Annotated in this window: 51 protein-coding genes and 1 tRNA gene (1 of these 52 cut by a window edge); 35 read left to right on the top strand and 17 right to left on the bottom strand. The window is 74.2% G+C overall.

Features of this window, described 5'->3' with window-relative positions; genetic code table 11:
• Window positions 1-204, bottom strand: the 5' end (the start) of a protein-coding gene (locus NR072_RS03225) for an ABC transporter permease (protein WP_256836108.1). Its footprint begins 573 nt before the window's first position; the window shows 204 of its 777 coding nt (coding positions 1-204); it begins with the start codon at window positions 202-204; its stop codon lies off the left edge, out of view.
• Entirely contained in the window at window positions 201-1,166 is a 966-nt protein-coding gene (locus tag NR072_RS03220) for an ABC transporter ATP-binding protein (RefSeq protein WP_233263272.1), read from the bottom strand. Before NR072_RS03220 ends, NR072_RS03225 begins: the two co-directional genes overlap by 4 nt.
• Before the next feature lie 140 nt (window positions 1,167-1,306).
• On the opposite strand from NR072_RS03220, the gene NR072_RS03215 reads away from it, so the two are divergent.
• From NR072_RS03215 to NR072_RS03195, 5 genes are all read left to right on the top strand, one after another.
• The gene (locus tag NR072_RS03215; RefSeq protein ID WP_256836106.1) at window positions 1,307-2,002 is read left to right on the top strand and encodes a helix-turn-helix domain-containing protein; all 696 of its coding nucleotides are present in this window, start codon (window positions 1,307-1,309) and stop codon (window positions 2,000-2,002) included.
• A gap of 76 nt (window positions 2,003-2,078) precedes the next feature.
• On the top strand, window positions 2,079-3,551 hold the full coding sequence (gene sufB / locus NR072_RS03210; RefSeq protein ID WP_049158418.1) for a Fe-S cluster assembly protein SufB: 1,473 nt from the start codon (window positions 2,079-2,081) through the stop codon (window positions 3,549-3,551).
• Between the two features lies 1 nt (window position 3,552).
• On the top strand, window positions 3,553-4,791 hold the full coding sequence (gene sufD, locus NR072_RS03205; RefSeq protein ID WP_256836105.1) for a Fe-S cluster assembly protein SufD: 1,239 nt from the start codon (window positions 3,553-3,555) through the stop codon (window positions 4,789-4,791).
• Window positions 4,792-4,837: 46 nt separating this feature from the next.
• A complete protein-coding gene (gene sufC / locus NR072_RS03200; RefSeq protein ID WP_036315253.1) occupies window positions 4,838-5,602 on the top strand; it encodes a Fe-S cluster assembly ATPase SufC in 765 nt (254 codons plus the stop codon).
• A gap of 1 nt (window position 5,603) precedes the next feature.
• On the top strand, window positions 5,604-5,930 hold the full coding sequence (locus NR072_RS03195) for a metal-sulfur cluster assembly factor (protein ID WP_002855327.1): 327 nt from the start codon (window positions 5,604-5,606) through the stop codon (window positions 5,928-5,930).
• A gap of 108 nt (window positions 5,931-6,038) precedes the next feature.
• On the opposite strand, the gene NR072_RS03190 is transcribed toward NR072_RS03195, so the two are convergent.
• Window positions 6,039-6,986, bottom strand: coding sequence for a neutral zinc metallopeptidase (locus NR072_RS03190; RefSeq protein ID WP_256836104.1), 948 nt, complete (start codon window positions 6,984-6,986; stop codon window positions 6,039-6,041).
• A gap of 122 nt (window positions 6,987-7,108) precedes the next feature.
• Between NR072_RS03190 and abc-f the strand changes: the two genes are divergently transcribed.
• Entirely contained in the window at window positions 7,109-8,707 is a 1,599-nt protein-coding gene (abc-f, locus tag NR072_RS03185; protein ID WP_095347727.1) for a ribosomal protection-like ABC-F family protein, read from the top strand.
• Window positions 8,708-8,737: 30 nt separating this feature from the next.
• Here abc-f and NR072_RS03180 read toward each other — a convergent pair whose 3' ends face one another.
• The 3 genes from NR072_RS03180 to NR072_RS03170 are packed head-to-tail and all read right to left on the bottom strand — an operon-like array spanning window position 8,738 to window position 10,487.
• Entirely contained in the window at window positions 8,738-9,655 is a 918-nt protein-coding gene (locus NR072_RS03180) for an SURF1 family protein (RefSeq protein WP_256836103.1), read from the bottom strand.
• Window positions 9,652-10,023 (bottom strand): hypothetical protein, encoded by a 372-nt coding sequence (locus NR072_RS03175; RefSeq protein ID WP_036336831.1) that lies wholly within the window; start codon window positions 10,021-10,023, stop codon window positions 9,652-9,654. The genes NR072_RS03180 and NR072_RS03175 overlap by 4 nt, the downstream gene beginning before the upstream one ends.
• Window positions 10,020-10,487, bottom strand: a complete 468-nt coding sequence (locus NR072_RS03170; protein WP_036336833.1) for a DUF3099 domain-containing protein — start codon at window positions 10,485-10,487, stop codon at window positions 10,020-10,022. Before NR072_RS03170 ends, NR072_RS03175 begins: the two co-directional genes overlap by 4 nt.
• Window positions 10,488-10,658: 171 nt before the next feature.
• Here NR072_RS03170 and NR072_RS03165 point away from each other — a divergent pair, with 171 nt between their 5' ends.
• The gene (locus NR072_RS03165) at window positions 10,659-11,405 is read left to right on the top strand and encodes a beta-ketoacyl-ACP reductase (RefSeq protein WP_036336835.1); all 747 of its coding nucleotides are present in this window, start codon (window positions 10,659-10,661) and stop codon (window positions 11,403-11,405) included.
• Window positions 11,406-11,442: 37 nt separating this feature from the next.
• Window positions 11,443-12,201 (top strand): SDR family oxidoreductase, encoded by a 759-nt coding sequence (locus NR072_RS03160; RefSeq protein ID WP_115261112.1) that lies wholly within the window; start codon window positions 11,443-11,445, stop codon window positions 12,199-12,201.
• A 73-nt stretch (window positions 12,202-12,274) separates the two neighbouring features.
• On the opposite strand, the gene serB is transcribed toward NR072_RS03160, so the two are convergent.
• Complete coding sequence (gene serB / locus NR072_RS03155; RefSeq protein ID WP_256836102.1) at window positions 12,275-13,111, bottom strand: phosphoserine phosphatase SerB; 837 nt, start codon at window positions 13,109-13,111, stop codon at window positions 12,275-12,277.
• Window positions 13,112-13,197: 86 nt separating this feature from the next.
• Here serB and NR072_RS03150 point away from each other — a divergent pair, with 86 nt between their 5' ends.
• From NR072_RS03150 to NR072_RS03125, 6 genes are all read left to right on the top strand, one after another.
• Window positions 13,198-14,022: an ABC transporter ATP-binding protein gene (locus NR072_RS03150; RefSeq protein ID WP_044658934.1), complete on the top strand. Its 825-nt coding sequence runs from the start codon at window positions 13,198-13,200 to the stop codon at window positions 14,020-14,022.
• A complete protein-coding gene (locus NR072_RS03145) occupies window positions 14,019-14,864 on the top strand; it encodes a sulfite exporter TauE/SafE family protein (protein WP_041103831.1) in 846 nt (281 codons plus the stop codon). Before NR072_RS03150 ends, NR072_RS03145 begins: the two co-directional genes overlap by 4 nt.
• Complete coding sequence (locus NR072_RS03140; RefSeq protein ID WP_256836101.1) at window positions 14,857-15,699, top strand: RNA methyltransferase; 843 nt, start codon at window positions 14,857-14,859, stop codon at window positions 15,697-15,699. Before NR072_RS03145 ends, NR072_RS03140 begins: the two co-directional genes overlap by 8 nt.
• A 109-nt stretch (window positions 15,700-15,808) precedes the next feature.
• Window positions 15,809-16,066 (top strand): type B 50S ribosomal protein L31, encoded by a 258-nt coding sequence (locus tag NR072_RS03135; RefSeq protein ID WP_036336843.1) that lies wholly within the window; start codon window positions 15,809-15,811, stop codon window positions 16,064-16,066.
• Between the two features lie 103 nt (window positions 16,067-16,169).
• On the top strand, window positions 16,170-17,228 hold the full coding sequence (locus tag NR072_RS03130; RefSeq protein ID WP_256836100.1) for a biotin/lipoate A/B protein ligase family protein: 1,059 nt from the start codon (window positions 16,170-16,172) through the stop codon (window positions 17,226-17,228).
• 137 nt (window positions 17,229-17,365) lie between these two features.
• Complete coding sequence (locus tag NR072_RS03125; protein WP_256836098.1) at window positions 17,366-18,319, top strand: hypothetical protein; 954 nt, start codon at window positions 17,366-17,368, stop codon at window positions 18,317-18,319.
• Between the two features lie 79 nt (window positions 18,320-18,398).
• On the opposite strand, the gene pepN is transcribed toward NR072_RS03125, so the two are convergent.
• Together pepN and glgC are read right to left on the bottom strand one after the other, a co-directional pair.
• The gene (gene pepN / locus NR072_RS03120) at window positions 18,399-21,047 is read right to left on the bottom strand and encodes an aminopeptidase N (RefSeq protein ID WP_256836096.1); all 2,649 of its coding nucleotides are present in this window, start codon (window positions 21,045-21,047) and stop codon (window positions 18,399-18,401) included.
• A gap of 103 nt (window positions 21,048-21,150) precedes the next feature.
• Window positions 21,151-22,395, bottom strand: a complete 1,245-nt coding sequence (gene glgC / locus NR072_RS03115; protein ID WP_036315219.1) for a glucose-1-phosphate adenylyltransferase — start codon at window positions 22,393-22,395, stop codon at window positions 21,151-21,153.
• Window positions 22,396-22,508: 113 nt separating this feature from the next.
• Here glgC and glgA point away from each other — a divergent pair, with 113 nt between their 5' ends.
• The gene (glgA, locus tag NR072_RS03110) at window positions 22,509-23,705 is read left to right on the top strand and encodes a glycogen synthase (protein WP_036315216.1); all 1,197 of its coding nucleotides are present in this window, start codon (window positions 22,509-22,511) and stop codon (window positions 23,703-23,705) included.
• Window positions 23,706-23,780: 75 nt separating this feature from the next.
• Here the strand turns inward: glgA and NR072_RS03105 are convergent, their stop codons facing one another.
• Entirely contained in the window at window positions 23,781-25,904 is a 2,124-nt protein-coding gene (locus tag NR072_RS03105) for an acyl-CoA dehydrogenase (RefSeq protein ID WP_036315214.1), read from the bottom strand.
• On the bottom strand, window positions 25,901-26,614 hold the full coding sequence (locus NR072_RS03100; protein ID WP_158184442.1) for a TetR/AcrR family transcriptional regulator: 714 nt from the start codon (window positions 26,612-26,614) through the stop codon (window positions 25,901-25,903). Before NR072_RS03100 ends, NR072_RS03105 begins: the two co-directional genes overlap by 4 nt.
• Before the next feature lie 127 nt (window positions 26,615-26,741).
• Between NR072_RS03100 and NR072_RS03095 the strand changes: the two genes are divergently transcribed.
• Genes NR072_RS03095 through NR072_RS03085 form a run of 3 tightly spaced genes read left to right on the top strand, consistent with a single transcriptional unit; the run spans window position 26,742 to window position 30,363 of the window.
• The gene (locus NR072_RS03095; RefSeq protein ID WP_036336857.1) at window positions 26,742-28,085 is read left to right on the top strand and encodes an acetyl-CoA C-acetyltransferase; all 1,344 of its coding nucleotides are present in this window, start codon (window positions 26,742-26,744) and stop codon (window positions 28,083-28,085) included.
• Between the two features lie 32 nt (window positions 28,086-28,117).
• Window positions 28,118-29,467 carry a 3-oxoacyl-ACP reductase gene (locus NR072_RS03090; RefSeq protein WP_145951118.1) on the top strand — a complete coding sequence of 450 codons (1,350 nt, stop codon included), beginning with the start codon at window positions 28,118-28,120 and terminating at the stop codon, window positions 29,465-29,467.
• 2 nt (window positions 29,468-29,469) lie between these two features.
• Entirely contained in the window at window positions 29,470-30,363 is an 894-nt protein-coding gene (locus NR072_RS03085; protein WP_036336859.1) for a MaoC/PaaZ C-terminal domain-containing protein, read from the top strand.
• A 64-nt stretch (window positions 30,364-30,427) separates the two neighbouring features.
• On the opposite strand, the gene malQ is transcribed toward NR072_RS03085, so the two are convergent.
• Both malQ and NR072_RS03075 read right to left on the bottom strand, forming a co-directional pair.
• Window positions 30,428-33,937, bottom strand: a complete 3,510-nt coding sequence (gene malQ / locus NR072_RS03080; RefSeq protein WP_230297450.1) for a 4-alpha-glucanotransferase — start codon at window positions 33,935-33,937, stop codon at window positions 30,428-30,430.
• A gap of 85 nt (window positions 33,938-34,022) precedes the next feature.
• A tRNA-Leu gene (locus NR072_RS03075) sits at window positions 34,023-34,106 on the bottom strand.
• A 116-nt stretch (window positions 34,107-34,222) separates the two neighbouring features.
• Between NR072_RS03075 and NR072_RS03070 the strand changes: the two genes are divergently transcribed.
• Window positions 34,223-35,548: a M20/M25/M40 family metallo-hydrolase gene (locus NR072_RS03070; RefSeq protein ID WP_256836093.1), complete on the top strand. Its 1,326-nt coding sequence runs from the start codon at window positions 34,223-34,225 to the stop codon at window positions 35,546-35,548.
• A gap of 52 nt (window positions 35,549-35,600) precedes the next feature.
• Here NR072_RS03070 and NR072_RS03065 read toward each other — a convergent pair whose 3' ends face one another.
• A complete protein-coding gene (locus NR072_RS03065) occupies window positions 35,601-35,840 on the bottom strand; it encodes a DUF5703 family protein (RefSeq protein ID WP_036315193.1) in 240 nt (79 codons plus the stop codon).
• Between the two features lie 93 nt (window positions 35,841-35,933).
• Between NR072_RS03065 and NR072_RS03060 the strand changes: the two genes are divergently transcribed.
• The 3 genes from NR072_RS03060 to mshC all read left to right on the top strand — a co-directional run bounded on the left by NR072_RS03060 (window position 35,934) and on the right by mshC (window position 38,388).
• Window positions 35,934-36,152: a hypothetical protein gene (locus NR072_RS03060; RefSeq protein WP_036315190.1), complete on the top strand. Its 219-nt coding sequence runs from the start codon at window positions 35,934-35,936 to the stop codon at window positions 36,150-36,152.
• Between the two features lie 69 nt (window positions 36,153-36,221).
• A complete protein-coding gene (locus NR072_RS03055) occupies window positions 36,222-37,055 on the top strand; it encodes an undecaprenyl-diphosphate phosphatase (protein WP_036315183.1) in 834 nt (277 codons plus the stop codon).
• Window positions 37,056-37,119: 64 nt separating this feature from the next.
• Window positions 37,120-38,388 carry a cysteine--1-D-myo-inosityl 2-amino-2-deoxy-alpha-D-glucopyranoside ligase gene (mshC, locus tag NR072_RS03050; protein WP_122054324.1) on the top strand — a complete coding sequence of 423 codons (1,269 nt, stop codon included), beginning with the start codon at window positions 37,120-37,122 and terminating at the stop codon, window positions 38,386-38,388.
• A gap of 22 nt (window positions 38,389-38,410) precedes the next feature.
• Here mshC and NR072_RS03045 read toward each other — a convergent pair whose 3' ends face one another.
• Window positions 38,411-39,361 carry a proteasome assembly chaperone family protein gene (locus tag NR072_RS03045; RefSeq protein WP_256836092.1) on the bottom strand — a complete coding sequence of 317 codons (951 nt, stop codon included), beginning with the start codon at window positions 39,359-39,361 and terminating at the stop codon, window positions 38,411-38,413.
• Window positions 39,362-39,452: 91 nt separating this feature from the next.
• On the opposite strand from NR072_RS03045, the gene NR072_RS03040 reads away from it, so the two are divergent.
• The 5 genes from NR072_RS03040 to dop are packed head-to-tail and all read left to right on the top strand — an operon-like array spanning window position 39,453 to window position 45,877.
• Entirely contained in the window at window positions 39,453-40,193 is a 741-nt protein-coding gene (locus NR072_RS03040) for an HAD family phosphatase (protein WP_122054326.1), read from the top strand.
• The gene (locus tag NR072_RS03035; protein WP_122054328.1) at window positions 40,190-41,317 is read left to right on the top strand and encodes a site-2 protease family protein; all 1,128 of its coding nucleotides are present in this window, start codon (window positions 40,190-40,192) and stop codon (window positions 41,315-41,317) included. Before NR072_RS03040 ends, NR072_RS03035 begins: the two co-directional genes overlap by 4 nt.
• 16 nt (window positions 41,318-41,333) lie before the next feature.
• Entirely contained in the window at window positions 41,334-42,398 is a 1,065-nt protein-coding gene (locus tag NR072_RS03030) for a tRNA (adenine-N1)-methyltransferase (RefSeq protein ID WP_122054331.1), read from the top strand.
• A complete protein-coding gene (arc, locus tag NR072_RS03025; RefSeq protein WP_256836091.1) occupies window positions 42,399-44,153 on the top strand; it encodes a proteasome ATPase in 1,755 nt (584 codons plus the stop codon).
• Window positions 44,150-45,877 carry a depupylase/deamidase Dop gene (dop, locus tag NR072_RS03020; protein ID WP_122054335.1) on the top strand — a complete coding sequence of 576 codons (1,728 nt, stop codon included), beginning with the start codon at window positions 44,150-44,152 and terminating at the stop codon, window positions 45,875-45,877. The genes arc and dop overlap by 4 nt, the downstream gene beginning before the upstream one ends.
• A 15-nt stretch (window positions 45,878-45,892) precedes the next feature.
• Here dop and NR072_RS03015 read toward each other — a convergent pair whose 3' ends face one another.
• On the bottom strand, window positions 45,893-46,486 hold the full coding sequence (locus NR072_RS03015) for a cyclodeaminase/cyclohydrolase family protein (protein ID WP_073116889.1): 594 nt from the start codon (window positions 46,484-46,486) through the stop codon (window positions 45,893-45,895).
• A 40-nt stretch (window positions 46,487-46,526) separates the two neighbouring features.
• The gene (locus NR072_RS03010) at window positions 46,527-46,991 is read right to left on the bottom strand and encodes a pyrimidine dimer DNA glycosylase/endonuclease V (protein ID WP_036336875.1); all 465 of its coding nucleotides are present in this window, start codon (window positions 46,989-46,991) and stop codon (window positions 46,527-46,529) included.
• A 124-nt stretch (window positions 46,992-47,115) separates the two neighbouring features.
• Here NR072_RS03010 and NR072_RS03005 point away from each other — a divergent pair, with 124 nt between their 5' ends.
• From NR072_RS03005 to NR072_RS02970, 8 genes are all read left to right on the top strand, one after another.
• On the top strand, window positions 47,116-47,307 hold the full coding sequence (locus NR072_RS03005; protein ID WP_036336876.1) for a ubiquitin-like protein Pup: 192 nt from the start codon (window positions 47,116-47,118) through the stop codon (window positions 47,305-47,307).
• Complete coding sequence (gene pafA / locus NR072_RS03000) at window positions 47,304-48,698, top strand: Pup--protein ligase (RefSeq protein ID WP_256836090.1); 1,395 nt, start codon at window positions 47,304-47,306, stop codon at window positions 48,696-48,698. Before NR072_RS03005 ends, pafA begins: the two co-directional genes overlap by 4 nt.
• A 37-nt stretch (window positions 48,699-48,735) precedes the next feature.
• Complete coding sequence (locus tag NR072_RS02995; RefSeq protein WP_256836089.1) at window positions 48,736-49,827, top strand: FKBP-type peptidyl-prolyl cis-trans isomerase; 1,092 nt, start codon at window positions 48,736-48,738, stop codon at window positions 49,825-49,827.
• A gap of 65 nt (window positions 49,828-49,892) precedes the next feature.
• Window positions 49,893-50,288, top strand: a complete 396-nt coding sequence (locus tag NR072_RS02990; protein ID WP_010078659.1) for an FKBP-type peptidyl-prolyl cis-trans isomerase — start codon at window positions 49,893-49,895, stop codon at window positions 50,286-50,288.
• 11 nt (window positions 50,289-50,299) lie between these two features.
• Window positions 50,300-52,399 (top strand): WYL domain-containing protein, encoded by a 2,100-nt coding sequence (locus NR072_RS02985; protein WP_256836088.1) that lies wholly within the window; start codon window positions 50,300-50,302, stop codon window positions 52,397-52,399.
• 37 nt (window positions 52,400-52,436) lie between these two features.
• The gene (locus NR072_RS02980; RefSeq protein ID WP_002855080.1) at window positions 52,437-52,694 is read left to right on the top strand and encodes a twin-arginine translocase TatA/TatE family subunit; all 258 of its coding nucleotides are present in this window, start codon (window positions 52,437-52,439) and stop codon (window positions 52,692-52,694) included.
• A gap of 20 nt (window positions 52,695-52,714) precedes the next feature.
• A complete protein-coding gene (tatC, locus tag NR072_RS02975; RefSeq protein WP_206452469.1) occupies window positions 52,715-53,572 on the top strand; it encodes a twin-arginine translocase subunit TatC in 858 nt (285 codons plus the stop codon).
• A 74-nt stretch (window positions 53,573-53,646) separates the two neighbouring features.
• Entirely contained in the window at window positions 53,647-56,637 is a 2,991-nt protein-coding gene (locus NR072_RS02970) for an RNA helicase (protein ID WP_256836087.1), read from the top strand.
• Window positions 56,638-56,698: the final 61 nt, after the last annotated feature.

The following is a 56,698-nucleotide window of genomic DNA, read 5'->3' as shown; positions in this document are numbered from 1 at the left end:
GGGGGCGTCCAGCAGGCCGGTGACGTGCACGCCCACGAGCGCGAGCAGGGGCAGCACCACGGTGACGAGCAGCTGCTCGCCGTTGCGCAGCGCGGTGCCGGTCTCGTAGCCGGCCTGACGCAGGACGCGGGTGGCCAGCGGGGCGGCGCCGGCGTGGGCTCCGGCGCCGGCCGGGGCGCGGTGGTCGACGACGGGCATGCTCATGCGGCGGTCTCCCGGAGGATCTGCTCGAGGCGCAGTCCGGCGCGCTCGAATCGGGTGGGCATCAGGGCGTGCTCCCGCCAGCTCGCCGCGAGGACGGCCAGGTCGTCCGGGCCGCGGACGCCGGCCACGCGCAGGCGGGCGGACTCGTCGAGGCCGGCCGCGCGCAGCGGCGCGGGCAGGGTGTCGGCCCAGGCGCGGACGGCGTCGGGGGAGGCGTCGCCGAAGTCCACGTCGACGACGTCGCCCTCGGCCACGCGTGTGAGCTCGGACAGCGGGCCGGAGCGGACCACGCGGCCGGCGCGCAGGATGGCGACGTCGTCCGCGAGCCGCTCGGCGTCGTCGAGCAGGTGCGTGGTCAGCAGCACGGCGGCGCCGCGGTCAGTCTGTTCCCGCACGACGTCGTGCACGACGGGCCGGGTCTCCGGGTCGAGGCCCGCGGTGGGCTCGTCGAGGAACAGCATGTCCGGCCGGCCGACGAGGGCGGCCGCGAGCGCGACGCGCTGGCGCTGGCCACCGGAGAGGCGGCGCAGGGGGCGGCCGGCGACGTCGGCGATCAGCAGGCGCTCCAGCAGCGGCTCGACGGGCAGCGGGTCGCGGTACAGGGACGCCACGTGGCCGATGAAGCGGCGGGCGGGGATCGCGGGCGGCAGGCCGCCCTCCTGCCACATCACGCCGATGCGGGCGCGCAGGTCGGCGGAGGCCCGCCACGGGTCTGCGCCGAACACGCGCACGGTGCCGGCGTCGGGCCGGTCCATGCCGTGGCAGAGGCCGAGGGTGGTGGACTTGCCGGCCCCGTTGGGGCCGAGCAGCACCGTGACGGCGCCGGCACGGGCGGTGAGGTCGACGCCCCGCAGGACGGGGGTGCGGGACCGGCCGCGGCCGAGGCTCCGGTGGACGTCGCTCAGGCGCAGGACGGGCTCGTCGCGCGGCACGGGATCCGGGGTCAGGGGAGGTCGGGGCACTGTGCCAGTCTAGTCCTCGGGCCCTGCGACCCCGGCTCGTGGGGCCGGGGACGCCCGGGTCTGCCGCGGGTTCCGCCGCGACCGTCATCAAGCCAGGCGAGCCTCACTTGAACCGTTCCAGATCAATAGGTCATGATGGCGTGGTGTATTCGGATGAGTCTGCGTCGCCCCCCGCTCCGGCCCCGGCCGAGGGCACGCGCGAGCGTGTGCTGCAGCTGGTCCTAACGCGTGGTCCCGTCAGCGCGGCCGAGATCGGTCGCGAGCTGGAGCTGACCGCGGCCGCCGTGCGCCGCCATCTGGACGCGCTCGAGGAGGACTCGCTCGTCGAGGTCAAGCGGGTCACCGCGGCCCGCGGCGCGGGACGGCCCTCCCGCCGTTACGTGGTCACCTCGCACGCGCAGGAGCACCTGCCCAAGGACCACCTCGCCGTCGCCCTGGACACCCTGGCCCGCCTCGAGGAGCTCGGCGGGGAGGAGGAGGTGCGCCGCACCGCGCGCCACGCCTTCCGGGAGATCGAGGAGCGCTTCACGGCCGCCGTCGACGGCCGGGAGACTGCGCTGCAGGACCGCACCCGGATCCTCGCGCGGGTCCTCGACGAGGCCGGCTACGCCGGCACGCTGCGCCACTTCGGCGCGGGCCTGGCGCCCACCCTCCGCGCGGACCAGGTCTGCCAGGGGCACTGCCCGTTCCAGGGAATTCCCGCGCGCCATCCGGAGTTCTGTGAAGAGGAGACCGCGCTGTTCGCCCGCCTGCTCGAGGTGGACGTGCGCCGGCTCTCGACCCTCGCCGCCGGCGCCCACGTGTGCACCACACACGTGCCGCTGGGCCGCGACTGAGCCGCGCGGGCCACGCCCCGGCTCCCGCCGACCACCCGACCGACCCCGACCGCAGTGACTAGTGAGAGAGGCTGAGATGACCGACCAGATCGTCCAGCGGGACTCCGCGGAGACCGCCGACCCCGGCGTGATCCAGGAGATCCTCGACAAGAACCCCGAGCTCAACGCCATCGGCGCCTACCAGTACGGCTGGGCCGACTCCGACGCGGCCGGCGAGAAGGCCGTCCGCGGTCTGAACGAGGACGTCGTGCGCGACATCTCCGGCAAGAAGGACGAGCCGGAGTGGATGCGCAACCTGCGCCTCAAGGCCCTCAAGTACTTCGAGCGCAAGCCGATGCCGGCGTGGGGCCCGGACCTGTCGGGCATCGACTTCGACAACATCAAGTACTTCGTGCGCTCCACCGAGGGCCAGGCCAAGACCTGGGAGGACCTGCCCGAGGACATCCGCAACACCTACGAGCGCCTGGGCATCCCCGAGGCCGAGCGCGAGCGTCTCGTGGCCGGCGTCGCCGCCCAGTACGAGTCCGAGGTCGTCTACCACCAGATCCGCGAGGACCTGGAGGAGCAGGGCGTCGTGTTCCTCGACACCGACACCGCGCTCAAGGAGCACCCGGAGATCTTCGAGGAGTACTTCGGCACCGTGATCCCGGTCGGCGACAACAAGTTCGCCTCCCTGAACACGGCCGTGTGGTCCGGCGGCTCCTTCGTGTACGTGCCCAAGGGCGTGCACGTGGAGATCCCGCTGCAGGCCTACTTCCGCATCAACACGGAGAACATGGGCCAGTTCGAGCGGACGCTGATCATCGCGGACGAGGACTCGTACGTGCACTACATCGAGGGCTGCACCGCCCCGATCTACCAGTCCGACTCGCTGCACTCGGCCGTCGTCGAGATCGTGGTGAAGAAGAACGCCCGCGTGCGCTACACCACCATCCAGAACTGGTCCACGAACGTGTACAACCTCGTGACCAAGCGCGCCGTGGTCGAGGCCGGCGGCACCATGGAGTGGATCGACGGCAACATCGGCTCCAAGGTGACCATGAAGTACCCGGCCGTGTACCTGACCGGCGAGCACGCCACCGGCGAGACCCTCTCCGTCGCGTTCGCGGGCAAGGACCAGCACCAGGACACCGGCTCCAAGATGGTGCACATGGCCCCGCACACGAACTCCTCGATCGTGTCCAAGTCCGTGGCCCGCAGCGGCGGCCGCGCCGCCTATCGCGGCCTGGTGCAGATCGCCGAGGGCGCGAACGGCTCCGCGAACTCGGTGGTGTGCGACGCCCTGCTCGTGGACACGGTCTCCCGCTCCGACACGTACCCGTACATCGACATCCGGGAGGACGACGTGACCCTCGGCCACGAGGCGACCGTCTCGAAGGTGTCCGAGGAGCAGCTCTTCTACCTCATGAGCCGCGGGATGTCCGAGGACGAGGCCATGGCCATGATCGTGCGCGGCTTCATCGAGCCGATCGCCCGCGAGCTGCCCATGGAGTACGCGCTCGAGCTCAACAAGCTGATCGAACTGCAGATGGAAGGATCGGTGGGCTGACATGACCGACACCGTGGAGAACACCCAGCGGACCATGATCCCGGGCATGGGCGAGGAGGGCGAGAAGCTCACCGTCGCACAGAACCCGGCTGCCCGGGCCGGGGGCCGGGAGCGCAACGCCGCGGGCTCGCGCGCCGATCGCCTCAGCTCCTTCGAGCTGTCCGACTTCCCCGTGCTCACGGGGCGCGAGGAGGACTGGCGCTTCACCCCGCTCAAGCGCCTGGGCGGGCTGCACCTGCCCCAGGGCGACGACGCGCGCCTGACCGGTGCCGCCCCCGCCGTGACCGTGGCCGAGCAGGCCGGCGTCACGGTGGAGACCGTGGCCCGCGACGACGCCCGCGTCGGCTCCGTCCTGACCCCGGACGACCGCGTGTCCGCCGCGGCCTGGAACTCGGTCTCCGAGGCCACCGTCGTGACGATCTCCGGTGAGGTCGCCGAGCCGGTGCGCATCGACGTCGTCGGCTCCTCGGCCGACCCGGCCGCGATGCACCTGACCGTGCTCGTGGAGGAGAACGCGCAGGCCGACGTCGTGATTGCCCACCGCGGCACCGCCGTGCTGGCCCAGAACGTCGAGTTCGACGTGCGCCGCGACGCCCGCCTGAACGTGGTCGCGCTGCAGGCCTGGGAGGGCGATGCCGTGCACGTCTCGGCCCAGCAGGCCTCGGTCGCCACGAACGCGCACTTCAAGCACGTGGCCGTGTCCTACGGCGGCGGCGTGGTGCGGCTGACCCCGACCGCGCGGTTCGCCGCGGCGCGCGGCGAGGCCGAGATGTACGGCCTGTACTTCGCCGACGCCGGTCAGCACCTCGAGAACCGCCTGTTCGTGGACCACAACCAGCCGGACTGCGTCTCCAACGTGCTCTACAAGGGCGCCCTGCAGGGCACGGACGCGCGCACCGTGTGGGTGGGCGACGTGCTGATCCGCAAGGAGGCCGAGGGCACGGACACGTACGAGAAGAACCAGAACCTGCTGCTCTCCGACGGGGCGCGCGCGGACTCGGTGCCGAACCTGGAGATCGAGACCGGCGTGATCGAGGGTGCGGGCCACGCGTCCGCGACCGGCCGCTTCGACGAGACCCAGCTGTTCTACCTGATGGCCCGCGGCATCTCCGAGACCGAGGCCCGCCGCCTGATCGTGCGCGGCTTCCTCAACGAGATCATCCAGAAGATCGGCATCGGCGACGTCGAGGACGAGCTGACCGCCGTCATGGAGGACGAGCTGCGCATCGCGCAGCTCTGACCGACGCCCCGCAGACCCCACCGCCTTCCACCTGAGGAGAACCACCATGGCAACCCTGCAGATCACCGACCTGCACGTGCAGATCGCGACCGAGAACGGCCCCAAGGAGATCCTGAAGGGCCTCTCCCTGACCATCGAGACGGGCGAGACCCACGCGATCATGGGACCGAACGGCTCCGGCAAGTCCACCCTGGCCTCGACCATCGCCGGCCACCCGCGCTACGAGGTCACCTCCGGCTCCATCACCCTCGACGGCGAGGATGTGCTGGAGATGAGCGTCGACGAGCGCGCGCAGGCCGGCCTCTTCCTGGCCATGCAGTACCCCGTGGAGATCCCGGGCGTCACCATGACCAACTTCCTGCGCACCGCCAAGACCGCGCTCGACGGCCAGGCCCCCTCGCTGCGCACCTGGACCAAGGACGTCAAGGGCGCCTTCGAGGCCCTGCAGATCGACCCGGCGTTCATGAACCGCAACGTCAACGAGGGCTTCTCCGGCGGCGAGAAGAAGCGCGCCGAGATCCTCCAGCTCGAGCTGTTCAAGCCCACGTTCGCGATCCTCGACGAGACCGACTCCGGCCTCGACGTCGACGCGCTGCGCATCGTCTCCGAGGGCGTCAACCGCGCCCAGGCGCAGAACGAGATGGGCACCCTGCTGATCACCCACTACACGCGGATCCTCAACTACATCAAGCCGGATCACGTGCACGTGCTGGTGGACGGCCGCGTCGCCGAGTCCGGCGGCCCGGAGCTCGCCGAGCAGCTCGAGGCCGAGGGCTACGCCCGCTTCGAGAAGGCCGCGGCGGGGGCCTGAGATGACGGAGACCACGAACCAGGCGCCCACGGAGGACATCCGTGAGGCCCTCAAGGACGTGATCGATCCGGAGCTGGGCGTCAACGTCGTGGACCTGGGCCTGCTCTACGGGCTGCACTACGCCGACGACGGCGCGCTGCTCGTGGACATGACCCTGACCACCGCGGCCTGCCCGCTCACGGACGAGATCGAGGACCAGGTCTCCCGCGCGATCGGCACCATGGTGGACGAGTGGCGGCTGAACTGGGTCTGGATGCCCCCGTGGGGCCCCGAGCGGATCACCGAGGACGGTCGCGACCAGATGCGCGCCCTCGGCTTCAACATCTGATCCGGCCCGGACCACGACGGCGGCCCGTCACCTTCTGCGTGAAGGTGACGGGCCGCCGTCGTGGTGGGGGAGTGCGGACGGGCCCGCAGGCGCCCCGGGGCTCCCGGCTCAGATGTCCAGGGAGGAGGCCCGGAACGTGTCGCACTGACGGATGTCCGGCTCCTGCTGGGAGCTCTGGTAGCCGCGCATGAACCAGGCCATGCGCTGCTCGGAGGTGCCGTGGGTGAACGCCTCGGGGTTCACCCGGCCGGTGTGGGTGGACTGGATGCGGTCATCGCCCACGGCGGAGGCCGCGTCGATGGCCTGGCGCAGCTGGCCCTGCGAGATCGGCTTCAGGAACGGCGCACCGGACTCGGGGTCCACGGTGGAGGCGGCGTGCCCGGCCCACATGCCGGCGAAGCAGTCGGCCTGCAGCTCCGCGCGCACGGCGCCGGAGGTCGGGCCGGTGGTCCCGTCCTTCGAGTGCTGCAGGTACCCGGTGACCTGCTGGACGTGGTGGCCGTACTCGTGCGCCACGATGTACTCCTCCGCCAGCGGTCCGCCCTCGGCGCCGAAGTCGGTCTGCAGCGTATCGAAGAACGCGGTGTCGAAGTACATGGACTCGTCCGCCGGGCAGTAGAACGGGCCCGTGGCCGAGGAGGCGCTGCCGCAGCCGGTGCTCACGCCGCCCTGGAACAGGGTGAGCTGCGGCTGGCGCCACTGGATGTCCGAGAACTGCGCGAGGTACTCGCCCCAGAACTCGTCCGCGGCCTCGGTGGTCGCGATGACCCGGCAGTCCGTGTTCTGGTTGGCGTCCGCACCGCTGGCGCACTCCTCGTCCGAGAGGGGCTGGCTCTGGCCGCCCGAGCCCGTCTGCTGCTGGTACTGGCTCTGGCCGACGGACCCGCCACCCGTGTCGATCCCGAGCTGCTCGGCCAGCCCGGGCGCGAAGATCGCGAGCAGCACCGCGAGCAGGCCGCCGCCACCGCCGATGGCGATGCCCCGGCCCCCCAGCCCGCCGCCACCGCCCGATCGGGCCCGGCCGGCGTCGATCTGCACGTTCTCGTTGAAGCTCATGGGGCCAGAGTGTAGACGGACTAGACTGGCCCGGCACCGCGCTGGCCCCCGCCCGTCGAGATCGGCCGGGACCTGCCGATGCACCCCTGTTCTTCCCTCGACCCCTGGAGTCTGACACCCCCATGCTGACCGTCACCGATGTCGAACTGCGCGTGGGCGCCCGTCTCCTCATGGACGAGGTGAACTTCCGCGTGGACAAGGGGGACAAGGTCGGCCTCGTGGGGCGCAACGGCGCCGGCAAGACGACGCTGACCAAGGTGTTGGCCGGCGGCGGGCAGCCCACGGCGGGCGCCGTGACCCGGACCGGGCGCATCGGCTATCTGCCCCAGGACCCCAAGGTCGAGGACATGGACCAGTCCGGCCGCGACCGCATCCTCTCCGCCCGCGACCTGGACCAGACCATCCGGCGCATGCGCGAGGCCGAGGCCGGGATGGCCGCCGTCGACGACGCCGAGCGGGAGCGGGCGATGAACCGCTACTCCCGTCTGGAGGCGGAGTTCGAGGCCCGCGGCGGCTACGCGGCCGAGTCCGAGGCCGCCCGGATCACGTCCAACCTCGGCCTGCCGGACCGCGTCCTGGACCAGCCGCTGCACACCCTCTCCGGCGGCCAGCGCCGCCGCGTGGAGCTCGCCCGCATCCTCTTCTCCGACGCGGACATCATGCTGCTGGACGAGCCCACCAACCACCTCGACCACGACTCGATCGTGTGGCTGCGCGACTACCTGAAGACCTACTCCGGCGGCCTCCTGATGATCTCGCACGACGTGGAGCTCATGGAGATGACCGTGAACAAGGTCCTCTACCTGGACGCGAACCGGCAGACCATGGACGTCTACAACATGACGTGGAAGAACTACCTCGCCCAGCGCCAGCAGGACGAGGCGCGCCGCCGCCGGGAGTTCGCCAACGCGGAGAAGAAGGCCTCGGCCCTCATGGCCCAGGCCGAGAAGATGCGTGCCAAGGCGACCAAGGCCACCGCCGCGCAGAACATGATCAAGCGCGCCGAGCGGCTCATGCGCGGCGTCGAGGGCGAGCGCGCGGTCGACCGCGTGGCCGCGATCCGCTTCCCCACCCCGCAGGCCTCCGGCAAGACGCCGCTGCGCGCCGAGAACCTCTCCAAGTCCTACGGCTCGCTCGAGATCTTCACGGGAGTGGACCTGGCGATCGACCGCGGCTCGCGCGTGGTGATCCTGGGCTACAACGGCGCCGGCAAGACGACGCTGCTGCGCATGCTTGCCGGGGAGGAGACCCCGGACACCGGCGAGGTCCAGGCGGGCCACGGGCTCAAGCTGGGCTACTTCGCCCAGGAGCACGACACCCTGGACCAGGACGCGTCGGTCCTGGACAACATGCGCCACGCCGCCCCGCAGCTCGGCGACACCCAGGTGCGCACGCTGCTCGGATCGTTCCTCTTCCAGGGCGACGACGTCGACAAGCCCGCCCGCGTCCTCTCCGGTGGCGAGAAGACCCGCCTGGCGCTGGCCACGCTCGTGGCCTCGAGCGCGAACGTGCTGCTGCTGGACGAGCCCACGAACAACCTCGACCCCGCCAGCCGCGAGGAGATCCTGAACGCGCTGCAGCAGTACGAGGGCGCCGTGGTGCTCGTGACCCACGACGAGGGCGCCGTCGAGGCGCTCGACCCCGAGCGCGTGGTGCTGCTGCCGGACGGGGTCGAGGACCTCTGGAACGACGACTACAGGGACCTCATCACCCTCGCCTGAGTGCGCGGGCCGCCGAGGCGGAGGGCGGGCTCAGTCGAAGAGCGCGTCCTCGGCCTCCTCGTCCGTGAGCCGCCCGTCGCGCCGCCGCCGGGCCGGCTTGGCGCGGGGGACCCGGTGCGCGGAGAGCAGCCCCTCGTCCGCGGCGTCGTCGAGGGCGTCGGCCCGGTCGTTGCGGGCGCGCATCCACGCGGAGTACCCCCACACCCCGAAGCCCATGGCCGCGAACAGGTACCACTGGATCGCGTAGGACAGGTGCGGGCCCTCGTCGAGGGTGGGCTCGACGAGCTTCTGCGGCATCGGCTCCACCGCCGGGTCCTCCGTGACCATGATCCCGTAGGCAGTTCCGGCCACGGGCCCGCCCACGGTGTCGGCGATCTCGGCGAGGTCGATCGAGGGCACCTGACCGTCCGGGGCGTCGCGGTCCAGGGCCGGCTCCCCGGGCTTGACCCGCACCACGACCTCGGCGTGGCCGGCGGGCGGGGCCGGCACGGCGTCCGGCTGACCCGGACTGTTGCCCACCGGGAGCCAGCCGCGGTCCACCACGACGACGGGGCCCTCGTCCGTCCGGAACGGCACGAGCACCTCGTAGCCGGGCTGGCCGGCCCGGGGGCGGTTGCGGACGATGAGCGTCTCGTCGACGAGGTACTCGCCGGTCAGTGTCACGGGCGTCCACTCGTCGTCGGTCTGGAACGCGGTGAACAGCCGGGAGGCCTCGGCGAACGGAACCGGGTCGTCGTCGTAGTTCTCCAGGACGCGGTTGACGCGGTGCTGGACCTCCACGCGGCGGTCCCACTGCCACTGCGCGAGCGCATGGCACAGGAACGCGAAGAGGACGCACACCACGAAGCCGAGGATCCACGGGCCGGTGGCGAGGAAGCCGAAGCGCAGGGCAGGAAGGCGTTCGGCGTCGCGGGCGGTCGGGTCCGTCATGGGGGCGGGGGTGCTCATGGGCGCGGGGGCTCCTGCGGGGTCTCGGGCGTGTCGACCTCGGGCGCCTGCGTGGCGGCCGGATCGAGCGGGCGGGAGCGCCGCAGGAAGCCGCGGGCGCTCAGGAAGTCGTCCAGGAAGGGCCGATGGTCCGTGCAGGCCAGCCAGGTCTTCACGCGGTCCGGGGCGTGGACGCGCGGGTTGTTCCACTCCAGGGCCCAGGCGGCCTCCGCGGTGCAGCCACGACGCGAGCAGACCGGCCGCTCGGGCCCGTCCACGGCGGCGTGCGGGGATCGGGCAGTGGAGGCACCGGCGGCGGGGTCAAGGCGGCCGGACGCGAGGGCGCCCAGCAGGTCCATGCCCGGCTCACCCGGGACCGCGCCGATCACGCGCCGCCCCGTCCGGGCAGGCCGGGACCGCCGGCGGACGAGGACCCTCGGCCCAGCGCCCGTGGCGCACGGTCGCGCGGGTCGTCCACGAGGTCGCCGGTGAGCACGACCGGCTCGGGCGCCGCCGCGTCGTCGGGGCGGGGGGTCAGGGCCGGTCCCTGGGCGGGCACGGCGCGCAGGGTGCCGGCCTGCTGCGGGCCGGTGTTGTTCACGCGCACGACGGCGACGTAGGGCAGCACGACCGCGCCGAGGATGAACCCGAGCTGCCACCAGCCGTGGGTGAAGAGCGCGGCGACGAAGCAGGCGGTGCGGACCAGCATCTGGACCAGGTAGACCCTCATGCGCGCCTCCCGGTCCGCGCTGCGGCCGGCGGCGGCGGTGGTGACCCCCTGGACCTCCGGTGTCGCCCCGCGCCCGGCGTGGGCGGGACGGCCGGCTCGGGAGCCGGCGGCGGAGCTGGTCATGGCGCATCCTCCTGGCACGTCGCGCCCTGCGGAGGGCCCCCGCGCGGCCGCGGACGTAGAGTGGTGGTTCACATGCCGGCGCGCCCGCCGTCGGCGGCGTCCCGCAGGACGGCGTCGACGGCGCCGCGCCGGTGCTCCAGTCTAGTCCCGTCCCGTCCGGAAGGTGTTCCCATGGCCGATCAGACCACCACGCCCGCAGCGGACGCGCAGGCCGCCGGCCGCAGCGTCCTCGTCACGGGGGGCAACCGCGGCATCGGCCTGGCCATCGCCCGGGCATTCGCCGCGAACGGCGACCGCGTGGCCATCACCTCCCGCTCGGGGGAGGGGCCGGAGGGGGTCCTCGCGGTCCGGGCCGACGTGACGGACGCGGCCTCCGTGGACGCGGCCTTCCGCGAGGTCGAGCAGGCCCACGGCCCGGTCGAGGTGCTCGTGGCCAACGCCGGGATCACCCACGACCAGCTGCTGCTGCGCATGTCCGAGGATGACTTCACCTCGGTGATCGACACGAACCTCACCGGCGCCTTCCGCGTAGTGCAGCGCGCCACCAAGGGCATGATGCGCCTGAAGCGCGGCCGCATCGTCCTGATCTCCTCCGTGGTGGGCCTGCTCGGCTCGCCCGGCCAGGTCAACTACGCCGCCTCCAAGTCCGGCCTCGTCGGGATGGCCCGCTCGATCACGCGCGAGCTCGGCGCGCGCGGCGTGACCGCGAACGTCGTGGCCCCCGGCTACATCGACACCGAGATGACGCAGTCCCTCGACGACGAGCTCAAGGCCCAGTACAAGACGTCCATCCCGGCCGGCCGCTTCGCCGCCCCGGAGGAGGTGGCCGGCGTCGTGCGCTGGCTGGCCTCGGACGAGGCCGCGTACATCTCCGGGGCCGTGATCCCCGTGGACGGCGGCCTGGGCATGGGCCACTGACGACCACCGACCGCTGAGCAGACAGGAAGCACAGAACATGACCGAGCAGGACCTGGCCGGACGCGGCGTCGTCGTCACCGGCTCCTCCCGCGGCATCGGAGCCGCCACCGCCGAGCTGCTGGCCGCCCGCGGCGCGGGCGTCGTGGTGAACTACCGCCAGAAGGCGCCGCGCGCGAACAAGGTGGTGCAGAAGATCGAGGAGGCCGGCGGCCGCGCCGTGGCCGTGGGCGGCGACGTGACCGTCGCCGAGGACCGGGCCGCGCTGCTGGACGCCGCCGTGGAGCACTTCGGCTCACTCGACGTGCTCGTGCTCAACGCCTCGGGCGGCATGGAGTCCCAGTTCGGCGAGGACTACGCCCTGAAGCTCAACCGTGACGCCCAGGCCGCGCTGGCCGACGCCGCGCTGGAGCGCATGGGCGCCGGCGGGCAGATCGTGTTCGTGACCTCCCACCAGGCGCACTTCATCGACGAGGTCGCCACCATGGACTCCTACGAGCCCGTGGCCCGCTCCAAGCGCGCCGGCGAGGACGCGCTGCGCGAGCGCATCCCCGCGTTCACGGAGAAGGGCGTGGGCTTTGTGGTGGTCTCCGGCGACATGATCGAGGGCACCATCACCGCCACCCTGCTCAACCGCGCCGAGCCCGGTGCCATCGAGGCCCGCCGCGAGGCCGCCGGCAAGCTCTACTCGGTGGAGGAGTTCGCCGCCGAGATCGCCTCTCTCGTGGGCCGCGACGACCTCGAGGTCGGCCACACCGAGCTCGTGGGCGGCGCCGAGGACTTCCTCGGGCAGAACTGAACCGCACCACACCCCTGACCACGAGGGCCGGATCCGTGGGATCCGGCCCTCGTGGCATCTCGGCTCGGGCGGCTCAGAGACCGAGGAGCCACCGCAGGGGGGTGAAGGAGGGCACGTCGACGACGACGTCCGCGTGCTTCCGGAGGATCGGCTTCGCGCACAGGGCCACGCCGCAGCCGGCCGCCTCGAGCAGGTCGATGTCGTTGGCGCCGTCGCCCACGCCGACGGCCTGCTCGGGGGAGAACCCCGCGTCCTCGGCCCAGGCACGCAGCATGGCGGCCTTCGCCGCGCGGTCCACGACGTCGCCGGGCACCTTCCCGGTCAGGTGCCCGTCCCGCACCTCGAGCTCGTTGGCGCAGTAGGCGTGCACGCCCCACGCTTCGGCCAGCGGGGCGAGCACCTGCGTGAAGCCGCCCGAGACGGCGCACACCCGGCCGCCGGCCGCGGTGACGGCCTCGATCAGCGCGAGGGCTCCCTCGGTGGGCCGGATGGCCCGCACCACGTCCGCCACGACGCCCACGGGCAGCCCCGCGAGCGCCTCGACGCGCGCGTGCAGCGAGGCGGCGAAGTCGAGCTCGCCGCGCATCGCCCGCTCCGTCACCTCGGCGACCTCGGCCTCGCGGCCGGCATGGGCGGCGAGCAGCTCGATGACCTCCTGCCGGATCAGCGTGGAGTCCACGTCCGTCACCACGAGGGGCGCCGGCACGGCGGCGACCGCCGCCGGCAGCGTGAGCACGTCCCACCCGGAGCCCGGCTCCGGGGCCGCCGCCCACTCGTCCGCGGCGAAGCGCCAGCCCAGCAGGCCGTCGTCGGTGAGCCGCTCGGCGTCGTCGGGCACGCCGGCCGGGGGCGCGTCCGTGACGAGGAGGGCGGGGTCGGCGGTGACGACGAGGCGGCGCAGGGTGCTCATGCGCGGCATCCTAGGCGGGGGTGCGGGCGCGGCCGGGCGTGCGTCGCATCGGCGACGCGCCGGCCGGCCGGACTAGGCTGGCCCCCATGACCACCCCCGCGCCTCCCGACGACTGGTTCCTCCCGGATGAGGACGCCGTGCTGCAGATGCGCCGCGTGCGCGTGCGCCGCGGCACCACCGACATCCTCGGCCCCCTGGACTGGACGGTCCGCGCGGGGCAGCGGTGGATCGTGATGGGCCCGAACGGCGCCGGCAAGTCGACGCTGCTCCAGCTGGCCGCGGCCCGCCTGCACCCGACCGCCGGCGACGTCGGTGTGCTGGACGAGGTGCTCGGCGCCGTCGACGTGTTCGAGCTGCGCCCGCGCATCGGCCTGTCCTCCGCCCAGCTCGCCGCCCAGGTGCCCGCGAACGAGACCGTGCAGGACGCCGTCGTCACCGCCGCCTACGGGATCACCGGCACGTGGCGCGAGCGGTACGAGACGGAGGATCGCGCCCGCGCCCTCGGCCTCGTCGCGACCTGGGGGCTCTCCCGCCTCGCGCACCGCGCGTTCGGCACCCTCTCCGACGGTGAGCGCAAGCGCGTGCTCATCGCCCGCGCCCTGATGACCGACCCCGAGCTGCTCCTGCTGGACGAGCCCGCCGCAGGCCTGGACCTCGCCGGGCGGGAGGACCTCGTGCGCCAGCTGACGGCGCTCGCCACGGACGAGGACGCGCCCGCGCTGATCCTCGTCACGCACCACCTCGAGGAGGTGCCCCCGGGCTTCACCCATGCGCTGCTGCTGCGGGACGGCGGCGTCGTGGCGGCCGGGCCCATCGAGTCGACGCTCACCGAGGAGCACCTCTCCGCGGCGTTCGGCACGGACCTGAAGGTGACGCGCACCGGCGGTCGGTACACCGCCGTGGCCCGGTGACGGGGCTGCTGACCGCGCAGCTGCTGGGCATGGACCTGTGGCAGGTCCTGCTCGTGCTGCTCGCGGGGTTCTGGGCCGGCACGATCAACTCGGTGATCGGCTCGGGCACGCTCGTCACCTTCCCGACGCTCGTGGCGGTCGGGTTCCCGCCCGTGACGGCCCAGGTCTCCAACGCGATGGGCCTGGTGGCCTCGGGCTTCTCCGGCACGTACGGGTACCGCCGCGAGCTGGCCCAGTCCCGGGCGCTCCTGCCGAAGCTGACCGTCGCGTCCCTGCTCGGCGGGGTCATCGGCGCCGCCCTGCTCACCACGCTGCCCCCGGCCGTGTTCGGCTACGTCGCGCCGGTGCTGCTCGTGGTGGCCCTGACGGTCGTCGTGCTGCAGCCGCGCATCCAGGGGTGGGTCCGGCGTCGGGCGGAGGACCAGGGACCGACCCCCGGCGCGGACTCTCCCGTGCCGGTGGGCCCCGTGACCCCGACGCTGTGGACGCTCGTGTTCCTGACCGGCATCTACGGCGGCTACTTCGTGGCCGCCCAGGGCGTCATGCTCATGGCGATCTTCGGCGTGCTGCTGGTGGGCGGCACCCTCGTGCACGCCAACGCGGTGAAGACGTGGCTGTCGCTGGTGGTCAACCTCACCGCCGCCGCGTTCTACCTGGTCTTCGCCTTCGACCGCATCGACTGGCGGGCCGTCCTGTTGATCGCGCTCTCCTCGCTCGTGGGCGGGCTCGTGGGCGCGCGGATCGGCCGGCGCATCTCGCCGACGGCGCTGCGCGTCACCATCGTGATCGTGGGCCTGGCCGGGCTGGTGGTCATGGTGATGCGGCAGGTCTCGGGTGGGTGAGGTCGGGACCCGCGAGGTGCGCCTGGAGCGGATCGAGGACCTCGCGGACCCCCGCCTGGCCCCCTACACGACCATGACGGACGCGGCGCTGCGCCGTCGCGTCGACGCCGAGCACGGCGTCTTCCTCGCCGAGTCCTCCCAGGTGGTCCGCCGCGCGCTGGACGCCGGACACACCCCGCGCTCCTTCCTGCTGGGGGACCGCTACCGCGGGTCCTTCGCGGACGTGCTCGCCGCCCATCCGGACGTCCCGGTCTTCACCGGACCCGACGACGTGCTCGAGGCCCTCACCGGCTTCCACCTGCACCGCGGCGCCCTGGCCGCGATGGACCGCCCCGCACCCCGGCCGCTCGCCGACGTCCTCGCGGGCGCCCGGCGCGTGCTCATCGCCGAGGACGTCGTGGACCACACGAACCTGGGTGCCGTGGTGCGCTCCGCCGTCGCCCTCGGCTGGGACGCGCTGCTGCTCACCCCGCAGGCCGCCGACCCGCTGTACCGGCGCGCCATCCGCGTCTCGATGGGCACGGTGTTCCGCCTGCCGTGGGCGCGCCTGCCCGGCCCGGTCGCCGCGTCGCTGCCCGCGCTGCGGGCGGCCGGGTTCGCGGTGGCCGCCCTCGAGGTGACGGACCGCGCCGTGGGCCTGGACTCGCCGGAGATCGAGCCGCTGCGGACCGCCGAGCGCCTGGCCCTCGTCCTCGGCCAGGAGGGGCCGGGGGTCCGGCCCGAGACCCTCGCCCAGACCGACGCCGACGTCGTCATCCCCATGCCCGACGGCGTCGACTCACTGAACGTGGCCGCGGCCGCGGCGGTCGCGCTGTGGGAGCTGCGCGCACGCTGACCGGCCCGGGTGCGGTAGAGTGGGCGGCTGGCCCGCCGTCCGGCGGACCCCCTGACCACACCTCTCGCGCCCCTGGTCCCAATCAGGCGGCTGAAACGAAGGATGCACCATGAAGTCTGAGATCCACCCGGATTACCGCTACGTCATCTTCAACGACCTCGCCTCCGGTGAGAAGATCCTCACCCGCAGCACCGCGAACTCCGAGAAGACCGCGGAGTGGACCGATGGCAACACCTACCCGGTGATCGACGTCGAGATCTCGGCCGCCTCGCACCCGTTCTACACGGGCAAGCAGCGCATCATGGACACCGCCGGCCGCGTCGAGCGCTTCAACGCCCGCTTCAAGGGCTTCGGCGGCAAGAAGTGACCGCGGCGGCCTGAGCCGCGCGCCCACCACGACGACGGGCCCCGCGCCCCCGGAGCGATCCGGGCGGTGCGGGGCCCGTCGCGTCGCCCGTAGGCTGGCGGGCATGACGACTCTCCACGGTGAATACAAGGTGATCGGCGGCAAGCTGGTCGCGGCGGACCTGAGCCTCGCGGACGGCCGGATCGCGACCGCCAGCATCAACGGTGACTTCTTCCTCGAGCCGGACGAGGCGCTCGAGGACCTCAACGCGGCGGTGACCGGGCTGTCCGCGGACGCCGAGCATCGCGTCATCCGGGAGGCCGTCGAGCGGGGTCTGCGACCCGAGGCCGAGCTGTTCGGCGTGGACGCCTTCGCGGTGGCCTCGGCCGTGCGTCGGGCCCTCGGCAAGGCGACCACGTGGGGGGACCACGAGTGGGAGGTCATCGGGCCGGAGCCGATGCCGATCGCGCTCACCGTGGCCCTGGACGAGGTGCTCACCCGGCAGGTGGCCGAGGGACGTCGCAAGCCGACCATGCGCCTGTGGCAGTGGAACGAGCCGGCCGTGGTGATCGGCGCCTTCCAGTCGCTCGCCAACGAGGTGGACCCCGAGGGGGCGCGGCGGCACGGCATCAACGTGGTGCGGCGGATCTCCGGCGGCGGCGCGATGTTCATGGAGGCGGACAACTGCGTCACGTACTCGATGCACGTCCCGTCGTCGCTGGTCGACGGGCTGGAGACGGCGGAGACCTACCCGTTCCTGGACGAGTGGACCATGGACGCGCTCTCCCGACTCGGCGTGCACGCGTTCTACCAGCCGCTCAACGACATCGCCACGGACCAGGGGAAGATCGGCGGCGCCGCGCAGAAGCGGGTGGGCACGGCCGGGCTGCTGCACCACGTGACGATGAGCTACGACATCGACGCGGACAAGATGCTCGAGGTGCTGCGCATCGGCCGGGAGAAGCTGCGCGGCAAGGGCGTGACCTCGGCGAAGAAGCGCGTGGACCCGCTCCGGCGCCAGACCGGCGTCTCCCGCGCCGAGATCTGGGAGACCATGATGACCACCTTCGAGGAGCGCTACGGCGCCCGCCGCGTCGAGCTGGACGAGGCCACCCGTGAGGAGGCCGAGCAGCTGGCCCGCACCAAGTTCGCGACCCCGGAGTGGACCGCGCGGGTGCCCTGAGCCACCTGACGGCGTCCCGGCACCGTCCGGCACGCTTCCGTCCGGGGGCGGTTTCGGGCGGTATTCGACGTGAATACCGCCCGAAACCGCCCCCGACGCGTCGAGGTGTGGCGGGGCGGCTCTGTCAGGATCGGACCATGACCCCCGACGACGACGCCCCCGTCCGCCTGATCGCCCGCTCCGACGCCCCGCGGCGCCCACGGTCGACCGTGGACGTCCACTGCGCCCTCGAGCTGGAGCTCGCCTCCGGCCGCCGCGTGCCTCTGCTCACGGACCGCGGCTGGAGCGCGGACGGCACGTGGGACCTCGTCACGGTCCGCGACCTCGACGAGGCCGCCGCCACGGTGACCGGGCCGGACGAGCCGGGCGGCGGCCGCACGCCTGCCCAGGAGGAGACGCGACACTGGGACGCGCTGGCAGCGGTCGCGGCCGAGGCCGGGGTGCCGGTGGGTGCCGCAACGTTGCGCGAGCTGCCGCTGGTGGGGGAGACCTCGCCCGAGCTGGCCGCCCTCGTGGACCGGGCGCACCGCGAGGCCCGCGCCCTGAACCGGCTGCTCGGCGTCCACCCGCTGGCCCTCGGCACGGTCGCGCCGGCCGACGTGCTGGGCGCCGACGCGACCGCCGCGCTGCGGACCGGACTGGCCGCGGGACTCGGCGTCGCGCCGACGGCGTGGGAGGACCCGGGCGTCGTGCTCGCGCCCGCCGCGGACGCCGACCCGGAGCTGCTGCACGTGGTCCTGCTCCACACGACCGCGGTGGTCGCCGGGCCACCCGCACTCGTGGCCCGCCTCGCGGACGCCGACGTCTCCGACCTGCTCGACGACGCCTCCCTCGGCGCGCACCTGCGCGGCCCGGTGGAGGACGTGTCGGCGGCCTGGCTCCACGCGGCCGACCGGCAGGCGCTGTCTCTCGACCCGGACGGCGGGGCCACGCACGTGGCGCGCCACGCCGAACTGACGGCCGTGCTGGAGACGCGGCCCGTCGTCGTCGAGCGGGTGGGGATGCGCGACCGGGACGCCCAGCGCGCCGCCGACGCCGTGGGCCTGCGCCGGGTGGGCCGGGAACGCGTGCTCCGCGTCGCCGCGCCCTGAGCTGGAATGGTCACGACACGCCGTCTCGCCCGAGGGGAGGCGGCGTGTCGTGACCACTCTGCGCGGGAGGACTTACCGCTCAGCCCGCCGGCTGCACCGCCTGCACGCGCAGGGACCGCCGCAGGGCGTCCGTGTGCTCCACGACCAGGCGCCGCAGGGCCCCCGGGGCGTCGGGGTGCTCGTCCAGCCAGCGCTGGGCCGCGGCCAGCGTCGGGTGCGACTCCTGCGCGTCGGCGCCGCCGGCCACCGCGTCCTGGCGGGCTGGGAACAGCCCGCCGATCGCGCGCGAGGCCAGCCCGTTGGACCGCGAGGCCCACACCGAGGTCAGGCGCGGCCAGAAGCCGGACTCGTAGGGCGCGAGCAGCGCGACGTCGCCCGCGGCGAAGCCGGCCGCCGTGGCCGAGAGCAGGTCGTTGGACAGCTCCGCGCCGGTGGCCGTGCGGCCGGACATGACCGCCTCCCACGCCGCGGCCTTGACCTCGGCCTCGGGGCGGGTGGCCGCGGCGAGGCGATGCCACGTGACCGTCTGGGCGGTGCGGCCGGCCTCGAGCTCCGCGTCCAGGCGGTCCTGGTCGGCCCGGCCGGTCGCGGCGAGGGCCTGGAGCACGAGCCAGCGCAGCTCCGCGTCGATCGCCAGGCCCGGCGCCGACGTCGCCGTGTCCTCGCCGAGCAGGGCGGCCTCGAGGGCCGCGGCCATCCCGACGTCGGCCCGCGCCAGCGTCGCCCACGTGCGGGCCGCGGTGCGCTGGCGGTCGGAGCCGGCCTCGAGCGTGCGGGTCTGCTCGGCCAGGACCTCGCCCAGCCGGGCCCGCAGCGCGTCACGGTCCTCGGCGCGGGCGTACTGGCCCACGGCCGCGGCGGCCTGCGCCAGCACCTGCGCGTGCACGCCCACGGTCGCGATCCGCGCGGACAGCGTCGCCACCGCGTCCAGGAACCGGGCGACCGGCAGCGCGCCGTCGCGGGTCATCGACCACAGGGCGGCCCACACGGTGGCCTCCGCGAGCGGGTCCGCGATGGGGTGCGTCAGGGCCGCGCGCAGCGAGTCCGCGTCGAGCGCGACGGCGGCGTAGGTGAGGTCCTCGTCGTTGGGCAGCACGAGGCGGATGCCCCCGGGGACCTCGAGGTCCGGCAGGGGCACGGCCGCGCCCTCCGCCCCGCCCGGCACGTCGGCGGTGACCTGGGCGGTGCGGCGCAGGACGCCGTCCTGCCCGGGCGTGAAGACGCCGACCTTCAGCACGTGTGGGCGGAGGATCGACTCGCCCGTGACCGGGTCCGTGCCCTCCTGGCGCAGCGCCGGGGCGTCACCGTCGACGTCGACCCGTAGCCGGGGCACGCCGGAGGTGTGCAGCCACGCGTCCGCCCACGCGCGCATGTCCCGCCCCGAGGCGGCCTCGAGCGCGGCCATGAAGTCGGCGAGGGAGGCGTTGCCCCACGCATGGGCGGCGAAGTAGCGGTGCGCGGCGTCGAAGAACGCGTCCCGGCCCACGTAGGCGGCCAGCTGCTTGAGCACGGAGGCGCCCTTGGCGTAGGTGATGCCGTCGAAGTTCTGACGGGCGGCCTCGAGGTCGACGATGTCCGCGACGATGGGGTGCGTCGTCGGCATCTGGTCCTGCACGTACGCCCAGGCCTTGCGGCGGGACGCGAAGGTCACCCACGCGGTCCGGAAGTCGGTGGCCTCGTCCACGCCGAGGGCGCCCATATAGTCCGCGAACGACTCCTTGAGCCACAGGTCGTCCCACCAGTGCATCGTCACGAGGTCGCCGAACCACATGTGCGCCATCTCGTGCAGGATCACGTTGGCCCGGCCCTCGTACTGGACCGCGGTAGCCCGCGAGGTGAACACGAAGTCCTCGGTGAAGGTCACGAGGCCCGGGTTCTCCATGGCGCCGAGGTTGTACTCGGGCACGAACGCCTGGTCGTACTTGCCCCACGGGTACGCGACGCCGAAGAGGTCGTGGAAGAACGTCAGCCCCCGCTTCGTCACGTCGAACACGGCCTCGGGGTCGAACGCGTCGGCCATCGTGCGCCGGGTGAACAGCCGCAGCGGCACGGCCTGCGCACCGCTGGCCGGGTGACCGTCCCAGGCGTCCTCCCACTGCGCATAGGGGCCGGCGAGCAGCGTCGTGATGTAGGTGGACTGGGGGAGCGTCGGGGCGAACTCCGCCCGGACGACGCCGTCCCCGGCCCGCGTCCGGGACACCTCGGGCCGGTTCGAGGCCAGCACCCAGTCCTCGGGTCCGGTGAGGGAGAAGGTGAAGGCGGCCTTGAGGTCCGGCTGCTCGAAGTCCGGGAACACGCGGCGCGCGTCGGCGGGCTCGTACTGGGTGTAGAGGTAGACCTCGCCGTCGGCGGGGTCCGTGAAGCGGTGCAGGCCCTCGCCCGACCGGGAGTACACGGACCGGCCGACCAGCTCGACCACGTTCTGCGCCGCCAGATCGGGCAGCAGCACCCGGGCCCCGCCCACGACCTCGGCCACGTCCAGCGCCGTGCCGTTGAGGGTCACCGACTCCACGCCCCCGTGGATCCAGTCCAGGTGGGTCTGCGCGCCCGGCTCGGCGCACGCGAAGCGGATCACGGTGCGGACCGGATAGGTGTCGGTCGCAGCGTCCCGGGCGTCGGAGAGGTCCACGTCCACGGCGTAGTCCTGCACCGTGAGCAGGCGGGAGCGTTCCGCGGCCTCAGCGCGGGTGACGTTGGTGGCGTCGAGGTCGGGGGTGGTGTCGGTCAAGGCGAGCCTCCGGTCGGGGATCCAGCGGGGACGGCGACGCGCGGACACACCGGGGCGTGCCCGCGCGTCGACGGTGGTCCGGGACCGGCGGCCCGTGGCCGCGTCAGTGCGGCGTCGGGACGGGCTGGCCCTTGGAGAGCACCGTCAGGCCGGATTCTGTCACGGTGTAGCCGTTCGCCTCGTCCTCCGCCCGGTCGAAGCCGATGCGCGCGCCCGGGGGCACGACCACGTTCTTGTCCAGGATCGCGTTGCGCACGTGGGCCCCCTCGCCGATCACCACGGAGTCCAGCAGCACCGACTGCTCCACCCACGCCTCGTTCTGCACGCGCACGTCCGTGGAGAGCACGGACTGGGCCACGGTGCCGCCGGAGATGACCACGCCCTGGGAGAGGATCGAGTCGTTCGCCGAGCCGGGGCGGCGGGTGGACGAGCGCACGAGCTTGGCGGGCGGGGAGACGGACTGGCGGGTGTAGAGCGGCCACTCGCGGTTGTAGAGGTTGAACTCCGGCCACGGCTGCACCAGGTCCATGTGCGCGTCGTAGTAGGAGTCCAGGGTGCCGACGTCCCGCCAGTAGTGCTTGCCGGCCGTGCCGCCGGGCACCTCGTTGGAGGTGAAGTCGTACACCCCGGCCTCGCCGCGCTCCACGAACAGCGGGATGATGTCCCCGCCCATGTCGTTGTTCGACTCGGGGTTCTCCTCGTCCTGGTTCAGCGCCGCCACGAGGGCGTCCGTGTCGAACACGTAGTTGCCCATCGAGGCCAGGAACTGCGTGGGGTCGTCCGGCAGGCCGGGGGTCGTCTCCGGCTTCTCCACGAACGCCGAGATCCGCGTCCTGTCCTTCGGGTCCGTCTCGATCACCCCGAACGAGGAGGCCAGCTCGAGGGGCTGGCGCACCGCGGCCACGGTCGCCTTGGCGCCCGAGGCGATGTGCTGGTCCACCATCTGCTGGAAGTCCATGTGGTAGACGTGGTCCGCGCCGATGACGACGACGATGTCCGGCCGTGCGTCGTGGATCAGGTTCATGGACTGGTAGATGGCGTTCGCGCTGCCCGTGAACCAGTCCTTGCCCCGGCGCTGCTGCGCCGGCACGGAGGCCACGTAGTTGTTCAGCAGCGTGGACATCCGCCACGTCTCGGAGATGTGGCGGTCCAGCGAGTGCGACTTGTACTGCGTCAGCACGACGATCTCGCGGTACCGGCTGTTGACCAGGTTGGACAGCGCGAAGTCGATGAGGCGGTACGTGCCGCCGAACGGGACGGCCGGCTTGGCACGGTCGGCCGTCAGCGGCATCAGACGCTTGCCCTCACCGCCCGCCAGCACGACCGAGAGGACCTTCTTCTGCACCATCTGCGTCACTCCTCATGAGCCGGGTCGTCGCGACCCGCACGCGTGCTCTGGGCGTGCGGGGCATCCGTGCCGCCAGACTATCGACCCCCGCCGGGCTGAACTAGGTTGGGGGCGTGCGCATCGACATCGTGAGCAAAGAGTTCCCCCCGTCCATCTACGGCGGTGCCGGCGTCCACGTCGCCGAGCTGACCCGCGTCCTCGCCTCCCGCGTCGACGTCCGCGTCCATGCCTTCGGCGAGCCGCGCGACCCGGACTACCACGGGGCCCGCGTCCTGACGTACCCGAACCCGCCCGGGTTCGACGCCGCCAACGGGGCCGTGCAGACCCTGGCCACCGACCTCACGATCCTCGGGGACCTCGAGGGCGCCGACGTCATCCACTCCCACACCTGGTACGCCAACATGGCCGGCCATCTCGGCAAGCTCCTGCACGAGGTTCCCCACGTCCTCTCCGCGCACTCCCTCGAGCCGCTGCGCCCCTGGAAGGCGGAGCAGCTCGGCGGCGGCTACGCCCTGTCCAGCTGGGCCGAGCGCACGGCCTACCTCGGGGCGGACGCGGTCATCGCGGTCTCGGACGGCATGCGTCGGGACATCCTGGCCTGCTACCCGGACGTGGACCCGGCGAAGGTGCACACGGTCCACAACGGCATCGACACGCAGGTCTGGACCCCGCAGACCGGCACCGCCGCACTGGAGAAGTACGGAATCGACCCGGACAAGCCCTCCGTCGCGTTCGTCGGCCGCATCACGCGCCAGAAGGGCGTGCCCCACCTGCTCCGTGCAGCGCTGCGGTTGCCGGAGGACGTCCAGCTCGTGCTGTGCGTCGGCGCCCCGGACACCGCGGAGCTGGCGCACGAGGTGAACGAGTTGATCGCCGAGCTGCGACGCACCCGCCAGGGCGTCGTCGTGATCGAGGGGATGATCCCGCGCCACGAGGTGATGGAGATCCTCACGGCCGCCACCGTGTTCGCCTGCCCCTCGGTCTACGAGCCGCTGGGCATCGTCAACCTCGAGGCGATGGCGTGCGGCACCGCCGTCGTCGCCTCCGCCGTGGGCGGCATCCCGGAGGTCGTGCAGGACGGCGAGACCGGCCTGCTCGTCCCCTTCGAGCAGGTCGACGACGGCACGGGGGCGCCCGTGGACGAGGAGAGGTTCGCCGCCGACTTCGCGGCCGCGCTCACCCGCGTCGTGGAGGACCCGGAGCGTGCCCGCGCGATGGGTGAGGCCGGCCGGGCCCGCGCGATCGAGCACTTCTCGTGGGAGACCATCGCGGAGCGCACGATCGAGGTCTACGAGGCCGTGCTGCGCTGAGCCCGCCCGACCACGCACACGGGCCCCCGCCACCGCGAGGTGACGGGGGCCCGGTGCGTCCGGGGACGGCCACGGTCAGCCGCGGCGACCCCGCGCCGCCTTCTCGCGGGCGCGCACGGCCTTCTCATCCTCCGGCTCCTCGCCGGCGGCCCGGCGGGCCGTGAACCAGGCGTGGGCCTCCTCCTGGCGCTGGGTCTCGGCGTCCGTGGCCACCGCCATGCGCAGGTGCTCGGGCTCGAGGCCGAACGCCTCGACGAGCTCGAGGGCGAAGGGGCGCAGCCGCTCGGCCAGCCGGTTGACGTAGCCGCGCAGGGCCCGGGCGCGCTGGCTCGAGACGCGGCCGTGGGCCACGAACCAGCCGAGGTCGTCCTCGATGAGGCGCAGCGCGAACAGGTCGCGCAGCCACGTCAGGACGGTCTTCGTGGTCTCATCCGTGATGCCCTCCAGGGCGCGGGTGAAGGCCTCCCACTGCAGAAGCTCGCCGTGGTTGCGGGCGGCCTCGATGAGCTCGTGCTGGCGCGTGTTGAACGCCTCCGCCTGCGCCGCCTGGCCCTTGCCCCGGGCCCCCGAGAGGGTGCCGGCGATGTCGGCGGTCTTGGCACGGACGCGCTCGGTGAGCAGCTCATGCTGGACGGCGGGGTCCTTGAACCAGTTCGCCGAGCGGCGCTCGGACCCGCCGTCGGCCACGGACTGGACGGCCTTGTGCAGGCCCGCACGGTGGAGGGCGTCCGAGGCCTGGTGGACCACGTAGCGGGAGAGGGCGCCCACATTGAGACGTCCGAACTCCTTCGAGTAGTCGGTCAGCAGGCGCTTGCCCACCAGCTGCAGGAGCACCGTGTTGTCACCCTCGAACGTGACGTACACGTCCAGGTCGGCGCGCATCTGGGCCACCCGGTTCTCAGCGAGGAACCCGGCGCCGCCGCACGCCTCGCGGGCCTCCTGCAGGGTGTCCAGGGCGTGCCACGTGGTCAGCGGCTTCACGGCCGCGGCGAGCGTCTCGAGCTCCTGCCGGTCCACGTCCGTGTCGGAGCGGCCGGAGAAGACGTCGTCGAACTTCTCCACGAGCTCGTTGGAGGAGAAGGCGTCCGCGTAGGCGCGGGCCAGGCGGTCGATGAGGCGGCGCTGGTGGTTCTGGTAGTCCAGCAGCACCTCCTCCCGCTGCGGGTCGGAGGCCTTGAACTGGCGGCGCTGCTCCGCGTAGGCCAGCGCACCGTGCAGGCCGAGGAAGGAGGCCGTGGTGGCGGCGAGGGACAGGGAGACGCGGCCCTGGACGAGCGTGCCGAGCATCGTGAAGAAGCGACGCCCGGGGGAGGCGATGGGCGAGGAGTAGGTGCCGTCCTCGGCCACGTCGCCGTAGCGGTTGAGGAGGTTGGTGCGCGGGATGCGGACCTGAGTGAAGTGCAGACGGCCGTTGTCGATGCCGTTCAGTCCGCCCTTGAGGCCGTCGTCCTCGCCGCCCACGCCGGGCAGGAAGGCGCCCTTCTCGTCCCGGATGGGGACGTAGAAGCAGTGCACGCCGTGGTTGACGCCCCGGGTGATCAGCTGCGCGAAGACCGTGGCCGCCCTGCCGTGCAGCGCGGCGTTGCCGAGGTAGTCCTTCCAGGCGCCCTTGAACGGGGTGTGGATGACGAACTCCTGGGTCGCCTCGTCGTACGTGGCGGTCGTCGCGATCGAGGCGACGTCCGAGCCGTGCCCGATCTCAGTCATGGCGAAGGCGCCCGGGACGCTCAGGTCCATCGCGCCCGGCAGCCACCGGCGGTGGTGCTCCGCGGTGCCCAGGTGCAGGATCGCCGAGCTGAACAGGCCCCACTGCACACCGGCCTTGATCTGCAGGGAGGGGTCGGCGAGCACGAGGTCACCGAAGGCGGCGAGGTTGCCGCCGTGGTTGTCCTCGCCGCCGAACTCGCGCGGGAAGGCGCGGTGGACCGCGTTGCGCTCCACGAGGACGCCCAGCTGCCGCAGGACGCGGGCGCGGTGCTCGTCCATGCCGAGCAGCGGGTCGCGCCACAGGGCGGGATCCTTGACCAGTTCGCGGGATTCGCGGCGCTCCGCGGCCCAGCGGCCGAGGAGGGCCTCCTCGAGGGCCGCGGCGTCGAGGGAGCCGGGCGTCGGCCGCTCGGGCGCGATCTCGGCGACGTCGGAGGGAACCTCGGTGCTGGGCGTCGAGGACTGGGGGGCGAGCTTCTCGTGGACGGTCATGACGATGCTCCTGTTCGTGAGTGGGGGCGGGCGCGGTCGGCGTCCGCCGCCGCGGGTTCGAGGGCGGCGCCGGGCGCGGCGCCGATGAGGCCGGTGAGCAGCCAGTCGGCGATGGCGCGGGCCATCGCCTCGACCGGGATGCGACCGGCGGCCGGGGTCCGCAGCCAGGTCTCGGCGGCGGCCCGGACGAGGCCGACGGCGGCGCGCGGCCACAGGGCGAGCGGGTCCGCCGGCGCCGGGGCGTGGCCCCGCGCGGCCATCCCGCGCGCCAGGCCCGACTCGAGCATGGCGTAGACGCGCTCGAGGAACGGGCCCAGCACAGGGGCCTCGGCCGCGGCGGGGGACGGGGCGACGGCGAACGCGTACACCTCGGGCGACGTCGCCGCGACCGTGAGGTACACCTCGACCATGCGACGCAGCGCCTCGGGTTCGGAGACCGGTTCGTCCGCGACCTCGAGCAGGCGGCGCTCCATGTGGGCGGTGACCCGCTCGGACACCGCCAGGCGCAGGCCCTCGCGGTCGCCGAAATAGCGGTAGTAGACGGTCTTGGAGGTGCCCGCGTGGGACGCGATCTCCTCCATCGAGGCCTGTGCGCCCAGGGCGTGCACGGCCGACCGGGCGGCCCGGACCAGTTCCAGACGGCGCTCGGCGCGGTGCCGGTCCCAGCGGACGCTGCGACCGTCCCGGGCGGTGGACGTGACGGGATTCACGAAACCGAGCGTATCAGGTACTGTGGATCACAGTCACCCACCCCGCCGACGTCCGTATCGTCCGTATCGTCCGGGGTGACAACGCCCCCGCCGCGTCGGCGGTGGGCCCGCCGTCGAGAGGACCGTCATGACCCACCACGAGACCCCCGCGTCCGAGACCGCCTCCCGCCCCGCCGTCGCCGGTGGAGCGCTGCGCCCCGCCGTCATCCTGGGCGGCAACCGCATCCCCTTCGCCCGCGCCAACACCGCCTACGCCGAGGTCGGGAACCAGGAGATGCTCACGGCCACGCTCGACGGACTCGTCGCGCGGTTCGGGCTCCAGGGCGAGCGCCTCGGCCAGGTCACCGCCGGCGCCGTCCTCAAGCACCCGCGCAACTTCAACCTCACCCGCGAGGCCGTCCTGGGCTCCGCGCTCTCCGCCGCGACCCCGGCCGCCGACGTCCAGGTGGCCTGCGCCACCGGCATGGAGGCCGTGGGCACCCTCGCCAACAAGATCCGGCTCGGCCAGCTCGACTCCGCCATCGGCGGCGGCGTGGACTCGATCTCGGACGCACCCGTCTCGCTCTCGGACGGCGCGCGCCGCGTGCTGCTGCAGCTCACCACCGCCAAGACCATGAAGGACCGCCTGCGCGCCCTCGCCCAGCTGCGCCCCGGTCAGCTCGTGCCCGAGCCGGCCGGCGCGGGCGAGCCGCGCACCGGCATGTCCATGGGCGAGCACCAGGCCCTGACCACCCACAAGTGGGGCATCACCCGTCAGGCCCAGGACGAGCTCGCCGCGGCCTCCCACCGGAACCTCGGCGCTGCCTACGCCGCCGGGTACATGGACGATCTGGTGACCCCGTTCCACGGCCTGGCCCGCGACAACAACCTCCGCCCCGACTCCACGCCGGAGAAGCTGGCCGGCCTGAAGCCCGTGTTCGGCCGCCAGCTGGGGGACGAGGCGACCATGACGGCCGGCAACTCCACCCCGCTCACCGACGGCGCCTCCGCGGTGCTGCTCTCCTCCGAGGAGTGGGCCGCCGAGCGCGGACTGCCCGTTCTCGCCGAGTTCGTGGACATGGAGAACGCCGCCGTGGACTTCGTCGACGGACACGAGGGCCTGCTCATGGCCCCCGCCTACGCCGTCCCGCGCCTGCTCGCCCGGCACGGGCTCACGCTCGACGACCTCGACTTCGTGGAGATCCACGAGGCGTTCGCCGGCACCGTCCTGTCCACCCTCGCCGCCTGGGAGGACGAGGAGTACTGCCGCGAGCGGCTCGGGCTGCCGGGTGCGCTGGGCTCGGTGGACCGCGCCCGGCTCAACGTGCACGGCTCGTCGCTGGCGGCCGGTCACCCCTTCGCCGCCACCGGCGGCCGCATCGTGGCCCTGCTGGCCAAGATGCTGCATGAGAAGGGGGAGGGCTCCCTCGGCCTCATCTCCGTCTGTGCCGCCGGCGGCCAAGGCATCGTGGCCCTGCTCCGCGGCCGCTGAGCCCCGACCGACCCGACCCGAGAGGACCGACCATGACCGACCGTTACGGCACCTTCGTCGCCTCGCCCCTGGGCCGCCGCCTCACCGGCGCCCTGGGCCTGCCCCAGCCCGTCGAGTTGCGCCGGCACACCCCCGGCGACCCCGTGCTGCCCGGCTCCGTGCTCGTCCTGGGCGCGACCCGCGCAGCCGAGGATGCCCGCACCCTCTTGGCCTCATGGGGCCTTGAGGTCGCCGACGCCCCCCGGGAGGGCGCACGCCACGCGGCGATCGTCGCGTGCTTCGACGGGGTCGCCACGCCCGCGGACCTCGGCGCGGTGGCGCTGGAGATCGGCGGCGCGCTGCGCTCGCTGGGCTCCTCCTCGCGCGTGGTGACGGTGTTCGAGGACCCCGAGGCCGCCACGGACCCGGCCCTGCGCGCCGCCCGCCAGGGCGTGACGGGCCTGACCCGCTCGATCGCGCACGAGATGCGCCGTGGCGGCACCGCCAACGGCCTCGTCCTGGGCGAGGGCGTGCCGCTCACTGCCCCCGGTGCGGCCGGCGCGCTCGCGTTCCTGCTCTCCGGTCGCGCGGCGTACGTCTCCGGCCAGTTCGTGCCCGTCTCCACCGCCGACGGCGCGGTCCCCGCCGACGCGGCGCGCCCCCTGGCCGGCAAGGTCGCCGTGGTCACGGGCGCCGCCCGCGGCATCGGCGCCGCCATCGTCCGGACGCTGGCCCGCGACGGGGCCGTCGTCGTCGGCGTGGACGTCCCGGCGGCGGGCGAGACGCTGGCCAAGGTCGTGAACGAGGTGGGCGGCACCGCGCTCGCCCTGGACATCACGGCGCCGGACGCCGGCGCACGCATCCTCGAGCACTGCCGCACCCGGCACGGCCGGATGGACGTGGTGGTGCACAACGCCGGGATCACCCGGGACCGGATGCTGGCCAACATGGACGCCGCGCGCTGGGACTCCGTCCTCGCTGTGAACACCACGGCCCAGCTGGCCATGAACGAGGCGTTCCTCGCCGAGGACGCCCGGGACGTGGCGGGCCACGGGCTGCGCATCGTGGGCCTGGCCTCCATCTCCGGCATCGCGGGCAACCGCGGCCAGACGAACTACGCGGCATCCAAGGCCGGGGTGATCGGCCTGACCGCGGCCTCCGCACCGGTCCTCGCGGCCCGTGGGGGCACGATCAACGCGGTGGCCCCGGGCTTCATCGAGACCGAGATGACCGCGAAGATCCCGCTCGCCACGCGCGAGGTGGGCCGGAGGCTCAACTCGCTCCAGCAGGGCGGCCTGCCGCAGGACGTGGCCGAGACGGTGGCCTGGCTCGCCTCGGACGCCGCAGGCGGCACCAACGGGGCCACGCTGCGGGTCTGCGGCCAGTCGAAGCTGGGGGCGTGAGGATGCAGACCACGCAGCTGTCCGCCCCGCCCTCCCTCGCCCGGCTCTACGCCCGGGCCGCCAGGCAGGCCGCCACGGACGCCGTCGTCCGTCGGCGCCGTCCCCGCGAGCTCCCGGACCGTCAGGTGGTCGTGACCGGCCACCGCATCCCGGCCGAGGCCGTGTCCGCGTGGCGCGGGGCCGTCGGGTCCGCGGATCCGGCGGACCTGCCCTCGGTCCTGGTGCACACCCAGGTGTTCGGTGCGGCGATGGAGCTGATGGCCGACCCCGAGTTCCCACTGCCCCTGCCCGGACTGGTGCACCTGAGCAACACCGTCCTGCACCACCGGCCCGTCGCGGCGGAGACCCCGCTGCGCGTCACCGCGCGTGCCGTGGGCCTCGTCCCGCACCACGCAGGCACCGCCGTGGACGTCGTCGTGACCGTCGAGGGGCCCGGCGACGACGGCGAGGAGGCACTGCTGTGGGAGGGCGTCTCCCGGTACCTCGCCAAGGGCGTCCACCTCTCCGGCCTGCGTCCCGAGCGGCCCGCCCGCGAGGACTTCGTGCCCCCGACGCCGACCGCCCAGTGGCGCTTCGGGACGGGGGCCGGACGCCGGTACGCGGGCGTCTCCGGAGACTGGAACCCGATCCACCTGACGGGCGTCTCGGCCCGACTGTTCGGCATGAAGGGCGCGATCGCCCACGGGATGTTCCTGGCCGCCCGGATGCTCGAGGGCCGTGAGCCGGCCGGCGCCGGGTTCCGCTGGCACATCGACTTCGAGGCACCCGTCGTGCTGCCGACCACCGTGGCCGTCCGCTACGCGCCCGGGCCCGACGGCGGCACGCGCGTGTGGGGCTGGGATGCGCGGCGCCGGCGCCCGCACTTCTCCGGGGAGATCACTCCGCTCGAGCCCTGACGGCCGGGCCGACGCGTCGGCCCGCCGGGACCACCCGTCCCGGCGGGCCGGTGAGCGCGGCGGCTCAGGCGTCCGGCGTGGGCGACCGCCGCGGCACGGCGGCGACGGCCTCGAGCAGCCCGTCCGCGTAGGCCTCCCACGAGTGACCGGCGGCGTGACGCACGGCGCCGGGCCCCAGCGCGGCCCAGGCGTCACGATCCGCCAGGATCTCGGCCAGGGCATCGGCCCACGCCTCAGGGGTGCCCGCCGTCACGTGGTGGCCGGACACGCCGTCGAGGACCGCGTAGACCAGTCCGCCGACCCGGTGCGCCAGCACGGGCGTGCCGCAGGCCTGTGCCTCGAGGGCGACCAGGCCGTAGGTCTCGGACGCGCTCGGCATCGCCACGACATCCGCCGCCCGGAACTGGGCGGCCAGGGCGGGCGCGGGCACCGGCGCGGAGAACGTCACCAGGTCGGCGACCCCCTCCTGCACGGCCAGGCTCGCCAGGTCCAGCTCGTCGTCCCCCGAATCGGCGCCGTTCACGTGCAGGCGCACGCCCGGGTCGGCGCCCTTGCCACCGGCCCGCTCGCGCAGCACCCCGAGGGCGGACACGAGCAGGTGCGGGCCCTTGTGCCGCTGCACGCGGCCGGCGAACAGAACCCGCAGGGCTCCGTTGTCGTCCGGTGCGCCCGGCCACTGCGCGGCACCGTCCGGCGTGAACGTCTCGAGGTCGGCCGCGGGGGGCAGCACCCGGGTGCGGGCGCGGGGCACGTCCAGCAGCTCGCGCAGGTCGGCGACCTCGGCGGCGGAGTTGACCACGAGCAGGTCGGCTCGCCCGACGATCTCACGCTCGGCCTCGATCCGGGCGGCCGGCTCGCGCAGCTCGGGGTCCTCGAGCATCTTCGCCGCCGCCGTGGTGTGCATGGTCTGCAGGTACGGGGCGTGCGCCGCCCGCGCCAGGGCCGCGGCGGTGGACCCGGAGAGCCAGTAGTGGCCGTGCACGAACGCGACCGGGGGGGCCTCCGCTCCACCGAGGACGGGACCGCCCGGCACGGCGTCCGAGGCGAGCCAGTCGAGGGCCGCGCGGGTGAACTCGTCGCGGAGGCCCGCCAGATCCGCCTTGGCCACGGGAGCGGACGGCCCGGCCGCGAGGTCGACCACCGTGACCGGCGGGGCCTGCCCGCCGGCGTCCAGCATCCGGACCCGTGCGCCGTCCGGCCCCACCGGCTCCTCCGCCCGGGTCAGCAGGATCATCCGCACGCCCCGGCGGGCCAGGGCCACGGCGGCCTGCCGCACGTAGACGTTCATGCCGCCGGCGTCGCCGCGGCCGGGCTGGGCCAGCGGGGAGGTGTGCAGGCTGACCCCGATCCCCACCGGCACGGACGCCCGCAGTTCGGCGTCCACGGCGTCGAACAGCCGGGCCGCCGACGCCGAGTCCGCCAGGTCCTCGACGGAGACCATCCGTCCGGCGCCGTCGCCGAGCGGCACGGTCCAGTTCGGGTACTGGTCCTGGAGAGTGCCGGGCTGGTTCTGGATGCGCCGCTCGCCCACGGCGTCCACGAGCGCCACGCTGTGCAGGGCCGAGGGCGCCTGCGCGAGCAGGCGGTACAGGGCCACGATCTGGCGTTCGCGCACCTCGGGGCCGGCGTCGGGGACGTCCACGTCCGCCTCGGCGAGCAGCCCGCGCCGGGCCGCGGCGGCGAGGAACGCGCGCACCTCCTCCGCCGACCGGCGGCGTTCCTGGGCGACGTCCACGGTGTAGAGGCCCAGCCGTTCGCGCAGGTCCACCTGGACGCCCTCGAGGTAGCCGGCCGTCGGCGGCAGGTCATGCGTGTTCACCGCCGCCATGGCCAGCCGCCGGTAGCGCTCCGGCGGGGTGGGCTCGCCGTCCTCCTGCTCGAACCAGAGGATCGACGTGCCGAGCACGCCGGCCTCGGCCAGGCGACGCTGCACCCACGGCTCGAAGGTGCCGAGGTCCTCGCCCACCACGACGACGCCGGCCCGCTCGGCCTCGAGCGTGAGCACGGCGAGCATCGCCTCGTGGTCGTACTCGACGTACGCGCCCTGGGTGGCGCCGGCGCCCTCCGGGATCCACCACAGGCGGAACAGCCCCAGGACGTGGTCCATCCGGATGCCGCCCGCGCCGCGCAGCACGGTGCGCAGCATGTCCCGGAACGCGGCGTAGCCGGTCTCGGCCAGACGGCGCGGATGCCAGGGGTGCTGCGACCAGTCCTGGCCCAGCTGGTTGAACAGCTCCGGCGGCGCGCCGACGGACATGGTCGGCACCAGCACGTCCCCGAGCATCCACGCGTCCGCGGTCTCGCGGGTGGCCCCGACCGCCAGATCCACCATGACGCCCATGCGCATGCCGGCCGCCCGGGCCCGCTCCTGCACGCCGGCGAGCTGCTCGGCGGCGATCCACTGCACCCAGCGGTGCAGGTCGACGTCGGTCGCGCGTTCGACGCGGACCCGCTCGGCCTCGACCCCGCCCGGCGCCCAGGCCGGGTCGGCGAGATCGGGCCCGGTGCCGTCGCCGTCCAGGCGCAGGACGGACCAGAGGGCGAAGTCGTCCAGGCCCGGGCCGGCCTCGGCGCGGAACCGCGCGTAGGCGGCCTCGCGCTCGGGGGAGCGGGGCACCTCGTGCACGCGGCGCAGCGCGGGCCACAGGACGGCGGCGACGGCGGCCCGGTCGATCCGGCCGGTGCGCTCCAGCTCCGCCTGGACGCGGGCGCCGGCCGACCGCAGCTCCGCCTGCTCCGCGGCGGGCAGGTCGGCGAACTCGGGGATCGAGGGCACGTGCACGACCAGCGCCGAGAGGAACCGACGGGAGACGGGGGAGTAGGGGGAGTCCGCCGGATGGGGGCCGGGCTCGACCGCATGCAGGGGGTGCAGCAGCAGGAAGTCGGCACCGTGCCGGGCGACGATCTCGGCCAGGGACCCCATGTCCGCCGCGTCGCCGATGCCCCACGAGTCCGCCGAGGTCACCGAGTAGCCCTGCGCGGCCGCGCCCCAGCCGCGGCGCTCGAGGAAGGGACGCGGCGTGCTCAGCCGGGCCGGGGCGCAGACCAGGACCGCGGAGGCGGTGGAGCCGGAGCCGCTGGTCACCTCCAGCCGGTGCCAGCCCGGGGCGAGGTCGGCGGGGATCTGAACGTGGACGCGCTCGCGCTCGACGCCGTCGACCAGGCGGACCTCGGACACCGGCTCGCTCACGCTCACCTCGAGGGTCCGCCCGTCCTCTGTGTGCACGCGGGCCACGACCGGCTCGCCCGCGGCCACGTGGCACGGCACGGACAGGCGGTGACCGGACCGGGCGGCCACGGTGGGCGGGAGCACGTCCCGCCAGGGGGCCGTCTCCGCCTCCTCCACCGCCTCGGCCAGGGCGGCGACCCCGTCCGGACGGACCGACACCCCGAGGGCGGCGAGCACCTTCACGAGGGCCTCGTCCGGCACGGTCTGGGCCGAGCCGTCCTGCCCGACGTACTCGGGCTGCACCCCGTGGGCTCGCGCGAGCCGATGCAGCAGTGCGGGGGCTTCCAGGGCCATCGGGTCCTCCATGCCGTCGTGCGGTTCCACCGACGGCGCCTGCCGTCGCACGGACACCACTCTAGAGGGGACCCCGGACGGGGGAACACGCAGGGCCCCGGTCGTGACGACCGGGGCCCTGCTGCTCGACGAGCGGTGCGCGAGGGGGGACTTGAACCCCCACGTCCTTGCGGACACAGCGACCTCAACGCTGCGCGTCTACCAATTCCGCCACTCGCGCTCATCGGTGGAACCCTGGGAGAGGCTCCGTCGCCCACCGCGTTCCGGTCCTGTCCGGTCCGTCCCGCTCCGGGCAACTCGAGAAAGATAGCACGGGTTCGGGCTAGGCTCAAAACCATGGTCGAGAACATCGTGAACCCCGCCCGCTCGCGCCCCGAGGACCGCGTCGTGGAGATCTGCCGCGACCTCATCCGGATCGACACGACCAACCGCGGGGGCAACGTCTCCGTCGGTGAGCCCGAGGCCGCGGAGTACTGCGCCCGGCTCATGGCCGAGGCGGGGATGACCCCCCGCTTCTTCGAGTCGGCGCCGGGCCGGGTCTCCGTCGTCGGGCACCTGCCGGGCTGGGATCCGGAGGCGCCGGGGCTCGTCATCCACGGGCACACGGACGTGGTCCCCGCCGAGGCGGACGAGTGGAGCGTGGACCCGTTCGGCGCCGAGCTCAAGGACGGCATGATCTGGGGGCGCGGCGCCGTGGACATGAAGGGCATGGACGCCATGGTGCTCGCGGTGCTGCTGCACCTGGCCCGCACGGGCCGCCGGCCGCGGCGACCCCTGACGGTCGCGTTCTTCGCCGACGAGGAGGCCGGCGGCGTCTACGGCGCACGCTGGGTCGTGGACCATCACCCCGAGGTGTTCGACGGGTGCACCGAGGCGATCTCCGAGGTGGGGGGCTTCTCCACCGAGGTGCACGGCTCGCGCGCCTACCTCGTGCAGACCGCGGAGAAGGGGCTCGCCTGGCTCAACCTCACCGCGGAGGGCGCCCCCGGGCACGGCTCGGCCCCGCACCCGGACAACGCGGTCACCCGGCTGGCCGGCGCCATGACCCGCATCGGCGGGCACGAGTGGCCGCTCGTGTACACCAAGACCACGCGCGCGCTGCTCGAACAGGTGGCCGAGATCATGGGCGTGGACTTCGACGAGACGGACCCGACGCCGCAGCTCGACGCGCTCGGGCAGGCCCGTTCCTGGGTGGCCGGCACCCTGCGCACCTCGTCCAACCCGACGGGGCTGACCGCCGGCTACAAGCACAACGTCATCCCGTCCTCGGCCACCGGCACCGTGGACGTGCGCCTGATCCCCGGGGAGGAGGAGTCCGCCCTCGCCACGATCGCCGAGCTCGCCGGTCCGGACGTGACCATCGCACCCGAGCACCGGGACGTCGCCCTGGAGACCCCCTTCTCCGGGGACCTGGTGGAGCTGATGATCGCCTCGCTGCAGGCGGAGGACCCCGAGGCCCAGGTGCTGCCGTTCATGCTCGGCGGGGGCACGGACAACAAGTCCCTCTCCCGGCTGGGCATCACCGGCTACGGCTTCGCGCCCATGCGCCTGCCCGCCGACCTGGCCTTCACGTCCCTGTTCCACGCCATCGACGAGCGGGTGCCCGTGGACGCGCTCGAGTTCGGCTGCCGGGTGCTCGAGCGGATGCTGGAGCCGCGCTGATCCGGGCCGCGGGCGGCGACGACGGCCGGGGCGGCGTCGTCGCGCCCGCGCCTCAGAGGGTCTGCAGGGTCGAGGCCACGCGCATCACCCGGCGGCGCATCCAATAGCGGCGCGCCCCGTCGCGGTAGTGCACGGAGCGCTGCAGCTCCCATTGGCCGTACTCCGCGTGCTCCACGAGGCGCCGTCGGGCGTCGGCGAGGGACTCGTGGGCGGCGACCGTCATCACCAGGTACTCCCACTTCTGTCCGCGGGAGATCGCGTCGAGGGTCGAGGACATCAGCTGTTCACGCACCCGCCCATCCTGGCAGACGGACTCGGGTCCGGCGGCCGGTCCCGCACGGCCCACCCCTGGCCGCGCCACCGGCCACCGGGTTACCGTTCACCCATGAGCTCTGACGCCCGCATGGCCCTCGAGGCCCTCACCACCGCCCTGAACGAACACCTCGTGGCCGCGCAGAACAAGCGGGGCGAGGACGACCCCGCCGTCGAAGCCGCGTTCTTCGCCGTGGCCGACGCCTTCGAGGCCTACGAGGACGCCCTGTACGCGGACACCGAGGAGGTCACCCCGCTCGACCTCTTCGACGACGAGGACGACGACGACTGACCGTCCTGCTCGTGACGGACCGCACGGCCCCGGGTTCCCACCCGGGGCCGTCGCGTACAGTGACCCTCCGTGACGTGGATCGAAGCCATCATCCTGGGCCTGGTGCAGGGCCTCACGGAGTTCCTGCCCATCTCCTCCTCCGCCCACATCCGCATCGTGGGCGAGTTCCTGCCCTCCGCGACCGACCCGGGGGCGGCCTTCACGGCCATCACGCAGCTCGGCACGGAGCTGGCGGTCCTCATCTACTTCTGGCGCGACATCACCCGCATCATCGGCCGGTGGTGCGCCGCGGTCACGGGGCGGATCCCGCACTCGGACCCCGATGCGCGCATGGGCTGGCTGATCATCGTGGGCTCGATCCCGATCGCGGTCCTGGGCCTGCTGCTGGAGGACTGGATCGACACGGAGTTCCGGTCGCTGTGGATCACGGCGACCATGCTCATCGTGTTCGGCGTCCTGCTCGCCCTGGCGGACCGGCTCGGCCGTCAGACCAAGCCGCTCGAGAAGCTCACCGTGCGGGACGGCGTCCTCTACGGCCTGGCCCAGGCCCTCGCGCTGATCCCGGGCGTCTCGCGCTCCGGCGGCACCATCGCGGCCGGCCTGGCCATGGGCTACACCCGGCCCGCCGCCACCCGCTACGCGTTCCTGCTGGCGGTGCCCGCCGTGTTCGCCTCCGGCCTGTACAAGCTGTACACCTCGCTCACCGATCCCGGCACGCAGGGCCCGTACGGCATGGGGGAGACGCTGGTCGCGACCGCGATCGCCTTCGTGGTGGCCTACGCGGTCATCGCCTGGCTCATGCGCTTCATCAGCACCAACTCGTACCTGCCGTTCGTCTGGTACCGCATCCTCCTGGGCGGCGTCCTGTTCGCCCTGCTGGGCGCGGGCGTCATCAGCGCCTGAGCCCGCTCCCGCCGCCGGGCATGGCGGCCCGGCACCGCCGAACCACCCCGATGTGAGGAGTCCCGTGAAGTCCTGGAGCACCCCCGCCCCGCCCACCGTGCCGAGCCGCCCCGACCGGCTGCGGCTGCACGACACCGCCACGGGACGGACCCGGCATCCGGGCAACGACGCCCAGCGCGCCTCGCTGTACGTCTGCGGGATCACCCCGTACGACGCGACGCACCTCGGCCACGCGAGCACCTACGTGGCCTTCGACCTGCTGCACCGCTACTGGCGCGCGGCCGGTCTCGAGGTCGCCTACGTCCAGAACGTGACCGACGTGGACGACCCCCTGCTCGAGCGGGCCGAGGCGACCGGCGTCGACTGGCGCGCGCTCGCCGAGGAGCAGACCGACCTGTTCCGTGCGGACATGGCCGCCCTCGAGGTGCTCGCCCCGGACCACTACGTCGGCGCGACCGAGGCGGTGGGCCTGGTGGTGGACGCCGTCGAGACGATGCTGGCGGCGGGCCGGGCCTACCGCGTGCCGGGCGGCGACGGCGAGCCCGACGGGGACGTCTACTTCGACGTCCGCGCGGCCCAGTCCGCGACCGACTGGCGCCTCGGACAGGTCTCCGCGATGGGCCTGGACGAGATGGCCGCGGTGTTCCCGGAGCGGGGAGGCGATCCCGACCGCCCCGGCAAGCGAGACCCGCTGGACCCGCTGCTGTGGCGCGTGCACCGCGAGGGCGAGCCGGCCTGGGACGGTCGGTCGCTCGGCTCCGGCCGGCCCGGCTGGCACATCGAGTGCTCCGTGATCTCCCGGGCCCACCTGCCGGCGCCGTTCACGGTGCAGGGCGGCGGCTCCGACCTGCGGTTCCCGCACCACGAGTTCTCCGCCGCGCACGCCACCGCCGTCGACGGCCTGCCGCTCGCGCACACCTACGCGCACACCGGCATGGTGGCCCTGGACGGCGAGAAGATGTCCAAGTCCCTCGGCAACCTCGAACTCGTCTCCCGCCTGCGGGCGCGGGGCATCGAGCCGGTGGCCGTCCGCGCGGCGATCCTCGCGCACCACTACCGGTCGGACTGGGAGTGGTCCGAGCAGGTGCTGGCCGACGCCCAGGCGCGGGTGGCCCGCTGGCGCGCCGCCCTGGACGGACCGCATGCCGCCGCCGGCGTCGCCGTGCTGGACGCGGTCCACGCGGCGCTCTCGGACGACCTCGACGCCCCCCTTGCGCTGGAGGCCCTCGACGCATGGGCGGCCGGCACCCTGCCGGGCCTGGCCGAGGCCGCCGCCGATCCGGTGCCGGTGGTCGACGTCGTGGCGGCGCTGCTGGGTCTGCGCCTGCGCTGACCCCGCCGGGCGGGGCCGGGCGTCAGCGTCCGCCGCGCCCGCGAAGGTAGCGCTCGAACTCCCGCGCGATCGACTCGCCCGAGGCCTCCGGCAGCTGCTGGGTGTCCTGGGCCTCCTCGAGCTGCCGGACGTAGGCGGCGACGTCGGGGTCCTCGGCGGCCAGCTCGTCCACGCCGCGCTGCCATGCCCTCGCGTCGTCCTCCAGCCCGCGCGTGGAGACGCTCACGTGCAGCAGGTCCTCGACCGCCTCGACCAGCCCGAGCAGCGTCTTGGGGGAGGGCGCCTGGGCCACGTAGTGGGGCACCGTCCCCCACAGTGAGAGGCTCGGCAGGCCGCGGCGTGCGGCCTCGTCCGCGATGACGCCGATGATCCCGGTGGGCCCCTCGTAGACCGGACGGTCCGCGCCGACGGCCACCCGCACGTCCACGAGCGGCGAGGTCGGGCGGGCGCGCAGGGGCCGGGTGTGGGGCACGTCCGCCAGCAGCGCGCCCAGCGTCACGACGGCGTCCACGTCACGCGCGTCGGCCGCCGTGAAAAGCTCCTCGAGGAAGGCGCGCCACCGCACGTTCGGCTCCACGCCGACGGCGAGGAGCACACGCACCCCGTCCGGCGGGGCGGCCTCGCCCGCGACGGGCCGGCCCTCCCGGTCCAGGAGCGCCTCGTGCAGGGTGACCGCCGGCCAGTCCAGCGTCCCCAGCCCGTCGGCGTCGCGCCGGACCAGGGGTCGAGTGACCTGGTAGTCGTAGAACTCGCCGTCGCACACCCGTCCCGCGTCCGCCGCGTCCCACTGCTCCCGCAGCGCGCCCAGGGCCCCGGTCGCGGCCTCCCCGGCGTCGTTCCACCCCTCGAAGGCCAGCAACAGGACCGTGGGGGCCCGCCGCCCGGCCTCGAGCGCGTCCACGGTCGCCCTCAGGTGGGTCCGCAACGGGCCCAGGACGTCGTCCGGCTGGTCCTCGGAGGTAGCGTCGGTCATGGCGGCCAGCCTAGACACGGCCCGACGACGGGGCCACGGCCCGCGACCCGCCCCGCACACCCCGGCGGCGGCGCTCGATAGGATGCACTCCATGCCCCGCCACCCCGCGCCCGCCCCGGACGACCGTGCCCGCCGCCTGCCACGCGCCGTCCTGTGGGACATGGACGGCACCCTCGTGGACACGGAGCCCCTGTGGAACGCCGTCCAGCGCCGCCTGGTGGCCGAGCACGGCGGCACCTGGTCGGATGACCTGGCCGCCTCCCTCGTGGGACGCCCCCTCGACGAGGGAGCGCGCCGCCTGCAGGAGGCCGGGCTGGACCTGCCCGTGCAGCGGATCATCGACCTGACGATGGACGAGGTCGTCCAGGGGGTCGTCCGTGGGGTGCCGTGGCGGCCGGGTGCCCGGGAGCTGCTCGTCGCGCTCGCCGAGGCCGGCGTGCCGGGCGCCCTCGTGACGATGTCCCATGCCCCACTGGCCCGCGCACTGGCCGAGCGGGCGCCGGCGGGCACGCTGGACGTCGTCGTCTCGGGGGACATGGTCTCCCGGGGCAAGCCCGACCCGGAGGCGTACCGGCTGGGCCTGCAGCTGCTGGCCGAGCGGACACCGGGGCTGACGGCCGCCGACTGTGTGGCGGTCGAGGACTCCCCGGTGGGCGTCGGCGCGGCCATGGCCGCGGGCCTGCCGACGGTCGGCGTGCCCAGCGTGCTGCCGCTGCCGGCGGGGCTCGCGACCGTCGAGTGGACGACGCTTGCCGGCCGCACGCCGGCCGACCTCGCCGCGGTCCGTCGGATCGCCGCCGCGCGCGGGCCCGGGGCGGACGGGGCCGGATGAGCGGGCCCGCCTCCGTCCGGCTGGGCACGATCGCCGGCGCGCCGGTGCGCCTGTCCTGGTCCTGGCTTCTGATCGCCGCGGTCATCACCCTCGCGTTCGGCCCGCAGATCCAGCGCGCGCTGCCCTTGATCGGCGGCGGCGCCTACGGGGTGGCCCTGGGGTACGCCGTGCTCCTGGCGCTCTCCGTCCTGGTCCACGAGGCCGCCCACGCCCTCACCGGCCGCGCCTTCGGCCAGCGCACCGAGGAGATCGCGCTCACCCTGTGGGGCGGGCACACCCAGTTCCGCAGCCCGTCCGCCCGACCGCTGGACACGGTGCTCACCGCGATGGCCGGCCCCGCCGCGAACCTCGTGCTCGCGGGCCTCGCCCATCTGGCGGCCCGTGCCGTGGCCGGCCCGTCCGTCCTCGCCCTGCTGCTCGAGGTCACGGTGTGGGCCAACCTCCTCCTGGCCGCGTTCAACGCGCTGCCGGGCACCCCGCTCGACGGCGGCCGCATGGTCGAGTCCGCCGTCTGGGCCGCCACCGGCTCCCGGGCCCGTGGCGTCGAGGCGGCCGGCTGGGCCGGGCGCGTCGTCGCGGTGGGCGTCCTCGCGGCGGTGTTCGGCCCCCCGACCCTCGCGGGCCGCGCGCCGGACCTGTTCGTCGTCGTCCTGGCGGCCTGGGTCGCCCTCACGCTGTGGCGGGGCGCGGACGACGCCGTGCGCCACGGGCGCTGGAGCCGCCGGCTGGAGACCCTGCGGCTCGAGCAGGTCGAGGCGCCCGCCATCGCCCTGCCCGAGCACCTCTGCGTCGCCGAGGCCCTGGCCCAGGCGGACGGCGGCCGCCGCGCCGTCGTGGCCGTGGACGGGGCCGGTCGGCCCCGCGGCGTGCTGGACCACACGGCCGCGGCGGGCCTCACCCCGGCGCGCCGCACGACCACCGCCCTGGCCGCGGTCGCCGTCGCCCTGGCTCCGGAGGCCGTCCTCGTCCGCGACGACGTCCCCGCCGCCGGTCCCGACCTGGCCTCCCGCCTGGCCGACCCCCAGACCCCCGTGTGGGTGCTGACCGACGCGCACGGCCTCGTGCGCTCCGTGGTGCCCCGCGAGACGATCCTCGCCGCCGTCGACGCGACGCGGCGTCCCTGAACCGAAGGAGCCCCCCATGACCGAACCCACCGGCGTGAGCGCGCGCCGCGGCCCCCTGCGGGCCGGCCAGCGCGTGCAGATCAAGGACGCGAAGGGCCGCCTCAACACGATCACCCTGCTGCCCGGCGGGGAGTTCCACAGCTACCAGGGCGTGCTGCGGCACGACGACCTGATCGGCGGCTTCGAGGGCGTCGTGGTCGAGAACTCGGCCGGCCAGCCGTACCAGGTGCTGCGCCCCCTGCTGAACGACTTCGTCCTGTCCATGCCCCGCGGCGCCACGGTGGTCTACCCGAAGGACGCGGCGCAGATCGTGCAGCAGGCGGACATCTTCCCGGGCGCCGTCGTGGTCGAGGCCGGCGTGGGCTCCGGCGCCCTGTCCATGTCCCTGCTGCGCGCCGTGGGCGACCACGGTCGCCTGCACTCCTACGAGCGCCGCCCGGAGTTCGCGGACGTCGCCCGGGCCAATGTGGAGGCCTTCTTCGGCGCCGAGCACCCCGCCTGGTCGGTGCACCTCGGCGACGCGCAGGAGGAGATGCCCAAGGTCCACGAGCCGGGCTCCGTGGACCGGGTGGTCCTGGACATGCTGGCCCCCTGGGAATGCCTCGACACCGTCGCCGAGGTCCTGGCCCCCGGCGGTGTGTGGCTGAACTACGTGGCCACCGCCACCCAGCTCTCCCGCGTGGCCGAGGCCATCCGGGACTCGGGCCGCTTCACGCAGGTCGAGGCCAACGAGACCCTCGTGCGCGGCTGGCACCTGGACGGGCTCGCCGTGCGCCCCGACCACCGCATGGTCGCGCACACCGGCTTCCTCCTCACGGCCCGCCGCCTGGCCTCGGGCGAGGAGGCGCTGCGCCTGAAGAAGCGCTCCAAGGTCTCCGAGTTCAAGGCCGAGGACGTCGAGGCCTGGCAGCCGGCCGACGAGGCCCGGTGGACGCCCGAGGCCCTCGGCGAACGGCCGGTCACGGACAAGAAGGCGCGCAAGGCGGCGAAGGAGGCCCGCCTCATGGCCGCGCGGTCACGCGCCGCCGAGCAGGGCGTGGACGCGTACGGTGGGAGGACCCCGACCGGGGAGCAGGACTGAGTGGACGGAGCACCGGTGGACCACCACGCGCAATCAGGCACGGAGCACGCCGAGCAGCGCCTCGCCGAGGCGCGGGAGCTGCTGCGGCAGTCCCAGGCCGAGGCCGAACGGCTGCGGCACCAGCTGCAGTCCGCCCAGCGGCACGCCGCCGGCCTGAGCGAACGCCGTCGGGCCGCCGAGGCCCAGACGCAGACGACCGCCCGCAACAACCGGCGCATGGTCGAGCTGCTCGAGGCCACGCGCGCCGAGATCACGACGCTCAAGGAGAACCTGGACGCCGTCACGCATCCGCCGTTCACCTTCGCCACCCTCGAGGCCGTCCACGCCCCGCGCGATCCCGAGGAGGGCGTGGAGACCGGCGCCGTGGTGCGCGGGGGAGCGGACGTCGTGCAGAACGGCCGACGGCTGCGCGTGACGGTCTCCCCGCTGCTCGACGCCGCCCGCCTCACCCCCGGCGCCCAGGTGCTGCTGGACGAGTCCAGCTCGATCGTCGGCGTCGCCCCGGGCACGGGGTCGGGTCAGCTGCTGCGCGTCAAGGAGGCGCTGCCCGACGGCGGCCTCGTCCTGGCCGGCACGGCGGACGAGGAGCGCGTGGTGCGGCGCGCGCCCGCGCTGGAGGGCGTCGACCTGCGCCACGGGGACGCCGTCACCGTGGACGCCCGCGTCGAATGGGCGCTGCGGCGGGTCGAGCTGTCCGAGGTGGACGAGGTGCTGCTGGAAGAGGTCCCGGACGTCACATTCGAGGACATCGGCGGCCTCGGCCCGCAGATCGACCGGATCCGCGAGGCCGTCGAGATCCCGTTCCTGCACCCCGAGGTCTACCGCGAGCACGGCCTGCGCGCCCCCAAGGGGATCATGCTGTACGGCCCGCCCGGCACCGGCAAGACCATGCTCGCCAAGGCCGTGGCCAACGCCCTCTCGGCCCGCAGCGCGGACGGCGAGCGCTCGTTCTTCCTCAACGTCAAGGGACCCGAGCTGCTGAACAAGTACGTGGGCGAGACCGAGCGGCAGATCCGCGTCATCTTCGACCGGGCCCGCGAGAAGGCCGACGCCGGCTTCCCCGTGGTCATCTTCTTCGACGAGATGGAGTCGCTGTTCCGCACGCGCGGCTCCGGCGTCTCCTCGGACGTGGAGACCACGATCGTCCCGCAGCTGCTCACCGAGATCGACGGCGTCGAGGCCCTCGAGAACGTGATCGTCATCGGCGCCTCCAACCGCGAGGACATGATCGACCCGGCCGTGCTCCGCCCCGGCCGACTGGACGTGAAGATCCGCGTGGACCGTCCCGACGCCGCCGGCGCCGCGGAGATCATGGCCAAGCACCTCACCGCGGACGTGCCCCTGCACGCCGACGACGTCGCCGCGGCCGGCTCGGCGGACGCGGCCCGCGCGACGCTCATCGCCCGGACGGTCGCCGCCCTCTACGACCGCGGCGCGGACACTGCGCTGGCGGAGCTGACGGACGTGTCCGGCACGACCCACGCCCTGCACCTGGCCGACCTCGTCTCGGGCGCCGTGGTGGCCGACGTCGTGGACCGCGCCAAGCGGCACGCGGTGCGCGACTACCTCGCCGCCGGCCAGGCCCCGGCCGCGCTCGGCGTCCGCGAGGGCCACCTGCGCGAGGCCGTGGCCGCGGTGATGGAGGACCAGACGGACCTGCTGGCCACGGTCGCGCCCGCCGAGTGGGCGCGCACCTCCGGCTGGCGCGGTCCTCGGCTGCGCTCGCTGCGCATGGTCCGGGGGGTCGAGGCATGAGCGCGTTCGGCCGCGGGGCCGCGGACGGCTTCGCCCGGGTCGCCGCCGTCGACGTCGGCCCGACCCCCGCCTTCGAGGGCCAGCGCCGGCTGTTCCACGGCGCGGCCGTGCCCCCGAACGGGCGGGACGCCGCCGGCTGGGGCGTGCACCGCGTGATGGGCACGGAGACCGAGTTCGGCATCCACGCGCCGGCCAACCCGGGGGCGCACCACAGCGTGCTCTCGGTCGAGCTCGTGAACGCGTACGCGGACCTGGTCACCCGGTCCGGCTCGGCGGTGGCCGGCACGGAGTGGGACTACACGGGGGAGTCGCCGCTCGTGGACGCCCGCGGCTGGCGGCTGCCGCGTTCGGCGGCGCACCCCTCGCAGCTGACCGACGAGGCGCTCGTGGGCCCGGACGGGGAGCCCGTGCACCTGCTGCTGTCCACCGTGCTGGCCAACGGCGCGCGCTGGTACGTGGACCACGCCCACCCGGAGTACTCGTCGCCGGAGACGACCACCCCGCGGGACGCCATGGTGTGGGACGCCGCCGGGGACCTGGTCGCGCAGGCGGCGGCCGAGCACATCGGCCAGGCCGAGGGCGCCCCGGAGGTGCTGGTCTACAAGAACAACGTGGACGGCAAGGGTCAGTCCTACGGCGCGCACGAGAACTACCTCGTGGCCCGGTCCCTCGACTTCGAGGAGCTCACCGCCGTCCTGCTGCCGTTCTTCGCGGCGCGGCAGGTGCTCGTGGGCGCGGGCCGCGTGGGCCTCGGCCCGGCGGGGGAGCGGCCGGGCTTCCAGCTGTCCCAGCGGGCGGACTACTTCGAGGAGCCCGTGGGCCTGGAGACCACGATCCACCGGCCGATCGTCAACACGCGGGACGAGCCGCACGCCCGCCCCGAGGCCTACCGCAGACTCCACGTGATCATCGGCGACGCGACGCTGAGCCAGCACGCCACGTGGCTGCGGATGGGCATGACCGCGCTCGTCCTCGCGATGGCCGAGGCCGGGACGGCGCCCCGGCTCACCCTGGACGACCCGGTGGCCGCGTTGCAGACGATCAGCCACGACCCGGGTCTGCGGGCCACGGTGCCGCTGCTCGAACGCACCGCGGACGGCCCCGTGCGCCGGCACTGGACCGGGCTGCAGATCCTGCGGTCCTACCTGGACGCGGCCCGCGCCCACTGCGCCGCCTTCGGGGTGACGGATCCGCAGACGCGCGAGGTGCTGGAGGCCTGGGCCATCGACCTCGACGACGCCACCGCGGATCCGCTGTCCCTGAGCGACCGCGCCGATTGGGCGGCCAAGCTGCGCGTCCTCGAGGGCCTGCGGGCCCGCACGGGCGCGGACTGGACCGACCCCCGCCTCGCGATGGTGGACCTGCAGTACGCCGACCTGCGCCCGGCCCGCTCCCTGCACCGCCGCCTCGTGGCCGCCGGCGCCCTCCGGACGCTCGCCGACGAGGCGGAGATCCGTGCCGCCGTCGCCACGCCGCCGCGGGCCACCCGCGCGTGGACCCGCGGCAACCTCGTGGGCCGCCACGGTGACCGCGTGGCCGGCGCCGCGTGGGAGACCCTGCTGCTGCGCGGGGCGGGGGAGCGGGTGCACCGGCTGCACCTGGCCGAGCCGCTGGTCGGCGCCGCCGTCGACCTGCCCGGCTGGTGGGAGGACGCCGCCGCGCCCCGGCCCGACGACGAGGCGCTCGTGGCCACGCTGCCGCCGCTGTTCGGCGCGCGGGCCTGAGGCGAGGGCGGGCGCTCAGCCCGCGACGGCCGCGCGCACGCGGCCCAGCAGGGCGTCCGCCCGCGCGACGAGACGGTCCGCCCGGTCGACGTCGGTGCGCAGGACGCCCTCCAGGCCCTCGTCGCGGAGGGGGCCCAGGTTGGTCTCGAGGGTGACCGCGGCGGCGGTGAGGCCGCCCCGGACGCAGCCGAGCGCCGCACCGACGTCGGAGAGCACGTTCGGGTTCGCCGCGTCCAGCACACGCTCGGCCAGGTCCAGCGCACGCTCGGCGACGTCGACGATCCCGCGGGGCGGCTGGACGGCCTCGGCCAGGGCGGCCTGGATCGCGGCCGAGCGCCGGGCCCGGTCCTCCGGGGTGTCGCGGGGCAGCCCGAACGCCTCGGCCACGGCGCCGAAGCCCCGCTCGTCGCCGTCGGCGAGGCCGAGGCACGCCGCGATCAGGCCCTCCGATGCCCGGGCGTCCTCCTCGGCCGCGCTGAACCGGGCCGCCATGGCCAGCAGTCCGGCGCCCTCGGCGACCGCGAGCGCGCCCGTCGCGCCGCCGCCGGGGGTGGGCTCGCCGGAGGCGAGGCGCCCCAGATAGCTCTCGATGCTCTCGTCGCGGATCATGCCCCCACGGTGCCAGACCGGGCCCGACCGCGGCCCGCCCTCAGGCGCGCTCCCAGGAGGCGACCGGCCCCGGGACGATCGTGAACAGCGGGTGCACGTCGGGGACGGGCGTGTCCGACCACCGTTCGAGCCAGGCGGGGCTGCGCGCGGCCAGCTTGGCGCACAGGTGACGCCACTCCAGGTCGCGCTGGCCCGTGGTGGCCGGGATCGGTGCGAGACCGGCGGGCGGGATGCGCACCGCGCCGTCGGGGGCGGGGCACGGCCGGTCGATCCGGGAGTGGTCGAAGCGATAGCCGCGCGCCGTGGCCTCGGCCTCGAGGCCGGAGAGGAACGCACCGATCGCGCCGGACGGGTCCGGGTGCTCCCGGAACCTCAGCAGCTGCGGGTGGTCCCGATACCCGCGCGTGCGGCCGGCCAGGACGGCCTGCGCGAGCAGGGCCTCGCGCCAGGCGCCCGTCAGGCCCTGACGGTCGAGGTGGCGGGGGTGAAGGGTCCACAGGCGCATGCCCCCATCCTGCCAGCGCGGGGCAACCCGGGGGCGTGGGGCTGAAACGTGGCCCGCGCGTGGGGCAGGATGGGTGGACGCGGACGGAGCACACCGACCCGCGTCGACGCACGAGGAGGCCACCATGTCCCAGGAGCAGATCCGCCCACGCCCGTCCGGCGGCGACGACGAGACCGGCGCCGCGGCGGGCCAGGCGCACGTGAAGCCCGCGGCCCAGGACCAGCGCCTGGACAGCCTGCTGGACGAGATCGACTCGGTGCTGGAGTCCAACGCCGAGGAGTTCGTCAAGGGCTTCGTCCAGAAGGGCGGCCAGTGACCGACGCGGACCGCGCCCGCCGGATCTTCGGCCTGGAGACGGAGTACGGCGTCCAGCACTGGAACCCGCAGGGGCGCCCGCTCAGCCCCGAAGAGGTCGTCCGCTACCTCTTCCGGCCCGTCGTCGAGTGGGGGCGGTCCTCGAACGTGTTCGTGGCCAACGGCTCCCGGCTCTATCTCGACGTCGGCTCCCACCCCGAGTACGCGACCGCCGAGTGCTCGACGCTCGACGAGCTCATCGCCTCGGACGGGGCGGGGGACCTGCTGCTGCACGACCTCGTGGTCCAGGCCGAGGAGCGCATGGCCGCGGACGGGGTCGGCGGCCGGATCCACCTCTACCGCAACAACGCCGACTCCTCGGGCAGCTCCTACGGCTCCCACGAGAACTACCTGCTGCGCCGGCGCACCGAGTACCGGCGGCTCACCGAGGCGCTCGTCCCGTTCCTCGTCTCCCGGCAGATCCTCGTGGGCGCGGGCCGCGTCGTGCCCGCCGGCACGTGGCCCGAGGGCGAGGGCCCGGCCCACTTCGCGTTCTCCCAGCGCGCCGACTTCGTGCAGGACGGCGTGTCCTCCTCCACCACGCGGTCCCGGCCGATCATCAACACGCGGGACGAGCCGCACGCGGACGCCTCCGAGTACCGGCGCCTCCACGTGATCGTGGGGGACACGAACCTCTCCGAGCACACCCACCTGCTGCGCTTCGGCGCCACCGACCTGCTGCTGCGGATGATCGAGGCGGGCTTCCCGCTCGGGGACCGCGTCGTCGCCCACCCCACCCGTGCGGTGCGGCAGATCTCCCACGACCTCACCGGCACGGCCCGCATCGCGCTCCGGGAGGGGGAGGCCTCCGCCCTCGAGCTGCAGGAGCACTACCTCGAGCGGGCCCGCGCCTTCGTCGCCGCGGAGGGTGCCCACCACGACCGGGTGGGGGAGGTCCTCACCCTGTGGGGCGAGGTGCTCGACGCCGTCCGCACCGGTGACCGGTCCCGCATCGAGGACCGCATCGACTGGGCGATCAAGCTGCGCCTGCTGGAGGACTACCGGGCCCGCCACGACCTGGACTGGGGCTCACCCCGTCTCGCCCAGCTGGACCTGGCCTTCCACGACATCGACCCCGACCGGGGGCTGTTCCGCCTGCTGCTGCGGCGCGGCGCCGTCGCGCGCCTGCTGCCCGAGGACGCCGCCCGGTCCGCCGTGGAGACCGCCCCGCCCACCACCCGGGCCCGTGTGCGCGCGGACTTCGTGGCCCGTGCCCGGGAGCACGGCCTGGACTACGCCGTCGACTGGACGACCCTGAAGCTCACCGACCATCCGCTGCACGCGATCGTGACGAAGGACCCGTTCGACACGTCGTCGGCCGCCGTCGACCGGCTTTTCGGGCGGATCGCCTGACAGCGGACGTCCAGGACGCGCCATTAGGGTGACACGCATGAGTTCGTTCGAGACCCCCCAGCCCCTGGCGGCCCGCCGCCGTCGCCGCCTGCTGCCGCTGCTGTCCCTCGGCGCCGCGGGCCTGGTGCTGGCCACCGCCTGCGCCACCGGCGACGACGGCGCGGACCAGCCCCACAGCGACACCGCGTCGGCCTCCACGTCGGCCGCCCCCGAGCGGGCGGCCGTCGGCGAGGGCCAGGGGGAGCCGGACGCCCTGACGGGTGTCACCTTCACGGAGGGCGACGGCGGGGCGCCGACGGTCGAGATCGACGGGGAGATCGACACCGACCAGCCCACCACGCGGGTGCTGACCGCCGGCGAGGGGGATCAGGTGCAGGAGGGCGACGTCCTGAAGATGTCGATCGCCGTCGTCGATCCGGCCAGCGGCGAGGTGGTCGCCGAGAACTTCAGCGGCGAACCGGAGGCCGTGCCCGTGGACGACCAGCTCAAGTCCATGAACCCGGAGATCCACGAGATGCTGGTGGGCAGCGGTGCCGGCACGATCGTCGCCGCGTACAGCCCCGAGTACGACGTCCCCGTCCCGCAGACCGAGAGCGCGTCGCCGAGCGCCTCCCCCTCCACCCAGACGCAGCCCGCCCAGCTGTTCGTCTACAAGATCGACGCCATCCTGCCGAAGCAGGCCGAGGGCGAGGAGGTGACCGAGCGGGACGAGCGCCTGCCCGACGTCACCGTGGACGAGCAGAGCGGCCGGCCGAGCATCGCGAAGCCCGACGGCGAGGCGCCCCAGGAGCTGGTGGTCCAGCCCCTGATCGAGGGCGAGGGCCGCGAGGTCGGCGCGGACGACACCGTGACCGTGCAGTACGAGGGCGTGACGTGGTCCGACGGCGAGGTCTTCGACTCGTCCTGGGAGACGGGCCAGGCCATCACGTTCTCCCTCAACCGGGTCATCGAGGGCTGGAAGGAGGGTCTGGCCGGCCAGAAGGTGGGCTCGCGCGTCCTCCTGTCGATCCCGGCCGAGAAGGCCTACGGTGAGCAGGGCAGCCCGCCGGCCATCGGCGAGAACGAGCCCCTGCTGTTCGTGGTGGACATCCTGGACGCCCAGGCGTCCGCCACCCCGTCGGCGAACTGACCCCGTCGGCGAACTGACCCCGTCCACGAGTACCCAAGTCCACGAGTACCCAAGAGGAGAGCACCGTGTCCTTCGGACAGCGCGACTACGACCGCACCAAGCCCGAGATCGACTTCCCGGGCGAGACCCCGCCCACCGAGCTCGTGGTGGAGGACCTGATCGAGGGCTCCGGCCCGGCTGTCGAGGCCGGCTCCCGCGTGCAGGTCCACTACGTGGGCGTGGCCTGGTCCACCGGCGAGGAGTTCGACGCCTCGTGGAACCGCGGCACCCCGCTGCCCCTGACCGTCGGCGTCGGCCAGGTCATCGCCGGCTGGGACCAGGGCCTGCTCGGCATGAAGGTCGGCGGCCGCCGCCGCCTCGAGATCCCGCCGCACCTGGGCTACGGCGCCCGCGGCGCCGGCTCCGCGATCGGGCCGAACGAGACGCTCATCTTCGTCTGCGACCTCGTCTCGGTCGACTGACCCCGGGCCCCGTGACCCCACCCGCCCCACGGCGCGCCGGCGACGAGGCCGCCGAGCGCATCATCTCGCTGCTGTGGCTGCTGCTCTCGGCGCCGCATGGCCTCGAGCGTGACCGGATCCGACGGCAGGTCGTCGGCTATGAGGGGCTCACGGACACCGCCTTCGAGAAGCTCTTCCAGCGGGACCGCCGCGTGCTGCGCGCCGTGGGGGTCCCGCTGGAGACCCTCGAACCCGCGGGCTTCGACGAGGGCGAGGCGGGGGTGCGGCACCGCGTCGTCCGCGACGCGCTGCTGCTGCGCGACCTCGACCTCACCGTGGACGAGCGCCGCGCCCTCGTGCGGGCGCGGCGCCTGTGGGGCGACTCGCCGCTGCGCGCCGACGTCGTCCGCGCCGTGGGCCTGCTGTTCCAGCCGGCCACCGACCTCACGGGCGACGACGAGCTGGCCGGGTACCACACCCTCATGCCCCGGGCCGACCCCCGGCTCGAGGCCCTCACCCAGGCCGTGGCCGACGAGGCCGTGCTGCGCTTCCCCTACCGCGACGCGCGGGGGCGGGCCACCCGGCGCACCGTGCGGGCCTGGTTCCTCACCCTCGTGCGCGGCCGCTGGTACCTCACCGGCTGGGACCTCGACCGCGGCGCCGAGCGCAGCTTCCGGCTCACCCGGATGGAGGGGGAGCCGCGCCGCGTCGAGCGGGCGACGGACGCCCCCGGCCGTCCCGAGGACCACGACCACGCCGGCCTCGTGGCGCGCCTGGCCGGACAGGCCGACGCCGAGCGGGTCCGGGTGTGGCTCGCGCCCGGCCGGGGCCAGGGCGTCCGCGCGGTCGGTGAGCCCGCCGAGCCCCGCGCCGAGGACGGCGCCGCGCCGGGACCCGACTGGGAGCTCTGGGAGGCCCCCGCCGGACCGCGCGAGGACGGCCTCGCCGCCGAGATCGGCGGCCTGCTGGGCCGGGCCGTGCCCTCCGCCGCGCACCCGGACCTGACCGACCGCGTCCGCGCGGGCCTGTCCGCCGCGGCGGAGGCCCACGCCGGCCCCGCCGACCCGGCCCTGCTCGAGGTGGCGCTCGCCGCGCCCGTCCGGCGCCGCGCCCGCGACTCGAGCGAGGACCTCGTGGGCCGCCTGCTGGACATCGTGGGGCTGGCCAACCGGGCCGGTGGGGTGGACCGGGCGGAGCTGCGCGCCCGCCTCGGCATCACCGACGAGCACCTCGACGCCGACCTCGAGACGCTGCGCTACTGCGGCATGCCCGAGCGCGACTTCCCGGGCTTCCAGTTCGAGGTGGCGGAGGTGGCCGGCCGCGTCCACGTGGAGCGCGCCGCCGACCTGGCCGGTCCCGTGCGGCTGACGCGCCCCGAGGCGCACAGCCTCGTCGCCGCCCTGCAGACGGTCGCGGACCTGCCGGTGCTGGACGACGCCGACCGCGAGGCCGCCCGCTCCGCCCAGCGCCGGATCCGCGCCGCGGTCCTGGACGCGGGGGCCCCGGACGCGGACGACGCGGACGACGCCGCCCTCCAGGAGGCCGAGGCGCACACCGCCGGCGAGCCCCCGGTCGCCGTCGCCGCCCACTGGGACGTGGCCGTGGACCCCGCGACGGTGCGCACCCTGCTGGCCGCCGTGGCGGAGCGGGCCGTCGTCCACCTGACCTACCGCTCCGTGCATGCCGATGCCCTCACCGAGCGGGACGTGGAGCCGCTGGCCCTGGTGCAGGACGGGGCGCGCCTCTACCTGCAGGCGTGGTGCCGTCGCGCCGAGGACCACCGGGTGTTCCGGGTGGACCGGATCAGCGCGCCCGCACCCACGGGGGAGACGTTCGCGCCCCGGGCCCGGCCCGCGCGCTGGCGGGTCCATCCCGACGACGCCGCGGGGGTGCCCGTGCTGCTGCGCTGGGCCCATCCCGTCCGCGACGCGGCCGCCGGCTACCGCCCGGACGCCCAGGCCGACCTGCCCGACGGCGACCGCCTCACCCGGGTGCATCTGACCGACGCCGCCGTGGCCGCCGCGCTGGTCGGACGCCACGGCGGCGCCGTCCAGGTGCTGGCCCCCGCCGACCTCCGGGCGTCCGTGGCGGACGCGCTGGGCGATGCCCTGGCGGCCCTGCCGGCGCGGTAGCCTGGACCCCGGAACCCCATCGAAAGGACCCTTCATCATGGCTGGACTCCAGGGCTGGCAGCTCGTCATCATCATCCTGCTCGCGATCCTGCTCTTCGCGGCCCCGAAGCTGCCCGCGATGGCCCGCAACCTCGGCCAGTCGATGCGCATCTTCTCCTCCGAGGTGAAGCAGATGCGCACCGAGGGCAAGGGCACGACGGACGAGCGCTCCGGCGCCGGCTCCACCGCCGCGGACGAGCCGGTCGAGGGTCGCGTCGTCGAGCGTGACGAGACCGACCCGCGCGACCCGCGCTGAGCCGGAAGGACCCCCACCCGATGACCGAGCTCGACGAGGTCGCCCGCCGCACCCGGCGCCGCCGGAAGCGGCGGGACAACCCCACCGGCGAGATGCCGCTGCGCGAGCACCTCACGGAGCTGCGTAACCGACTGCTGAAGTCGGCGCTCGCCGTCGCGGTCGGCATGGTGATCGGCTTCCTCGTCTACCAGCCGGTCATGGCGGAGCTGTTCCGCCCGGTCAAGGAGATCGCCAGCCAGGGACACACGGCGGCCGTCGCCTATGACACGGTGGCCTCGCCGTTCGACCTCATGCTCAAGGTCAGCATGTTCATCGGGCTCATCCTGTCCAGCCCGGTCTGGCTCTACCAGATCTGGGCATTCATCGTGCCGGGTCTGAAGAAGGCCGAGAAGAAGTACGCCCTGGGCTTCATCGCCGCGGCCGTGCCCCTGTTCATCTTCGGCATCGCGCTGGGGTGGCTCGTGATGCCGCAGGCCGTCCAGTTCTTCGTGGGCTTCACTCCCGAGGGCGGCGCGAACCTCCCGACGGCGTCGGTGTACATCAGCTTCGTCACGCGTCTCTACCTCGCGTTCGGCGTGGCCATGGTCCTGCCGGTGCTGCTGGTGGGACTGAACATGCTCGGCATCCTGCCGGGCCGCACGATCGTCCACCACTGGCGCATCACCGTCTTCGTGATCATGCTGATCGCCGCGATCGCCGCCCCCGGTGCGGACGCCATCTCCATGTTCTACATGGCGATCCCGCTCGTCGTCCTCTTCGGCGTGGCCATCGTCCTGTGCCTGTGGGGGGACCGTCGTCGTGACCGCCGCTCGGGGCAGCGCGAGGTGGACGTCGAGGCGGAGCTCGCCGAAGGCCCGAAGCCGCTCGATCAGATCTGAGCGTCGTACGCGGCGGCCCTCCCGCCCGGACGCACGACCACGACGGCGTCCGGACCCGCCAGTAGGGTGGGGCCATGGCCCACCATCCCGCGTCCGCGACCCCGCACGACGAACCCGAGCTGAGCCCGGCGGAGCGCTACGCCCGTGCCCGGGCGGCCCGGCACCATGCCGGCTCCGAGCTCGGCCGGTTCGCCGCACGCGTGGGCTTCCCCCTCGACGACTTCCAGCGCCGCGCGTGCGCCGAGGTCGAGGACGGCCACGGCGTCCTCGTCGCGGCGCCCACCGGCGCCGGCAAGACGGTGGTCGGCGAGTTCGCCGTCCACCTGGCCCTGGCCCGCGGCACGAAGGCGTTCTACACCACCCCCATCAAGGCTCTCAGCAACCAGAAGCACGCGGACCTCGCCCGCGTGCACGGCGCGGAGAACGTCGGCCTGCTCACGGGGGACACCTCCGTCAACCCGGACGCGCCCGTCGTCGTGATGACCACCGAGGTGCTGCGCAACATGCTGTACGCGCAGTCGGACACCCTCATCGACCTCGGCTTCGTCGTCATGGACGAGGTCCATTACCTCGCCGACCGGTTCCGGGGCCCGGTGTGGGAGGAGGTCATCATCCACCTGCCCGAGCACGTGCAGCTGATCTCCCTGTCCGCCACGGTGTCCAACGCCGAGGAGTTCGGCGCCTGGCTCGACACGGTCCGGGGCGCCACCACCGTGATCGTCTCCGAACACCGGCCGGTGCCGCTGTGGCAGCACGTCATGGCCGGGGGCCGGCTCTACGACCTGTTCGCCGAGGACATCGCCTTCGAGGACACCGCGGACCGGGACGGGGAGGCCCTGCTCAACCCCGAGCTCAAACGCCTGGGGGAGGAGGCCGAGCGCCGGTTCCAGCGCGCCGATTGGGGTCGGCCCGGGTGGCAGCAGCACCGCGACGGGCGCGGGGGCGTCCCGAAGGGGCGGGCCAGGGGCGGCCGGCGCACGGGTCGCGACGGCGGCCGGGGCCGGACCGGCTCCTCCGCGCTGGACCGGGAGCGGCCGGTCTCCGGTCGGCCGGGCGGTCACGACGGCGGCCAGCGGCGCGGACCGCGGCTGTCCACGTCGCGCCCGGAGATGATCCGGGCCCTGGACCGCGACGGGCTGCTGCCGTGCATCACCTTCATCTTCTCCCGGACCGGCTGCGACGCCGCGGTGGAGCAGTGCCTGCGGGCCGGGCTCGACCTCACCACGGCGCGGGAGAAGGCGCTCGTGGCCGAGCGGGTCGAGGAGGCGGCGCGTCTGCTGCCCGTCGAGGACCTGGAGATCCTCGGGTTCTGGGCGTGGCGGGACGGCCTGTCCCGGGGCTTCGCGGCCCACCACGCCGGCATGCTGCCCCCGTTCAAGGAGGCCGTCGAGGACCTGTTCGCCGCCGGCGCGCTCAAGGCCGTGTTCGCCACGGAGACCCTCGCCCTCGGCATCAACATGCCGGCCCGCTCCGTCGTGATCGAGAAGCTGGTCAAGTTCAACGGCGAGAACCACGTCGACATCACGCCGGGGGAGTACACCCAGCTGACGGGCCGGGCGGGCCGCCGCGGCATCGACGTCGAGGGCCACGCCGTGGTGATGTGGCGTCCCGGGCTGGACCCGGCCGCCGTCGCGGGCCTGGCCTCGCGCCGCACCTACCCGCTACGCTCCTCGTTCCGGCCCACCTACAACATGTCCGCGAACCTGCTGGCGCAGGTCGGCGCGGAGCGGGCGCGGGGCATCCTCGAGTCCTCGTTCGCCCAGTTCCAGGCGGACCGCTCCGTGGTGGGGCTGGCCCGCGAAGTCCGCTCGAAGCAGGCCAGCCTCGAGAAGTACGAGGAGGCCATGCAGTGTCATCTCGGGGACTTCGCCGAATACCTCACCCTGCGCAAGGAGCTCGCGGCCGCGGAGAAGTCCGGCTCGCAGGGGCGCCGTCGGGCCCACCTGGCCGCCGTGAAGGACTCGCTCGCGAACCTCGCGGTCGGGGACGTCGTCGAACTCGACGCCGGCCGCGCGCTCGGGCGGGCCGTCGTCGTGTTCCCCGCCGGCAACCCCCAGAACCCGCGCGTCGGCGTCGTGACGGACAAGGCGCAGCTGCGCCGCATCACGGTGGACGACGTCGCCGGGCCGGTCGAGCCGGTGGCCGGCGCCGCCCTGCCCCAGGTGGTGCAGGTGAAGACGCCCGCGCAGCGCAAGGACGTCGCCGCGCTCATGCGCGAGGCCGTGCGCACGGGCCGCCCGCCCGCCGGAGGCCGCCGCACGGCGGGCTTCCGCCTCCGGGAGGACCCGGCCGCGCCCCGGGTCGAGGAGCTGCGCCGGGCACTGCGCCGCCACCCGTGCCACGGCTGCCAGGACCGCGAGGAGCACGCCCGCTGGGGCGACCGCTGGTGGGCCATGCGGCGGGAGGTCTCCGTCCTGCGGGAGCGCATCGCGGGCCGCACCAACACCATCGCCCGCACGTTCGACCGCGTCGTCGGTCTGCTGCGCGCCTACGGCTACGTCCAGGAGGACGCGTCCTCGCCCCGCGCGGCGCTCACGGAGCGCGGCGAGGCCCTGCGCCGGATCTACGGCGAGCGGGACCTGTTCACCTCGCTGGTGCTGCAGGATCCGGCCACGGACGGCTTGACGCCGGAGGAGTGGGCCGCCGTCGCCGCGCTGCTCGTGTACCAGGGCAGGGGGGAGGCCGAGCCCGGACTGGTCCCGATGCCGACCCCGCGGCTCGCGCGCGTCGCGGAGGCCGCCGAGCGCATCGAGGAGCGCCTGCGCACGGACGAGGCCCAGGCACGGCTCGAGCCCACGCCCCGGACGGACCCCGGGCTGGTGGCGCCCATGCATCGCTGGGTGCGGGGGGCCACCCTGCGCCGCACCCTCGAGGGCGCGGACCTCGCCGCGGGCGACTTCGTCCGCTGGGCGCGGCAGGTCATCGACGTGCTGGACCAGCTGGCCAACGTCCCCGGGGACGCCCGTCGCAGCCGTGCTTGCCGCCGGGCCGCGGACCTCGTCTCCCGCGGCGTCGTGGCCACCTCGCTGCCGGCGGCCTCGGCCCCGCGCGCGGACGAGGACTGACACGGGCTAGGTGTTGTGGGTCATGAGGTTCTTGGCACGAGGGCCGGACTGAGATGAGACG

Source organism: Micrococcus sp. Mcc89 (assembly GCF_024519795.1).
Lineage (GTDB): Bacteria > Actinomycetota > Actinomycetes > Actinomycetales > Micrococcaceae > Micrococcus > Micrococcus luteus.
Note: the sequence above shows the minus strand (reverse complement) of the source record. Positions and strands in the feature narration are given on the sequence as shown.

Excerpts from the sequence above, each read along its gene's own strand:
- NR072_RS03085 (WP_036336859.1), top strand. The coding sequence starts at position 29,470 with ATGCAGACCACGCAGCTGTCCGCCCCGCCCTCCCTCGCCCGGCTCTAC.
- NR072_RS03015 (WP_073116889.1), bottom strand. The coding sequence starts at position 46,486 with ATGATCCGCGACGAGAGCATCGAGAGCTATCTGGGGCGCCTCGCCTCC.
- NR072_RS03045 (WP_256836092.1), bottom strand. The coding sequence starts at position 39,361 with ATGACCGACGCTACCTCCGAGGACCAGCCGGACGACGTCCTGGGCCCG.
- glgC (WP_036315219.1), bottom strand. The coding sequence starts at position 22,395 with ATGGTGCAGAAGAAGGTCCTCTCGGTCGTGCTGGCGGGCGGTGAGGGC.
- abc-f (WP_095347727.1), top strand. The coding sequence starts at position 7,109 with ATGCTGACCGTCACCGATGTCGAACTGCGCGTGGGCGCCCGTCTCCTC.
- serB (WP_256836102.1), bottom strand. The coding sequence starts at position 13,111 with ATGAGCACCCTGCGCCGCCTCGTCGTCACCGCCGACCCCGCCCTCCTC.
- NR072_RS03040 (WP_122054326.1), top strand. The coding sequence starts at position 39,453 with ATGCCCCGCCACCCCGCGCCCGCCCCGGACGACCGTGCCCGCCGCCTG.
- NR072_RS03190 (WP_256836104.1), bottom strand. The coding sequence starts at position 6,986 with ATGAGCTTCAACGAGAACGTGCAGATCGACGCCGGCCGGGCCCGATCG.
- NR072_RS03135 (WP_036336843.1), top strand. The coding sequence starts at position 15,809 with ATGAAGTCTGAGATCCACCCGGATTACCGCTACGTCATCTTCAACGAC.
- dop (WP_122054335.1), top strand. The coding sequence starts at position 44,150 with ATGAGCGCGTTCGGCCGCGGGGCCGCGGACGGCTTCGCCCGGGTCGCC.
- sufB (WP_049158418.1), top strand. The coding sequence starts at position 2,079 with ATGACCGACCAGATCGTCCAGCGGGACTCCGCGGAGACCGCCGACCCC.
- tatC (WP_206452469.1), top strand. The coding sequence starts at position 52,715 with ATGACCGAGCTCGACGAGGTCGCCCGCCGCACCCGGCGCCGCCGGAAG.
- sufC (WP_036315253.1), top strand. The coding sequence starts at position 4,838 with ATGGCAACCCTGCAGATCACCGACCTGCACGTGCAGATCGCGACCGAG.
- NR072_RS03095 (WP_036336857.1), top strand. The coding sequence starts at position 26,742 with ATGACCCACCACGAGACCCCCGCGTCCGAGACCGCCTCCCGCCCCGCC.
- NR072_RS03170 (WP_036336833.1), bottom strand. The coding sequence starts at position 10,487 with ATGACCAGCTCCGCCGCCGGCTCCCGAGCCGGCCGTCCCGCCCACGCC.
- NR072_RS03030 (WP_122054331.1), top strand. The coding sequence starts at position 41,334 with ATGACCGAACCCACCGGCGTGAGCGCGCGCCGCGGCCCCCTGCGGGCC.
- NR072_RS03150 (WP_044658934.1), top strand. The coding sequence starts at position 13,198 with ATGACCACCCCCGCGCCTCCCGACGACTGGTTCCTCCCGGATGAGGAC.
- NR072_RS02970 (WP_256836087.1), top strand. The coding sequence starts at position 53,647 with ATGGCCCACCATCCCGCGTCCGCGACCCCGCACGACGAACCCGAGCTG.
- NR072_RS03130 (WP_256836100.1), top strand. The coding sequence starts at position 16,170 with ATGACGACTCTCCACGGTGAATACAAGGTGATCGGCGGCAAGCTGGTC.
- NR072_RS03180 (WP_256836103.1), bottom strand. The coding sequence starts at position 9,655 with ATGAGCACCCCCGCCCCCATGACGGACCCGACCGCCCGCGACGCCGAA.
- NR072_RS03165 (WP_036336835.1), top strand. The coding sequence starts at position 10,659 with ATGGCCGATCAGACCACCACGCCCGCAGCGGACGCGCAGGCCGCCGGC.
- NR072_RS03090 (WP_145951118.1), top strand. The coding sequence starts at position 28,118 with ATGACCGACCGTTACGGCACCTTCGTCGCCTCGCCCCTGGGCCGCCGC.
- NR072_RS03195 (WP_002855327.1), top strand. The coding sequence starts at position 5,604 with ATGACGGAGACCACGAACCAGGCGCCCACGGAGGACATCCGTGAGGCC.
- NR072_RS03005 (WP_036336876.1), top strand. The coding sequence starts at position 47,116 with ATGTCCCAGGAGCAGATCCGCCCACGCCCGTCCGGCGGCGACGACGAG.
- NR072_RS03060 (WP_036315190.1), top strand. The coding sequence starts at position 35,934 with ATGAGCTCTGACGCCCGCATGGCCCTCGAGGCCCTCACCACCGCCCTG.
- NR072_RS02995 (WP_256836089.1), top strand. The coding sequence starts at position 48,736 with ATGAGTTCGTTCGAGACCCCCCAGCCCCTGGCGGCCCGCCGCCGTCGC.
- NR072_RS02980 (WP_002855080.1), top strand. The coding sequence starts at position 52,437 with ATGGCTGGACTCCAGGGCTGGCAGCTCGTCATCATCATCCTGCTCGCG.
- NR072_RS03070 (WP_256836093.1), top strand. The coding sequence starts at position 34,223 with ATGGTCGAGAACATCGTGAACCCCGCCCGCTCGCGCCCCGAGGACCGC.
- sufD (WP_256836105.1), top strand. The coding sequence starts at position 3,553 with ATGACCGACACCGTGGAGAACACCCAGCGGACCATGATCCCGGGCATG.
- NR072_RS03160 (WP_115261112.1), top strand. The coding sequence starts at position 11,443 with ATGACCGAGCAGGACCTGGCCGGACGCGGCGTCGTCGTCACCGGCTCC.
- NR072_RS03105 (WP_036315214.1), bottom strand. The coding sequence starts at position 25,904 with ATGACCGTCCACGAGAAGCTCGCCCCCCAGTCCTCGACGCCCAGCACC.
- NR072_RS03010 (WP_036336875.1), bottom strand. The coding sequence starts at position 46,991 with ATGCGCCTGTGGACCCTTCACCCCCGCCACCTCGACCGTCAGGGCCTG.
- NR072_RS03125 (WP_256836098.1), top strand. The coding sequence starts at position 17,366 with ATGACCCCCGACGACGACGCCCCCGTCCGCCTGATCGCCCGCTCCGAC.
- NR072_RS03035 (WP_122054328.1), top strand. The coding sequence starts at position 40,190 with ATGAGCGGGCCCGCCTCCGTCCGGCTGGGCACGATCGCCGGCGCGCCG.